62 protein-coding genes and 1 pseudogene (1 of these 63 only partly in view) are annotated in these 53,493 nt (G+C 64.6%); 36 read left to right on the top strand and 27 right to left on the bottom strand.

The window, feature by feature from the left end; genetic code table 11:
* Positions 1-1,563, top strand: partial view of an ABC-F family ATP-binding cassette domain-containing protein gene (locus E4K64_RS21470; RefSeq protein ID WP_135165312.1) — the 3' portion only. The gene continues 60 nt to the left of window position 1, outside the view; the window shows 1,563 of its 1,623 coding nt (coding positions 61-1,623); the start codon falls outside the window, past its left edge; it ends in the stop codon at positions 1,561-1,563.
* A gap of 97 nt (positions 1,564-1,660) precedes the next feature.
* Here the strand turns inward: E4K64_RS21470 and E4K64_RS21465 are convergent, their stop codons facing one another.
* On the bottom strand, positions 1,661-2,644 hold the full coding sequence (locus E4K64_RS21465) for a glycerophosphodiester phosphodiesterase family protein (RefSeq protein WP_135165311.1): 984 nt from the start codon (positions 2,642-2,644) through the stop codon (positions 1,661-1,663).
* A 147-nt stretch (positions 2,645-2,791) separates the two neighbouring features.
* Between E4K64_RS21465 and E4K64_RS21460 the strand changes: the two genes are divergently transcribed.
* Positions 2,792-3,667, top strand: a complete 876-nt coding sequence (locus E4K64_RS21460) for an MBL fold metallo-hydrolase (RefSeq protein ID WP_135165310.1) — start codon at positions 2,792-2,794, stop codon at positions 3,665-3,667.
* Between the two features lie 140 nt (positions 3,668-3,807).
* Here the strand turns inward: E4K64_RS21460 and E4K64_RS21455 are convergent, their stop codons facing one another.
* On the bottom strand, positions 3,808-4,056 hold the full coding sequence (locus tag E4K64_RS21455; RefSeq protein WP_135165309.1) for a hypothetical protein: 249 nt from the start codon (positions 4,054-4,056) through the stop codon (positions 3,808-3,810).
* Positions 4,057-4,258: 202 nt separating this feature from the next.
* Between E4K64_RS21455 and E4K64_RS21450 the strand changes: the two genes are divergently transcribed.
* Positions 4,259-4,723 carry a cupin domain-containing protein gene (locus tag E4K64_RS21450; RefSeq protein WP_135165308.1) on the top strand — a complete coding sequence of 155 codons (465 nt, stop codon included), beginning with the start codon at positions 4,259-4,261 and terminating at the stop codon, positions 4,721-4,723.
* A gap of 15 nt (positions 4,724-4,738) precedes the next feature.
* Here E4K64_RS21450 and E4K64_RS21445 read toward each other — a convergent pair whose 3' ends face one another.
* Positions 4,739-5,302, bottom strand: coding sequence for a TetR/AcrR family transcriptional regulator (locus E4K64_RS21445; RefSeq protein ID WP_135165307.1), 564 nt, complete (start codon positions 5,300-5,302; stop codon positions 4,739-4,741).
* A gap of 92 nt (positions 5,303-5,394) precedes the next feature.
* Here E4K64_RS21445 and E4K64_RS21440 point away from each other — a divergent pair, with 92 nt between their 5' ends.
* A complete protein-coding gene (locus tag E4K64_RS21440) occupies positions 5,395-5,766 on the top strand; it encodes a nuclear transport factor 2 family protein (protein WP_135165306.1) in 372 nt (123 codons plus the stop codon).
* Positions 5,767-5,783: 17 nt separating this feature from the next.
* Here the strand turns inward: E4K64_RS21440 and E4K64_RS21435 are convergent, their stop codons facing one another.
* On the bottom strand, positions 5,784-6,746 hold the full coding sequence (locus tag E4K64_RS21435) for an alpha/beta hydrolase (RefSeq protein WP_135165305.1): 963 nt from the start codon (positions 6,744-6,746) through the stop codon (positions 5,784-5,786).
* 120 nt (positions 6,747-6,866) lie between these two features.
* Here E4K64_RS21435 and E4K64_RS21430 point away from each other — a divergent pair, with 120 nt between their 5' ends.
* Together E4K64_RS21430 and E4K64_RS21425 are read left to right on the top strand one after the other, a co-directional pair.
* Positions 6,867-7,544, top strand: a complete 678-nt coding sequence (locus E4K64_RS21430; RefSeq protein ID WP_135165304.1) for a nitroreductase — start codon at positions 6,867-6,869, stop codon at positions 7,542-7,544.
* A gap of 130 nt (positions 7,545-7,674) precedes the next feature.
* On the top strand, positions 7,675-7,878 hold the full coding sequence (locus tag E4K64_RS21425; protein ID WP_126258372.1) for a hypothetical protein: 204 nt from the start codon (positions 7,675-7,677) through the stop codon (positions 7,876-7,878).
* Positions 7,879-7,905: 27 nt separating this feature from the next.
* Here E4K64_RS21425 and E4K64_RS21420 read toward each other — a convergent pair whose 3' ends face one another.
* From E4K64_RS21420 to E4K64_RS21410, 3 genes are read right to left on the bottom strand one after another with little or no spacing between them, the layout of a single operon-like run.
* Positions 7,906-9,027, bottom strand: coding sequence for an HD-GYP domain-containing protein (locus tag E4K64_RS21420; RefSeq protein ID WP_135165303.1), 1,122 nt, complete (start codon positions 9,025-9,027; stop codon positions 7,906-7,908).
* Between the two features lie 58 nt (positions 9,028-9,085).
* A complete protein-coding gene (locus E4K64_RS21415; protein ID WP_135165302.1) occupies positions 9,086-9,415 on the bottom strand; it encodes a PilZ domain-containing protein in 330 nt (109 codons plus the stop codon).
* A complete protein-coding gene (locus E4K64_RS21410; protein WP_135165301.1) occupies positions 9,412-10,521 on the bottom strand; it encodes a DUF2336 domain-containing protein in 1,110 nt (369 codons plus the stop codon). The genes E4K64_RS21415 and E4K64_RS21410 overlap by 4 nt, the downstream gene beginning before the upstream one ends.
* Before the next feature lie 299 nt (positions 10,522-10,820).
* On the opposite strand from E4K64_RS21410, the gene E4K64_RS21405 reads away from it, so the two are divergent.
* Both E4K64_RS21405 and E4K64_RS21400 read left to right on the top strand, forming a co-directional pair.
* Positions 10,821-11,768 carry an AraC family transcriptional regulator gene (locus E4K64_RS21405; protein WP_135165300.1) on the top strand — a complete coding sequence of 316 codons (948 nt, stop codon included), beginning with the start codon at positions 10,821-10,823 and terminating at the stop codon, positions 11,766-11,768.
* A 50-nt stretch (positions 11,769-11,818) separates the two neighbouring features.
* A complete protein-coding gene (locus tag E4K64_RS21400; protein WP_135165299.1) occupies positions 11,819-12,409 on the top strand; it encodes an NADPH-dependent FMN reductase in 591 nt (196 codons plus the stop codon).
* Between the two features lie 29 nt (positions 12,410-12,438).
* Here the strand turns inward: E4K64_RS21400 and E4K64_RS21395 are convergent, their stop codons facing one another.
* Positions 12,439-14,520 carry a methyl-accepting chemotaxis protein gene (locus tag E4K64_RS21395; RefSeq protein WP_135165298.1) on the bottom strand — a complete coding sequence of 694 codons (2,082 nt, stop codon included), beginning with the start codon at positions 14,518-14,520 and terminating at the stop codon, positions 12,439-12,441.
* A gap of 108 nt (positions 14,521-14,628) precedes the next feature.
* On the bottom strand, positions 14,629-15,066 hold the full coding sequence (locus E4K64_RS21390; protein ID WP_135165297.1) for a DUF1810 domain-containing protein: 438 nt from the start codon (positions 15,064-15,066) through the stop codon (positions 14,629-14,631).
* A 201-nt stretch (positions 15,067-15,267) separates the two neighbouring features.
* On the opposite strand from E4K64_RS21390, the gene E4K64_RS21385 reads away from it, so the two are divergent.
* The 7 genes from E4K64_RS21385 to E4K64_RS21355 all read left to right on the top strand — a co-directional run bounded on the left by E4K64_RS21385 (position 15,268) and on the right by E4K64_RS21355 (position 20,404).
* Positions 15,268-16,236, top strand: a complete 969-nt coding sequence (locus E4K64_RS21385) for a DUF2778 domain-containing protein (RefSeq protein WP_167772167.1) — start codon at positions 15,268-15,270, stop codon at positions 16,234-16,236.
* Between the two features lie 68 nt (positions 16,237-16,304).
* Positions 16,305-16,562, top strand: a complete 258-nt coding sequence (locus E4K64_RS21380; protein WP_024338019.1) for a hypothetical protein — start codon at positions 16,305-16,307, stop codon at positions 16,560-16,562.
* 116 nt (positions 16,563-16,678) lie between these two features.
* Entirely contained in the window at positions 16,679-17,770 is a 1,092-nt protein-coding gene (locus E4K64_RS21375) for a TRAP transporter substrate-binding protein (protein ID WP_135165295.1), read from the top strand.
* Between the two features lie 428 nt (positions 17,771-18,198).
* On the top strand, positions 18,199-18,897 hold the full coding sequence (minC, locus tag E4K64_RS21370; protein ID WP_135165294.1) for a septum site-determining protein MinC: 699 nt from the start codon (positions 18,199-18,201) through the stop codon (positions 18,895-18,897).
* Positions 18,898-18,916: 19 nt separating this feature from the next.
* The gene (gene minD, locus E4K64_RS21365; protein WP_126258354.1) at positions 18,917-19,732 is read left to right on the top strand and encodes a septum site-determining protein MinD; all 816 of its coding nucleotides are present in this window, start codon (positions 18,917-18,919) and stop codon (positions 19,730-19,732) included.
* Positions 19,729-20,010 carry a cell division topological specificity factor MinE gene (gene minE / locus E4K64_RS21360; protein ID WP_028136732.1) on the top strand — a complete coding sequence of 94 codons (282 nt, stop codon included), beginning with the start codon at positions 19,729-19,731 and terminating at the stop codon, positions 20,008-20,010. Before minD ends, minE begins: the two co-directional genes overlap by 4 nt.
* A gap of 208 nt (positions 20,011-20,218) precedes the next feature.
* Positions 20,219-20,404 (top strand): hypothetical protein, encoded by a 186-nt coding sequence (locus E4K64_RS21355; RefSeq protein ID WP_126258353.1) that lies wholly within the window; start codon positions 20,219-20,221, stop codon positions 20,402-20,404.
* A gap of 21 nt (positions 20,405-20,425) precedes the next feature.
* On the opposite strand, the gene E4K64_RS21350 is transcribed toward E4K64_RS21355, so the two are convergent.
* Positions 20,426-20,671: a hypothetical protein gene (locus tag E4K64_RS21350; protein WP_135165293.1), complete on the bottom strand. Its 246-nt coding sequence runs from the start codon at positions 20,669-20,671 to the stop codon at positions 20,426-20,428.
* Positions 20,672-20,797: 126 nt separating this feature from the next.
* On the bottom strand, positions 20,798-21,187 hold the full coding sequence (locus E4K64_RS21345; protein ID WP_135165292.1) for a hypothetical protein: 390 nt from the start codon (positions 21,185-21,187) through the stop codon (positions 20,798-20,800).
* 131 nt (positions 21,188-21,318) lie between these two features.
* Between E4K64_RS21345 and E4K64_RS21340 the strand changes: the two genes are divergently transcribed.
* Positions 21,319-22,104, top strand: a complete 786-nt coding sequence (locus E4K64_RS21340; RefSeq protein WP_135165291.1) for an SDR family NAD(P)-dependent oxidoreductase — start codon at positions 21,319-21,321, stop codon at positions 22,102-22,104.
* On the opposite strand, the gene E4K64_RS21335 is transcribed toward E4K64_RS21340, so the two are convergent.
* Both E4K64_RS21335 and E4K64_RS21330 read right to left on the bottom strand, forming a co-directional pair.
* On the bottom strand, positions 22,105-22,335 hold the full coding sequence (locus E4K64_RS21335; RefSeq protein ID WP_135165290.1) for a DUF6894 family protein: 231 nt from the start codon (positions 22,333-22,335) through the stop codon (positions 22,105-22,107).
* A gap of 375 nt (positions 22,336-22,710) precedes the next feature.
* A complete protein-coding gene (locus E4K64_RS21330) occupies positions 22,711-23,766 on the bottom strand; it encodes a hypothetical protein (protein ID WP_135165289.1) in 1,056 nt (351 codons plus the stop codon).
* Positions 23,767-24,131: 365 nt separating this feature from the next.
* Here E4K64_RS21330 and E4K64_RS21325 point away from each other — a divergent pair, with 365 nt between their 5' ends.
* Entirely contained in the window at positions 24,132-24,728 is a 597-nt protein-coding gene (locus E4K64_RS21325) for a L,D-transpeptidase (protein ID WP_167772166.1), read from the top strand.
* Between the two features lie 51 nt (positions 24,729-24,779).
* Here E4K64_RS21325 and E4K64_RS21320 read toward each other — a convergent pair whose 3' ends face one another.
* Together E4K64_RS21320 and E4K64_RS21315 are read right to left on the bottom strand one after the other, a co-directional pair.
* Positions 24,780-25,211 carry a COG4315 family predicted lipoprotein gene (locus tag E4K64_RS21320; protein ID WP_135165287.1) on the bottom strand — a complete coding sequence of 144 codons (432 nt, stop codon included), beginning with the start codon at positions 25,209-25,211 and terminating at the stop codon, positions 24,780-24,782.
* A gap of 119 nt (positions 25,212-25,330) precedes the next feature.
* On the bottom strand, positions 25,331-25,795 hold the full coding sequence (locus E4K64_RS21315; protein ID WP_135165286.1) for a MarR family winged helix-turn-helix transcriptional regulator: 465 nt from the start codon (positions 25,793-25,795) through the stop codon (positions 25,331-25,333).
* A gap of 104 nt (positions 25,796-25,899) precedes the next feature.
* Here E4K64_RS21315 and E4K64_RS21310 point away from each other — a divergent pair, with 104 nt between their 5' ends.
* The 5 genes from E4K64_RS21310 to E4K64_RS21290 all read left to right on the top strand — a co-directional run bounded on the left by E4K64_RS21310 (position 25,900) and on the right by E4K64_RS21290 (position 30,409).
* Complete coding sequence (locus tag E4K64_RS21310) at positions 25,900-27,819, top strand: FAD-binding monooxygenase (RefSeq protein WP_167772165.1); 1,920 nt, start codon at positions 25,900-25,902, stop codon at positions 27,817-27,819.
* Between the two features lie 155 nt (positions 27,820-27,974).
* Positions 27,975-29,027: an SH3 domain-containing protein gene (locus tag E4K64_RS21305; RefSeq protein ID WP_135165284.1), complete on the top strand. Its 1,053-nt coding sequence runs from the start codon at positions 27,975-27,977 to the stop codon at positions 29,025-29,027.
* A 170-nt stretch (positions 29,028-29,197) separates the two neighbouring features.
* Entirely contained in the window at positions 29,198-29,476 is a 279-nt protein-coding gene (locus E4K64_RS21300) for a hypothetical protein (protein WP_167772164.1), read from the top strand.
* A gap of 361 nt (positions 29,477-29,837) precedes the next feature.
* Positions 29,838-30,017 (top strand): hypothetical protein, encoded by a 180-nt coding sequence (locus E4K64_RS21295; RefSeq protein WP_135165282.1) that lies wholly within the window; start codon positions 29,838-29,840, stop codon positions 30,015-30,017.
* Between the two features lie 71 nt (positions 30,018-30,088).
* Positions 30,089-30,409, top strand: coding sequence for a hypothetical protein (locus E4K64_RS21290; RefSeq protein ID WP_135165447.1), 321 nt, complete (start codon positions 30,089-30,091; stop codon positions 30,407-30,409).
* Positions 30,410-30,434: 25 nt separating this feature from the next.
* Here E4K64_RS21290 and E4K64_RS21285 read toward each other — a convergent pair whose 3' ends face one another.
* Both E4K64_RS21285 and E4K64_RS21280 read right to left on the bottom strand, forming a co-directional pair.
* Positions 30,435-30,779: a DMT family transporter gene (locus tag E4K64_RS21285; RefSeq protein ID WP_126258341.1), complete on the bottom strand. Its 345-nt coding sequence runs from the start codon at positions 30,777-30,779 to the stop codon at positions 30,435-30,437.
* 206 nt (positions 30,780-30,985) lie between these two features.
* Positions 30,986-31,651 carry an O-methyltransferase gene (locus tag E4K64_RS21280; protein WP_135165281.1) on the bottom strand — a complete coding sequence of 222 codons (666 nt, stop codon included), beginning with the start codon at positions 31,649-31,651 and terminating at the stop codon, positions 30,986-30,988.
* 96 nt (positions 31,652-31,747) lie between these two features.
* Between E4K64_RS21280 and E4K64_RS21275 the strand changes: the two genes are divergently transcribed.
* On the top strand, positions 31,748-32,380 hold the full coding sequence (locus tag E4K64_RS21275; protein ID WP_135165280.1) for a TetR/AcrR family transcriptional regulator: 633 nt from the start codon (positions 31,748-31,750) through the stop codon (positions 32,378-32,380).
* A gap of 58 nt (positions 32,381-32,438) precedes the next feature.
* Positions 32,439-33,257, top strand: coding sequence for a pyridoxal kinase (gene pdxY, locus E4K64_RS21270; RefSeq protein ID WP_135165279.1), 819 nt, complete (start codon positions 32,439-32,441; stop codon positions 33,255-33,257).
* Between the two features lie 4 nt (positions 33,258-33,261).
* Here pdxY and E4K64_RS21265 read toward each other — a convergent pair whose 3' ends face one another.
* Complete coding sequence (locus tag E4K64_RS21265; RefSeq protein ID WP_135165278.1) at positions 33,262-34,566, bottom strand: hypothetical protein; 1,305 nt, start codon at positions 34,564-34,566, stop codon at positions 33,262-33,264.
* Positions 34,567-34,824: 258 nt separating this feature from the next.
* Between E4K64_RS21265 and E4K64_RS21260 the strand changes: the two genes are divergently transcribed.
* Together E4K64_RS21260 and E4K64_RS21255 are read left to right on the top strand one after the other, a co-directional pair.
* On the top strand, positions 34,825-35,028 hold the full coding sequence (locus E4K64_RS21260; protein ID WP_126258336.1) for a hypothetical protein: 204 nt from the start codon (positions 34,825-34,827) through the stop codon (positions 35,026-35,028).
* Positions 35,029-35,199: 171 nt separating this feature from the next.
* Entirely contained in the window at positions 35,200-35,454 is a 255-nt protein-coding gene (locus E4K64_RS21255) for a hypothetical protein (RefSeq protein WP_135165277.1), read from the top strand.
* Positions 35,455-35,522: 68 nt separating this feature from the next.
* Here E4K64_RS21255 and E4K64_RS21250 read toward each other — a convergent pair whose 3' ends face one another.
* Together E4K64_RS21250 and E4K64_RS40470 are read right to left on the bottom strand one after the other, a co-directional pair.
* Positions 35,523-35,873 (bottom strand): zinc ribbon domain-containing protein YjdM, encoded by a 351-nt coding sequence (locus E4K64_RS21250; protein WP_135165276.1) that lies wholly within the window; start codon positions 35,871-35,873, stop codon positions 35,523-35,525.
* A gap of 110 nt (positions 35,874-35,983) precedes the next feature.
* Positions 35,984-36,157: a hypothetical protein gene (locus E4K64_RS40470; RefSeq protein WP_164718698.1), complete on the bottom strand. Its 174-nt coding sequence runs from the start codon at positions 36,155-36,157 to the stop codon at positions 35,984-35,986.
* Between the two features lie 165 nt (positions 36,158-36,322).
* Between E4K64_RS40470 and E4K64_RS21245 the strand changes: the two genes are divergently transcribed.
* The 9 genes and pseudogenes from E4K64_RS21245 to E4K64_RS21205 all read left to right on the top strand — a co-directional run bounded on the left by E4K64_RS21245 (position 36,323) and on the right by E4K64_RS21205 (position 41,314).
* The gene (locus E4K64_RS21245; protein WP_135165275.1) at positions 36,323-36,775 is read left to right on the top strand and encodes a pyridoxamine 5'-phosphate oxidase family protein; all 453 of its coding nucleotides are present in this window, start codon (positions 36,323-36,325) and stop codon (positions 36,773-36,775) included.
* Between the two features lie 125 nt (positions 36,776-36,900).
* On the top strand, positions 36,901-37,260 hold the full coding sequence (locus tag E4K64_RS21240; protein ID WP_135165274.1) for a c-type cytochrome: 360 nt from the start codon (positions 36,901-36,903) through the stop codon (positions 37,258-37,260).
* Positions 37,261-37,676: 416 nt separating this feature from the next.
* Positions 37,677-38,081, top strand: coding sequence for a VOC family protein (locus E4K64_RS21235; protein ID WP_135165273.1), 405 nt, complete (start codon positions 37,677-37,679; stop codon positions 38,079-38,081).
* A gap of 105 nt (positions 38,082-38,186) precedes the next feature.
* On the top strand, positions 38,187-38,861 hold the full coding sequence (locus tag E4K64_RS21230) for a cell envelope biogenesis protein TolA (RefSeq protein WP_135165272.1): 675 nt from the start codon (positions 38,187-38,189) through the stop codon (positions 38,859-38,861).
* Positions 38,862-39,033: 172 nt separating this feature from the next.
* Positions 39,034-39,315 carry a hypothetical protein gene (locus E4K64_RS21225; protein ID WP_135165271.1) on the top strand — a complete coding sequence of 94 codons (282 nt, stop codon included), beginning with the start codon at positions 39,034-39,036 and terminating at the stop codon, positions 39,313-39,315.
* Between the two features lie 524 nt (positions 39,316-39,839).
* Positions 39,840-40,145: a GlsB/YeaQ/YmgE family stress response membrane protein gene (locus E4K64_RS21220; protein WP_135165270.1), complete on the top strand. Its 306-nt coding sequence runs from the start codon at positions 39,840-39,842 to the stop codon at positions 40,143-40,145.
* A 68-nt stretch (positions 40,146-40,213) separates the two neighbouring features.
* Positions 40,214-40,426, top strand: a pseudogene (locus E4K64_RS21215) (hypothetical protein); the annotation flags it as partial.
* Positions 40,427-40,548: 122 nt separating this feature from the next.
* On the top strand, positions 40,549-40,977 hold the full coding sequence (locus tag E4K64_RS21210; protein WP_135165269.1) for a MerR family transcriptional regulator: 429 nt from the start codon (positions 40,549-40,551) through the stop codon (positions 40,975-40,977).
* Entirely contained in the window at positions 40,913-41,314 is a 402-nt protein-coding gene (locus tag E4K64_RS21205) for a carboxymuconolactone decarboxylase family protein (RefSeq protein WP_135165268.1), read from the top strand. The genes E4K64_RS21210 and E4K64_RS21205 overlap by 65 nt, the downstream gene beginning before the upstream one ends.
* Positions 41,315-41,427: 113 nt before the next feature.
* On the opposite strand, the gene E4K64_RS21200 is transcribed toward E4K64_RS21205, so the two are convergent.
* The 4 genes from E4K64_RS21200 to E4K64_RS21185 form a co-directional block, all read right to left on the bottom strand.
* Positions 41,428-41,943 carry a ParB N-terminal domain-containing protein gene (locus E4K64_RS21200; protein WP_135165267.1) on the bottom strand — a complete coding sequence of 172 codons (516 nt, stop codon included), beginning with the start codon at positions 41,941-41,943 and terminating at the stop codon, positions 41,428-41,430.
* A gap of 187 nt (positions 41,944-42,130) precedes the next feature.
* A complete protein-coding gene (locus E4K64_RS21195) occupies positions 42,131-42,379 on the bottom strand; it encodes a DUF2442 domain-containing protein (protein WP_135165266.1) in 249 nt (82 codons plus the stop codon).
* Positions 42,380-42,537: 158 nt separating this feature from the next.
* Positions 42,538-44,298, bottom strand: coding sequence for an ATP-dependent nuclease (locus E4K64_RS21190; RefSeq protein ID WP_135165265.1), 1,761 nt, complete (start codon positions 44,296-44,298; stop codon positions 42,538-42,540).
* 279 nt (positions 44,299-44,577) lie between these two features.
* Positions 44,578-48,348: a vitamin B12-dependent ribonucleotide reductase gene (locus E4K64_RS21185; protein ID WP_135165264.1), complete on the bottom strand. Its 3,771-nt coding sequence runs from the start codon at positions 48,346-48,348 to the stop codon at positions 44,578-44,580.
* 763 nt (positions 48,349-49,111) lie between these two features.
* Here E4K64_RS21185 and E4K64_RS21180 point away from each other — a divergent pair.
* Positions 49,112-50,008, top strand: coding sequence for a DMT family transporter (locus tag E4K64_RS21180; protein ID WP_135165263.1), 897 nt, complete (start codon positions 49,112-49,114; stop codon positions 50,006-50,008).
* Here E4K64_RS21180 and E4K64_RS21175 read toward each other — a convergent pair.
* The 3 genes from E4K64_RS21175 to E4K64_RS21165 all read right to left on the bottom strand — a co-directional run.
* On the bottom strand, positions 49,974-52,244 hold the full coding sequence (locus tag E4K64_RS21175) for a CHASE3 domain-containing protein (RefSeq protein ID WP_135165262.1): 2,271 nt from the start codon (positions 52,242-52,244) through the stop codon (positions 49,974-49,976). The two genes, E4K64_RS21180 and E4K64_RS21175, sit on opposite strands and share 35 nt — an antisense overlap.
* Positions 52,241-52,657, bottom strand: a complete 417-nt coding sequence (locus tag E4K64_RS21170; RefSeq protein ID WP_135165261.1) for a response regulator — start codon at positions 52,655-52,657, stop codon at positions 52,241-52,243. Before E4K64_RS21170 ends, E4K64_RS21175 begins: the two co-directional genes overlap by 4 nt.
* Positions 52,658-52,902: 245 nt before the next feature.
* Positions 52,903-53,493, bottom strand: a 591-nt coding sequence (locus E4K64_RS21165; RefSeq protein WP_135165260.1) for a BA14K family protein, incomplete at its 5' end; no start/stop codon positions are given.

The raw sequence follows: 53,493 nt of genomic DNA, 5'->3' as shown, positions 1-53,493 counted from the left end.
TCCGCCGCCCTCAACAAGGGCGAGAAGATCGGGCTCGTCGGCCCAAACGGCGCCGGTAAGAGCACGCTGTTCCGGATGATCGCCGGCCAGGACCTGCCCGACGAGGGCCAGGTCTCGGTCGATCGCGGCATCACCATCGGCTATTTCAACCAGGACGTCGGCGAGATGTCTGGCCGCAGCGCCGTGGCCGAGGTGATGGACGGCGCGGGTCCGGTCAGCGAGGTCGCCGCCGAGCTGCGCGAGCTCGAGACCGCGATGGCCGATCCTGACAAGGCCGACCAGATGGACGAGATCATCGCCCGCTACGGCGAGGTGCAGCACCGCTTCGAGGAGCTCGACGGCTATGCGCTCGACGGCCGCGCGCGCGAGGCGCTGGCGGGCCTCGGCTTCAGCCAGGAGATGATGGACGGCGACGTCGGAAAACTCTCCGGCGGCTGGAAAATGCGCGTGGCGCTGGCGCGCATCCTCTTGATGCGCCCCGACGTCATGCTGCTCGACGAGCCGAGCAACCATCTCGACCTCGAAAGCCTGATCTGGCTGGAAAAATTCCTGCACGATTACGAAGGCGCGCTGCTGATGACCTCGCACGACCGCGAGTTCATCAACCGCGTGATCTCGAAGGTGATCGAGATCGATTCAGGCTCGCTCACCACCTACACCGGCAACTACGAGTTCTACGAGCAGCAGCGCGCGCTGAACGAGAAGCAGCAGCAGGCGCAGTTCGAGCGCCAGCAGGCGATGCTCGCCAAGGAGATCAAGTTCATCGAGCGCTTCAAGGCGCGCGCCTCGCATGCGGCGCAGGTGCAGAGCCGGGTGAAGAAGCTCGACAAGATCGAGCGGGTCGAGCCGCCGCGGCGCCGCCAGAGCGTGGCGTTCGACTTCCCGCCGGCGCCGCGCTCGGGCGAGGACGTCGTCGCGCTCAAGAGCGTGCACAAGGGATACGGCAGCAAGCGCATCTATGACGGGCTGGATTTCATGATCCGCCGCAGGGAGCGCTGGTGCGTGATGGGCGTCAACGGTGCCGGCAAGTCGACGCTGCTCAAGCTGGTCGCGGGCGCGAGCGAGCCTGACAAGGGCACGGTGGCGCTTGGGGGCAGCGTCAAGATGGGATATTTCGCCCAGCACGCGATGGACCTGCTCGACGGCGAGCAGACGGTGTTTGAGTCGCTCGAATATGCATTTCCGACCGCCGGGCAGGGCTCGTTGCGCGCGCTTGCCGGCTGCTTCGGCTTCTCCGGCGACGACGTCGAGAAGCGCTGCCGGGTGCTGTCCGGCGGCGAGAAGGCGCGGCTGGTGATGGCCAAGATGCTGTTCGATCCGCCGAACTTCCTGGTGCTGGACGAGCCGACCAACCATCTCGACCTCGCCACCAAGGAGATGCTGATCAACGCGCTGTCGGATTTCGAGGGCACCATGCTGTTCGTCTCGCACGACCGGCATTTCCTGGCGACGCTGTCGAACCGCGTGCTGGAGCTGACGCCGGAGGGCATCCACCAGTTCGGCGGCGGCTACACCGAATATGTCGCGCGCACCGGGCAGGAGGCGCCGGGGCTGCGGAGCTAAAGCATGATCCGGAAAAATGCGCAGCGGTTTTCCGGAAAGATCATGCCAAGAGGATAACGTAGAGCGCGATGACGATTCTTCCTCATCTTATCGCGCTTTAGTCTTTGCTCTTGCCCGCGAGCTTGGCGACGGTCTCGATCTCGTTGGTCCAGACGCCGCCGGAATAGCCTTGCGGGAGCCGGGCGAACAATTCGGGCGTATCGATGCCGGTGGAGAATTCGCCGCCGCTGTAGGGGCCGAGCACGAAGACCGCGCTGTTGACATCGGTCATCCGATTGAGAAAGCGGTTGGGCCAGCCCCATAGCCAGGGGCCGACGTTGACTGGGACCAGCACCATCGCGTTGCGGCACGCCGGCGGGACGAGGCCGGTCCAGCCATAGGCGATATAGCGGATCAGGCAGGCTCGGATCGCCGCCCGCGAAATGGTGCGGACATCAGGGGTGAGGCGACGGATCATCTCGATCGGCTCGTCACCCCCATAGACCATGATGGTCCGCCGTCGCTCGGCCGGCAACGCGTTCAGCACGACGGCGAGTTTCTCGCCTTCGCTCGCCTCACGGCTCTTCACATTGATAAGAAGTCCCTTCTCAGGAAAGCTGGCAAACACCTCCGACAGCGTGGGCATCATCCCGATCCCCTTGCCGCGAAACGGGAATGTCTTGCCGCCGTCGGCGGTGTAGCCGTAGCCGATGTCGAGCATTTTCAGCTTCGCCATGCTCTGCTCGCGCGTGACACCCTGACCGTCGGTGCGGCAGTCGAGCGTCCAGTCGTGGAATACGGCGAACCGGCCATCGGTCGTCGGGTGCACGTCGAGCTCGATCATGTCGGCGCCGGCCTCGAAGCTCGCGCGCATCGAGGGCAGGGTGTTCTCCAGATAATCGTGCCTCGGCGGCAACATCCGTGCGGCGGTGCAGGTGTCGCTCTTCACGTCGCGCTCATCGAAGCGTTGCGCCATGCCGCGATGGGCGAGTAGGACCGGCTTGCCACCGGGATGCGGCGTGAGAAGACTGGTGTTGTTGACGTAGACGCCAGCCGCGACGGCAATCAGTGCCAGCGCGGCGAATTTGAGTTTTCTTCCCACGCGATCCTTCCAATTTCGCGATCACCGTGAGCCGAGTTTGAGGTCGATTTGCGGCGGTCGTCGCGCATGAGCGCGGCACGCGGTGCATGACTTGAATGGTCCCATGCCGGCCGCTACGTTTCCCTCAAGAAGGGGAAGCGAACAGCAATGCGGCAGCTCAGGATCGGGGACATCACCATCGATGCGGTGATCGAGCGGGAGGGGCCGTGGCGCCGGCCGCAGGATTTCTTCCCGGCCTATGACGAGGGCGTGTTCAAACGCCATCTGCCGACCATGGAGCCGGAGACGTTCGACGCCGCGCGCGGCATGATGGTCATCACATATCAGACCTTTGTTGTGCGCACGCCGCGCTACACCATTCTGGTCGATACCTGCACCGGCGAGGACAAGGGTCATCCGCCGCCGTTCGATTTTCCCGGCAAGGAGCGCTGGCGCAACGAATTGCTCGCGCTCGGTATCTCTTTCGAGCAGATCGACTACGTGTTCTGCACGCATCTGCACATTGATCACACCGGCTGGAATACGATCTTGCGCGACGGCCGCTGGGTGCCGACGTTTCCGAACGCGAAGTACGTCTTCCACAAAGGGGAGTACGCGGCGTGGGAGGCCGAGCATGCCAAGGGCAACAACCCGCCAGGCACGGTCTTCCGCGACAATTGCCTGCCGATCGTCGAGGCTGGCCAGGCGCTGCTCGTCGACGATGACTACGCGCTCAACGACACCGTGACGCTGACGCCGACGCCGGGGCATTCGCCCTGCCATTGCTGCGTCAACATCTTTTCGAAGGGCCAGCGCGCCGTGGTCGCGGGCGACCTCATGCATCACCAGATCCAGTGCCGCGAGCCGGACTGGTCGGCGCGGCCGGATTGGGATCCGAAGCAGTCGGCGCTGTCGCGGCGCAAGTTCTTTGCGTCGGTGGCGGGTACCGACACGCTGATTCTGCCGGTGCATTTTCCGGCGCCGACGGCGGGGTGGATCAAGCCGCTGGGCGATGCGTTCGATTATCGGTTCAGGCGGGATTAACTCCCTCCGTCATGGCCGGGCTTGTCCCGGCCATCCACGATTTTTCGCGCGGCACGAAGAACGTGGATGCCCCGGACAAGCCCGGGCATGACGAGTTCGTGGAGCGATTGCTCGCCAAAGAAGCAGCCAAATCCCTGCGCTTACGCGCCGACCTCGCACTTCTTCATGAAGCTGTTCTTGGCGGCCCCGGCGAGCGGCTTGCCGTCGGCGCTGACGGCCTTGGGCGCGCAGGCATCCGCCTTGCATTTCTTCAGGAACGACGTTTTGGCGGCGCCGGCCAGCGGCTTGCCGTCCTTGCCGACCGCCTTGCTCTCGCAGGTTTCTTGCGCGAAGGCCGAGCCTGCTGCAAAGGTGGCAACGATCGCAGCCAGGAAAATCCGCTTCATCATGGGTGTCTCCGTCAGCCAGAAATGGCGTGGAGATTGGAGCCGGGAATCGTGGCGCAATCAAGCTGGATGATGGTCTGCCGTCCGGTCTATCAGGCGATTTCTGCCGCGCGCATTCGGACGGCGCGCGGTCTGTTGCACTGCTCGCTGACCCCGGCGGGCAATCCTGCTAGGCTTGGCCGGCCGAGCTGGATGGAGCATCGTGATGGACGCCGTGATCCCGAAACACCCGGAGGCCGCCGATCGGCATTCTCACCTGGTTCGGCCTCAAGACATGGAATGGCAAAAAACCCGCTTTCCGGGGTGCGAGGCCAAGACGCTGCTGTTCGACCGGCGCACGGGCCTGATGACGGCCTTGATGCGGTTTGCGCCGGGATCGGTGCTGCCCGATCACGAGCATGTCGGCATCGAGCAGAGCTGGGTCATTGAAGGCGCGCTCGTCGACAAGGAGGGGCCCGCTCAGGGCTTCGCCTGCAAGGCCGGCGAGTTCATCTGGCGCGAGGCGGGCAGCCGGCATGCCGCGTGGTGTCCGGACGGCGCCTTGATCCTCGCGATCTTCCAGGTGCCGAACAAGTTCTTCGAAGCCGACGGCCGCGTCGTCGACGCCGCCGGTCAGGATTGGGACGAAATGTGGGGACACACCGCGCAGCAGGCGCGGAGCGCGCGATAGGTCGTCCTGCGCAGCTCACACCTTGCCCCCGATGCTTCTGACGAGCATGGCGACCTGAACGGCGATCAGCCGCCGCATCTCCTTGCCGCTTCTGGCGGTCTCGCGCAGTCCGCGCATGCCAAAGACGAGGCATCGCGCCAAAACTTCCGGCCGGTCCGCCATCCTCGCGGATTGCACCTGATCGCGGATGAGCTCGGCGACCAGAGACTGGAAATTATCGTAGACCTGCCGGACCGCGGCGAAACGGAGGTCGAATAGATCGGCTGAATCCGGATGCGCCTCGACGAGGTCGAAGCCATGGGATCCCCACGATTTGCAGGCGTGGAGCAGCTTGGCGTGAAGACTGTCGAAGCCCGCGATCGCGGCCCTGATCTCGCGGTGCTTCTGCTCGTCCATTGCCTGGATGACCGCCCCGAAGACGGCCTCCTTGTCGGGGAAGAGCAGGTAAAGCGCCGGCCGCGATATCCCGGCCTCGGCGGCGATGTCGCCCATCGTCGTGCGGGCATAGCCGTAGCGCGAAAAGACCTCCATCGCGGCCGCGACGGCCAGCTGTTCCTTCGAAGCGCGCGATTGAGCCATGAGCCTCACCATTACGTAGCATCCACAACTTGACAAAATATCGAAAATTGTCAATTTGTCTTCAGGCGATGATACCGCAGGGGACGAGCAGGATGAACGATGAGGCGCGACTGAAAACCTGGAACGCCTATCAGGCGGCGTGGGGACCCGTCGATGAGAACGAGCGGCGTCGGCTGCTCGAACAGAGCGTGGCCGCGGATTGCATCTACACCGATCCGGCCTCGCAGGTTGCGGGGCGCGAGGCCTTGATGGAGCGCATCGGGCAAACGCAGCTGAAATTTCCTGGCGCCTATTTCAGGAACGACAGCTTCCTCGAGCACCACGAGCAGGGGCTCTTCCGCTGGACGATGTTCGACGGCGCCGGCCGTGCCTTCGTCAAGGGCGAGAGCTTCGGCCGTTTCGGCGCAGATGGTCGCCTGGTTCAGGCGACCGGTTTCTTCGAGGTGCCGGCTGCCACGTCCTGATGGCGCGCCGATGCGGGTCAAGCGCCGCGCATCAGCAGCGCCTTGAAGTCGGCTCGGGCGGCTTGTGCCTCGGCGCGCGCGACGTCCGAGGCATCGCCCATGCCGAAATAGCCGTGGATCAGGCCGGGGCCCTCATGATGCTTGACCCGGACGCCGGCCGCTTCCAGCGCGCGCGCATAGGCCGCGCCCTCGTCGCGCAGGGGATCGAACCAGGCGGTGGTCACCACCGCAGGTGCGACACCGGCGAGGGATGTTGCGCGCAGCGGCGAGACACGCCAGTCGGAAGCATGGCCGGGATCGGCAAGATAATGGCCGCAAAACCATTCCATCGTGGCACGCGTCAGGAAGTAACCCTCGGCATTCTCGGCGCGCGAGGGATAGCGCGCGTTCTCGCGCGCATCGGCGTAGCCGCCGAGGACGTCGGTGATGGGATAGACCAGTAATTGCGCGGCGAGCTTGATGCCGGCGTCGCGGCAGGCGATTGCGGTGGTCGCGGCGAGATTGCCGCCGGCGCTGTCGCCGGCAACGCCGAGGCGTTTTGCATCGCCGCCAAATTCCGCGACGCGGTTGAAGACGTCACTCACTGCGGCAAAAGCATCCTCGAACGCGCCGGGAAAGCGCGTTTCCGGCGGGCGCCGATAATCGACGGAGACAACGACGGCGCCGGTCTCGATCGCAAGGTTGCGCGCCTGCCGGTCGTGGGTGTCGAGGTCGCCCGCGACCCAGCCGCCGCCGTGGAAGAACACCACGGTCGGCGCGGATGTGGTGCCGACGCGGTAGACCCGCGCCGGAAGCGGGCCGGCGCCGCCTTTGACCTTGATATCCACGACGCTATCGACGACCGGAGGCGGGATGGCGGCGCGCGAGGCAGCCAGTGCGCGCAAGGAATCGCGGGCGCTCTGTGGCGTCATGACCGTGGGATCGCGCATCGGCATGAGCGGAATGATCTCGGCGATGACGGGATCGAGTGGCGCGGCCATGGCGGCTCCTTCAGGGGTTCTTGGTCTTGCTTGCGGGGTAGCATAGGTTTTGCGCGCCGCATCGGCAACCGGCCTCGTGTCGTCACGCCGAAGGATGAACGGGCAGGGAGGTTCTGCGAGGTGGAATTCGAAACGCTGGTCCAGTCGCGCCGCAGCGTGCGTGGCTTCAGGAGGGAGCCGGTGCCGCGCGCGGTGATCGAGGCTATCATCGAGAGCGCCAAGCGCGCGCCGTCGTCGATGAACACCCAACCATGGCATGTCCACGTGCTCACCGGCAGCCCGCTCGAAGAGGTGCGCCGCCGCAACATGGAGGAGATGATCGGCGGCGCCAAGGTCAAGCGCGACATCGTCAGCCATGGCGAGTACCAGGGCGTGCACCGCACGCGGCAGGTCGACATCGCCAAGAAGCTGTTCGGTGCGATGGGGATCGCTCGCGACGACAAGCCGATGCGGCAGGACTGGGTGCTGCGCGGCTTCCGTCAGTTCGACGCGCCGGTCTCGCTGGTCCTGACCTACGACCGCGTGCTCGATCCCGGCGCGGTCTGCCATTTCGATCTCGGCGCGCTCTGCTACGGCATCGTGCTCGCGGCGTGGGACCGCGGCCTCGGCTCGGTGATCAACGGGCAGGGCATCATGCGCTCCGACATCGTGCGCGAGGTGGCGAAGATTCCGGAGGACGAGGTCATCATGACGTGCGTCGCGATGGGCTATCCGGACGACGGCTTTGCCGCAAACGCGGTGCGCTCGGACCGCGAACACAATCAGGAGTTTGTACGCTACGTGGGTTTTGCCGATTAGCAGCGAAGAGGAGATTATTCTCTCGCAGAAATTTTTGGTGCGGAGTCCCAAGCGGCCTCTTGCAATCTCGAAGGTGCAGGAGGAACAATACGCGGACTGAGAGGTTTGTTGCTGGCGCGAGGGAATTGACATGCGGCGGCTGGCTAGCCTGGTTCGGCGTTTCTTCGGCCCGCGAGTGCGGCGCCCGATCGATGAAGATCCAAGTCTTCCTTTCACACCCGAAGAGTTCGGTCGGCTGATTCGCAGCGGCCGGCACGAGGACATGAAGCTGCTGGCCGATGGGCTGGCCTGCCGATCCATCCCGCGCCGCGCCAGCTATCGCGCGACGCACTAGGCGGCGTTCGAGAACGGTCTGCCGTGCTCACCGCGTGAGCGCGACCTGCTTGAATGAGCGGACCAGCGCCTTCTCCAGCTTCCCGTTCATCCCGCACAGAATGTCGTAGGCCTCCGCGCGCGGCATGGTCGGCTTGTAATGCCGGTGCTCGATCAGCGCCGCGAAAATGTCCGCGATCGTCAGAATTCGCACGATGTCGCCAATGCTCTCGGCGCAGAGCGTGTCGGGATAACCGCTCCCGTCGAGGTACTCGTGATGATGGCGAACGGCATCGAGTATCTCCGGCGAGATCCCGTCATGCCCCTTCAGAAACTCGTAACCGGCGGCCGGATGCGTTTCGATCAGCGCGCGTTCGGCGGCATCAAGGCGGCCAGGCTTGTCGAGGATGGCGAGCGGAATCTGCGCCTTGCCGATGTCGTGGAACATGGCAGCCGAGTAGAGACGTTCCAGGTCGGTCCTGCCGACGCCGAGGCTCAGTCCGAAGTCGATGGCCACGCCGGTCACGAGCAGGCAATGCTGATAGGTTCCTTCGTGATGGCGCCGCACCGTCATGAGCCACTCCGTCAGGCCATGCTGGGTGATACGATCGGCAATCTGGCGACCGGCTTCCTTGGTGCCCTCGACGTCGAGCGGTTGGCCGAGGGTCATGGCCGTGAACATCGATGCGATCGCGGTCGCGGCGGTCTCGACGGCGTTGTCCGGTTGCGACGTGTCGCCTGACGATGCGGATACCCCGCCGGCCGGATCGGCCAGCGCCGCCAGCAGCCTGGTCCGGGTGACCGTGCCGGAAAGGACCAGCGTCGCCCCGAGCGCGTAGGCTTGCGAGATGCAGACGTGGGAGGCGTGATCGAGCAGGAAGATGCGCTTCCTGGCCTTCGCCAGCTTGCTGGCCCGCTTCTTGATCGCGGCGATGTTGTCGACATCGCGCAGCTCCGCGCGGATGACGATTGCGGCTGGCGTCTGCGACAGCCTGGAATCGGCATCGAGCCGCTCGCCGGCAATGGTGAATTTCTCGTTGAGGATCGAGCAGATGCCCGAGAGTTTGTCGGACGTGTCGGCCAGCACATGCAGGAAGGGGCGATCGGTTCCCGTCTGACGGATGCCGCCGTCACTATCGACCGGGCCGGATCTTGTTGGCGCGTGCTGCACGATCTGACCTACACTTTGCGACTGTCTGAATGTCAGACGCCAGGTGGAATGTTCGAATCTATTTGCCTCGAACCGCGGTCTGCGCAGGCGCTGGTGCGCCTGCAGGCTTCTTCTTGCCGTCGGTCGCGATGAAGTGGATTCCAGCCGTGGTGCCGTCGATCCAGACCAGTTCGCAGCGCCGGTAGGCGAGGCCGGTCGACGACAGCAGCATGAAGAACTCCTTGGCCTGGAGCACGTCGAGCGTGCCCTCGACCTCGACCTTGGCGCCGCTTTGCGACACGTCCAGCAATACGCAACGGCGTCGCCAGGTGCCGTCCGAACCCATGAGATTGACCGGCTGCCTGTGGTCCATTTTCACGCGAGAGGCTTTGCGACCGTCGAATTTCATCGGCTGATCCCCATCTCTGCGCCGCGATGTTCCCGACTGCTCTCCTTGGCGCTTGCCGCAATTTCCCCCCAACGCACCGCCCACTGACTGGTCGACAGAAGCAGTGTCTCGAACATTTGCTGCGCGCGTTCGCGCTCGGCGACGGAAAGCCTTCTGCCGTAGCGATTGCCCAAGATGGCCAGCGTGGTCTGCCAGTTCAGCCGCGAGGCGCGGCAGGCCATCACGAGACCCTCGCAATCGTCGTCGGTCATGAGATGCTCGACGATTTCGATGGGAGCCCCCGAAAGCACCGATAGGGCCGTGACGAGGTTGGCGGTCTCGCCGCGGATGGCGAAGCGGTTCACTGTGGAATCGTTGAGCTTGCCGATGCGGTTGAGCGCGACGATCTCCGGCCGCGCGCCGGCATAGGCGGCCGCGCAGGGCAGCTTGGGGACGATTGGCGCGGCCGCTACGGCTTGAAGCGAGACGGTCGCCTTCGGCCCTGTGCCGGATTTTGGAGCCGGTGAGGCCGACAGCAACTTCCGCATGACCGTATCGGGCGTGTCCGGCCTGACGGCCAGCGCCTTCGTGAGCTCATCATCCGTCAGGCACTTCCCGACCAGCGCGGCGTAGGCGGCGTCAGGGAATCGTGCCTCTGTATTGGCGATCAGCGCAGCACAAACGCTGCGCGAGCCGGCCTCGATCAGCGTCTCGATCACCGGCGGATCGATCGGCGCGCGGGCGGCGATCGCGCGTTGCTGCCGTTCGCCGCTCGAGGCCGCGATCGATTTGAGATCGGCTGTGGACAGTGACTGCGATCTCAGCAAGAGGGGGCACGCCACCTCCGGATCGTGGTGTGAGGCGAGACGCCGCACGGTCTTCGGCGGAGCCACCGCGAGTTCCGCGAGTGCTGTGCTGAGCTCGATCAACGCATTGGCCTCGACCCGCTCTGTCAGCCGCAGCAGAACGCCGTCGACCACATTGGCGAGCAATTCCTGAGGCCGGTCGCGGCTGCTGGTGAGCAGCTGCATGATGCCGGAAAGAATGCGCGCGCAGCGGTCCCGTGGACACGTTGCGACCGCGTCCTCCAACTCGACCAAAACATCAGCAGGCGAATTTGCCGTCATGGCAGGGGCCCGAAATTTGAAATAACTTTGACGTTTAAACGACCGTATTTCGCCTCAAAGTTGTTAATATTGAATTTTAGATATCGAAACGTGGGTATTTAAGTACCAATTAAGGTGCGGGAAACGCTATCGAAATTCGGCGAGACAGGACGTGCCCGGCTTGTTCTTTCAACGAGCTCCGCACCAATTGCTCAGGACACGTTAAGATTGATCCTTTTCGGGGGATCGAAAACCGAAGGGGGAACGAACCGGAGCCGCGGCCTGACGCACGTCCACGCGACGTTACGTTTCCCGTTGTCATGAACAGCATTGACGATGTACCGAGATTGGCAATCCAAACATTTCGCTTCTCAGACGTCGACGAATTTCGAAGTGCCATACGCGGGCTGAATTTCGAATTCACGCCTTTCGTACGGAGGATTTCGGCTGAGCAGACAATCCTGTCGTTGCCCGGCTGCGACGTGAATTTGACGCAGACGTTTCCGCGAATGGTCGATGCGCAGCTGGTCGAGAATTGCACGGCGATCGGCTTCACGATGGACGACCTCGACGTACCCGTTCGCTTCAATGGCTCGCAGCGCGCCCGACCGGTCGTGGTCATCGGCAGCGGCGGCGCTGCCTACACCACCATTGAGGAGGTGCAGCGACAAATCGCCTCGGTGGTTTTCAGGCCGGAGGTGCGGGACCGCGGCTGGCCGGCCACGCTCTCGAGCTTCAAGATTTTTGAAGTCTCAGCGGCCGGCTTGCACCGGCTGCGCATCGTGGTTCGTGAGGTGCTGGCCGAGGCGTCCGACCCGGCCGAGGCGCCGGAACTCTCATTGAAGGGCGCGGCGATGAAGGAGTCCCTGCTCGGAGCCGTCGACGAGGCCTTCGAAAGCGTCGTCTCGGCCCGCTGGACCCTCGGCCCCAACGACGAGCGGAAATTCAGGATGTTCCAGGGTATCCGCGCACTGCTGACCGAGGATTTATCGCAGCCGATCTACAGCGATGAGATCGCGCGCAAGCTCGGGCTGTCGGTTCGCACCATGCACGACGTCGTCCGCCGCTATCGGGGCATGAGCCTGCACCGCTATTTGCGCCTGCGTCGGCTGTGGCTGGTGCGGCGGCAGCTTCTCGCCGGCGCCGATAGCGTCAAGGCGATCGCGCTGGCGTTTGGCTTCTGGCATCTCAGCGATTTCTCCAGAAGCTACCGCGTCCAGTTCGGCGAGTCGCCGTCGCAAACGCTGGGCCGCGGTCGCGGACAATAGTCCGACAAAGCGAGTAGGGACGCACGCCGGTTTCGTGCTACCGTCCGGCCATGGGCAATCGCATTCTCGTCCTCTACGGTTCCTACCGTTCCGACCGCATGGGCATCCGCCTTGCGAATTTCGTCATCAATGGTCTGCGTAGCCGCGGCGACGACGTCGAGTTCATCGACGCCAAGGCGGTCGGCCTGCCGATGCTCGACCGCATGTACAAGGAATATCCCAAGGGTTCGGCCCCCGAGGCGCTGGAAAAGCTGGCCGGACAGATCCGCGGCGCCGACGGTTTCGTGTTCGTCACCGGCGAATACAATTGGGGCATCCAGCCCGGCCTGAAGAATCTCACCGACCATTTCCTCGAAGAGTGGTTCTGGCGCCCGGCCGCGATCGTGAGCTATTCGGCCGGCCGGCTGTCCGGCGCGCGCGCCGCAACCGCCTGGCACGGCACGCTGTCGGAGATGGGCATGGTGGTGGTGTCGAGCACCATCGGCGTCGGCCCGATCGCGCAGACATTGTCGGCCGAGGGTGAGCCGATCGGCGAGGGCGGCAAGGCGCTGGAGCGTTCGTTCCCGCGCTTCGCCGATGATTTGAGGTGGTGGATCGAGGCGGCGAAAGCACAGCGCGCGCGCAAGCCGCCGCCTTATTGATCTCGTTCGCCGCGAAGACGAATCTGCTCCTACGCCGCCCTGACCTCGCCGAGGAAGCGGTCGAACTGTCCGGCGAGATCGCGCGACTGGGTCGAGAGCTGCTCGGCGGCGACCAGCACTTCCCGCGCGGCGGCGCCGGTGTCGTCGGCGGCACGCTGCACGCCGGAGATGTTGGTGTTGACCTCCTGGGTGCCGCGGGCGGCTTCCTGGACGCTGCGGGCGATCTCCTTGGTGGCCGAGCCCTGTTCCTCGATCGCCGCGGCAATCGCGGTGCCGATCTGGTCGATCTCGCCGATGACGTCGGCGACGTTGCGGATCGCGGCCACGGTCTCGTCGCTCGCGGTCTGGATCGCCGCGATCTGCTCGGAGATTTCGGTCGTCGCCTTGGCGGTCTGGCCCGCCAGCGATTTCACTTCGGAGGCAACCACGGCAAAGCCGCGGCCGGCATCGCCGGCGCGGGCGGCCTCGATCGTGGCGTTGAGAGCGAGAAGATTGGTCTGTTCGGCGATGCTCTGGATCAGCGTGACGACGTCGCCGATCTTCTGCGCGCCCTCGGCCAGCGTGCGTGCGGTGTCGCCGGTGCGGCGGGCGTTGTCGACGGCGCGGGCCGCGATCTCGGTGCTTTGTGCGACCTGGCGGCCGATCTCGGAGATCGAGGAGGTCAGCTCTTCGGTGGCGCTGGCGACCGTCTGCACGTTGCTCGAGGTCTGCTCGGAGGCAGCGGCGACGACCGCGGCCTGGCTGTTGGTCTGGGCCGCCGTCGAGGTCATCGACTGCGCGGTGCTTTCCATGGTCGCGGAGGCCCGGGACAGGCCGCCGACGAGCTCGGTGACCTTGGCCTCGAAGGCGCGGGTGAGCTCGTCGAGTGCCTGGGCACGGCGCATCTTGCCGTCGTTCTCGGCCTGCTTCTCGGCCGCGAGCCGGTCGGCCCGGATCATGTTGTCCTTGAAGACCTGAACGGCCGCAGCCATCGCCCCGATCTCGTCGGAGCGCTCGGCGCCGGGAATGCTGTCCGCGACCTCGCCCTCGGCAAGGCGCGACATCCGCGTCGTCAGGTTGACGATCGGAGCGCAGACGCGGCGGCGGACCATCACGACGAGGCCGACGCTCGCGACCAACACGGCGACAAGGCCTGCAAGCGCGACGGTGAAGCTGGTGCGCGCGGCGGAGGAGGCTCCGGTGAGGATCTGCTCGGCATTGTCATAGAACGCGTCGCGAACCTCGATGATGGTGCCGAGGCCGCGCTGCGTAGCGGCGTAATAGGTCTCCATGTCGTGTTCGTACTTGCCGCTGACCGCACCGTCCTTGACCAGCTTGAGCTCGCGGCCGAACTCCTCGACATAGGTCGCGTTGAATTTCTCGAGCGCGGCGGCGACGTTCGCCGGCGTTGCCGGATTGCCGCGCAGTTCCTGTAGCGCCATCACGAGCTGGTCGTTGCGGCCCTGCGAGCGGGCGATGTCGGCCTTCTCGGCGTCGGTCGCCGGCTTCTTGCCGCCGACGAGATTCTTGTGCAGGCTGGAATTGAAGCCGCCGACGTCGCGCAGCGTCATCGCGATGTTGGCGTAGCTGGCCTGGCGGTAGGCGTCGCCGTTGAGGATCGCCATGCGGCGGACCTGCTCGTTGAGCAGCGCGGTCACGCCGCTGTTGAGCACGGCGTTGTCGGCGACGATCCTCTTGGCCGCGTCCTTGCGCGCCTCGGCCGGCCCGGTGAGCGCCTTGTCGATGGCCTCGCGCAGCGCGGTGAATTTCGCATTGATGCCGTCGATATTGCTGCCGATGGCAGCGCCGTCGTTGAACGAGCCGGGCAGCTCCTTGCGCAGCCCGTTCATCTTGTCGCGGGCGCCGTCGGTCTGCTTGCGCAGCTTGTCCTGCTCGGCGAGCAACGCCGGGTCGATGCTGGCGGGCCCATATAGGATGTTGGTGGAAAAGCCGCGTTCGGGATTGAGGTAGCGCGGGATGTCGCTGACGGCGCGGACGATCGCCAGCCGGCCTTGAGCCTCGGTGATGCGCTCCATCGTCTGGTACTTGGTCAGGGCGACGTAGACGGCGAGGCCGCCGCCCACGGTCGAGAGCGAAATGATGGCGGTCGTCAGGAGCGTACCGATTTTCATAATCTGTCCGGCAAATAACGGCGAATTATTTTGCCCGGACGATAGTTTGCCGGTGTTAATCTCGGGTTTACGCTCTGGCCGATGCCCCCCAGGGGCGTTGATCGGAGGCTAGGCCCGCCGATCCAGCTTCGACAGGATCTCCAGTGTCGCGACGTCGCGCTCGCCTGCGAAATAGCGGGCGAGGGCCGCGCCGAAAATGGGCTCATCGGACACTGCGCCGAACAGCGTCATCGACGAGCGGAATTTGGCGTCGTCCGGCGCGCCGAGGATCGCATTGATGCTCCGTCCCTGGACGGCGAGCACGAGCCCGGTGCATTCGATCAGGCGCGCCCCGAGCACGGGATGGGCGAGATAGGCCTTCGCCTCGGCGCGGGAGCCGATGGCGTAGCGCTGCGACATGGAGCTGAAGCCGAGACCGGTGATTTGCGGGAAGACGAACCACATCCAGTGAGTCTGCTTCCGGCCCCGGGCCAGCTCCCCCTCGACGGCGCGAAAAACCGGGTCCTGGGCCCTGACGAAGCGCTCGAGATCGAAAGGATCGGTCATTGGATACCCCGGGGATGCCCTGTCAGGCCCTTGCCGGCCGCGATTATGCCTAACTTTTGGCTCCCAATGTGGTAGCTGGTATAGAGTCTCCGGGCGGGGGTTGGGCCCCCCGGGGGTCGATTTGGGGATCTGATGGTTTCCGACCGCGCACGCGCCGAGAGGCTGTTGCCGCGCCGCCGTATTGGGCGGGCGGAGCGCGTTTTGCTGTCTCTGGCTGCCGTCGCGCTGGCGATGGGTGCCGCCGCCTGGGTCGCGGACATCGGAGCTTCGAGCTTGAGCGAGTCCAGCGCGCTAGTCTCCGCCGCCTTGCCGCCGGCCAATACCCCTTCTTTTGAGGATCGCTTCGCTTCGGCGGCCGCCAATCCGCCGGCCCGGGACCTCGGCCTGCGGACGCTGGAGCGTTCCGCCGTGAGTACGGTCCAGCTCAAGCTCCGCGACGCCAAGGCGATGCTGGCGCAGAAGCTCCAGGGCAGCGATTGGCGTTCGACCCTGACCGACGATGACCGGTTCATGACCGAGGAGACCAGGTCCTCGCAGCGCGCCGACGCCATCCCGATGCCGCGCTCGCGCCCGGTTCAGGCTGACCTCTCCGCCCAGATCGCCTCCAGTCAGGCCTATGCCGACACCACCAATCCCAGGGTCGACAACCGCAACTTCTTCGAGAAATTCACCGACAAGATCAGGCTGGCGTCGCTGACGCCCGGCGACGGCCTGTTCAGCAAGGCACCGGATCTCGCCGCCCTCGGCTACGATTCGCGGACCGCCGTCTATGACATCAAGGCCAAGGCGCTTTACCTGCCGAGCGGCGTCGTGCTCGAAGCCCATTCCGGCATGGGCGCGCTGATGGACGACCCCGATCATGTCGATCAGCGCATGGTCGGCGCGACCCCGCCCGCGATCTACGATCTGAAGCCGCGCGAGAAGCTGTTCCACGGCATCCGCGCGCTGCGCTTGACGCCGACCGAGGGCACCAGCGCGCTCGGCCGCGTCGGCCTTCTCACCCATAGCTACCTGCTCGGGCCGCGTGGCGATTCCAACGGCTGCGTCTCGATCAAGGACTATGATCGTTTCCTCAAAGCTTACGACAATGGCGAGTTCAACCGCCTGGTCGTGGTGCCGAGCCTGAGCGGGGCGACGACCGTCGCGCAACGCGCGAGCACCGACTCCTGATATTCTTGCCTGCTACGGCAGGGCTGCCGTTTCCCCTTCGTTAAGCCGTCATCGTCCAGAAGCAGCCCATGAGTGATCCATCAAGTTCCGAGACCCCGCTGCGTACGACGTTCAAGATCAAGCTGAACGGCGATACGCTGGCGATCGCGACTGTCGGCCAGGCCTATCAATTCCTCACCAACTTCAAGTCGGTCGAGTGGATGGAATTCCGCTCCCTGCACGAGGACGCCGTCGCGGCCCTGGAAGGCGCTGCCGGTAATGCGATGCTGGCGGTGCAGGCGACCAACGCCGTGCGAGCGCTGTTCGTCAGCGCGAAGTTGCTCTGAGCGCCTACGGGCCTCGTCCGCACAGCTTGAACTGCGCTGCAGGAACGGGCAAACGATCCGCGACGACCGTTGCCGCAAGCCCGCATGTTCGAAACTTACTTTCAGGAGAGCCCATCATGAAACGCCGTACATTCCTTAAGGGCGGCGCGGTTGCCGGCGCGACGACGCTGGTTGCTGCACCTGCGATCGCGCAGAGCGCGCCCGAGATCAAATGGCGCCTGACCTCGAGCTTCCCGAAGTCGCTGGATACCATCTACGGCACGGCGCAAACCTTCGCGAAATACGTTGCGGAGGCCACCGACAACAAATTCCAGATCCAGACCTTCGGCGCTGGCGAGATCGTTCCGGGCTTGCAGGCGCTCGATGCCGTCAGCACCGCCTCGGTGGAGATGGCGCAGACCCCGCTCTATTTCTACATCGGCAAGGAGCCCGCTCTGGCCTATGCCACCGGCGCGCCCTTCGGCATGAACCATCGCCATCAGGAATCGTGGTGGCACTTCGGCGGCGGCGCCGACCTTGCCAACGAGGCGCTCAAGCCGTTCAAGGCCCATGCGATCCTCTGCGGCAATTCCGGCACCCAGATGGGCGGCTGGTTCCGCAAGGAGATCAAGACCGTCGACGACCTCAAGGGGCTCAAATTCCGCATCGCCGGCATGGGCGGCCATGTGCTGGCAAGGCTCGGCGTCGTTCCGCAGCAGATCGCGGGCGGCGATGTGTATCCGGCCCTCGAGAAGGGCACGATCGACGCCGCCGAATTCGTCGGTCCCTATGACGATGAGAAGCTCGGCTTCCAGAAGGTCGCCAAATATTATTATTTCCCGGGCTGGTGGGAAGGCGGCGCCATGCTGCACATGATCGTCAACGACGAGAAATGGGCGTCGCTGCCCAAGCAGTATCAGGCGATCGTCAACCAGGCCGGCTCGGCGGCCGGCGCCTGGATGCTCGAGAAATACGACAGTGTGAATCCGGCGGCGCTGAAGCGGCTGCTCGCCAATGGCGCGGAGCTGAAGGCATTCCCGCAACCGGTGCTGGAGGCCTGCTACAACGCGACCCAGGACCATCTGAACGAGCTCGCCGCCAAGAGCGATCTGTTCAAGCGCACCAAGGAAAGCCACGACGCGTATATGAAGCAGCTGCTGTTCTATACGCAGATCGCGGAAAACTTCTACGACAATTACCTGCTCAGCAAGATGCGCAACAAGAGCTGAAGTGAGAGGCGCGGTGCCGCGATTGCGCCGCGCTTGAAGAGTGGGCAAAGGCGCACTTGCGCCGTGCCCACCACGACTTGCGCCACTTAGCATGGTGGGCACGCTTGCGCTTTGCAATCAAAATGGATGCGAGCAGGGTGAAGAAGTAGAGGACGAGGCGTCGCTTCGTTCTCGGCTCGTGCCCCGGACGCTGCGCACCGTCCCTTGGACGTTGCGCTGCAGAGCCGGGGCCCATTTCGCCGAGGGCATGACCCTGGCGGCTTGGGTCCCGGCTCTGCGCAGCAGCGTTGCACGCTGCGGCGCGTCCGGGACACGCGAGCGGCGCCAACCGGCCCCATCCCCCACGTAATCCCGCGGAGAATTAACCGGCCGTTAACCATATCCGCCGCATCGTTAACCATTCAATAACAGGGAACGAGTCGGCCGCCATGGAGGCTGCAGTCAAACCTCAACGCCAAATGGTACGCCTGCGCGGGCGCTCCTATGTGGCCTTCGTGTTTACGCCGACGGTTCCGGTCCAGGACTGGCTGCACGAGATCGACGCCACCATTGCGCGCTCGCCGGGCTTCTTTGCCGGCCGGCCCGTGGTGATCGATTTGTCCTCGGTCGATCTCAGCCAGTCCGGCATCGGTCACCTGCTCACCAGCCTGCAGGACCGCAACATCCGGGTGCTCGGCATCGAGGGCGTGGAGGAGGCGAAGCTCACGCCGATGATGCCGCCGCTGCTGTCGGGCGGGCGCAGCTGCGTGGTCGAGCCGACCGCGCCGAAGAAGCCCGAGACGAAGTCCGAGACCAAGCCAACCTCGCTGCTGCTCGAAAACCCGGTGCGCTCGGGCCAGACCGTGATCTTCCCGGACGGCGACGTCACCATCCTGGGTTCGGTCGGATCGGGCGCGGAAGTCGTCGCCGGCGGCTCGATCCACGTCTACGGCGCCCTGCGCGGCCGCGCCATGGCGGGCGTCAACGGTCACACGAGCGCGCGCATCTATTGCCAGAAGATCGAAGCCGAACTGCTTGCGATCGATGGGTTTTATCAGACCGCCGACGATATCGACGCCGCGCTTCGCGGTCGGCCAGCCCAGGCCTTCCTGCAGGGCAACACCATGCGAATTACCGCGCTGAACTGATCAGAAGGAGATTTCAGAAATGGCCAAGGTACTGGTCGTGACATCAGGCAAGGGCGGGGTCGGCAAGACCACGACCACCGCCGCGCTGGGGGCCGCGCTGGCGCAGCGCGGCGACAAGGTCGTCGTCGTCGACTTCGACGTCGGCCTGCGCAACCTCGACCTCGTGATGGGCGCCGAGCGCCGCGTCGTGTTCGACCTCATCAACGTGGTGCAGGGCGTGGCCAAGCTGCCGCAGGCTCTGATCCGCGACAAGCGGCTGGAGAACCTCTGGCTGCTGCCGGCCTCGCAGACCCGCGACAAGGACGCGCTAACGGAAGAGGGTGTCGGCAAGGTCATCGCCGACCTGCGCAGCCGCTTCGACTGGGTGATCTGCGACAGCCCGGCCGGCATCGAGCGCGGCGCGTCCATGGCGATGCGCTTTGCCGACGAGGCCGTGATCGTCACCAATCCCGAAGTGTCCTCGGTGCGCGATTCCGACCGCATCATCGGCATGCTCGATTCCAAGACCGTGCGGGCCGAGAAGGGCGAGCGGGTCGAGAAGCACATTCTCATCACCCGCTACGATCCCTCCCGCGCCGCGCGCGGCGAGATGCTGACGATCGACGACATCCTCGAGATCCTCGCAACACCCTTGCTCGGCATCATCCCCGAGAGCCAGGACGTGCTGCGTGCCTCCAACGTCGGCACGCCGGTGACGCTGTCGAATGCCGACGGCGCACCAGCGCGGGCCTATATCGACGCGGCACGCCGGCTATGCGGCGACACCGTGCCGATGCAGGTGCCGACCGAGCGCAAGGGCTTCATGGATCGCCTGCTGCGACGGAGGGCGGCATGAGCATGGGTCTGCTTCGGCTTCTCCGCGGCAACAAGGCCTCTGCACCCGTCGCGCGCGAACGGCTGCAGATCCTGCTTGCCCATGAGCGCGGAATGCGTGGCCAGCCCGATCTGCTCGGCGTGCTGCGTGAGGAAATCCTTGCCGTCGTCTCCAAGCACGTCACGCTGGACCCGACCAAGGTCATCGTCCGGCTCGAACGCGGCGACGAGGTGTCGACCCTGGAGGTCGATATCGAGGTGCCCAACGATTTCGAGCGCAAGAAAGCGGCGGTCGCGTAGGGATCGCGGCCGACGACGAGCCATTTGGGGTGGGTGAGAAGGCGGTCCGCTGGGCATAGCGGGCCGCCTTTGTCGTTCGCGTCACTCAGGCGCCCAAGCCTGCCGATGTGATCGGCGGCGGGCGGAACGGGGCCTGCGGCCAAATCGTTACCGAAAACCGCGGAGAGCCAAGCCAGGTCCCCGCGGTTTCGTCAGACGGAGAGCGCCCATGATGTCCGAGGTCCAGGTCCATACCGTTGCACGGCAGATGCTCGAACAGCACGGTTTTGCTGCGATCGCGAAGGCCGCCGAGCAGGCCCAGGCCTGCGAGAGCCGCGGCGAGGGCGATGAGGCCAGGGAGTGGCGTCACATCGCCGACGCCATGAAGATCATGCGTGGGCCTCACCAGAGCTGACCGCCGCAGCAGCAAGCCGCGTCAACGGCCGTCGCGCTCGGTTCCCTGCGATTGGGATCGGCGGGTCTGCGACTGGCTGCGGTCCCCTGCTTCCTTGCAAGGGAGCGGCTCCCAGGTCCCGTCAGGCGCCTGCTGATACGCGCTGCAACCGGAAGAGGGCGAATTGCCCTCGGCTTTCTGGCTGTTTGAATTCTTCGCCAGCACAGGGCCGGTGAGCACCGTGGCGGCCGCGAGCGTGCCGGCGAAAACGAAATGGATCATCCGCATGAGAGGTTCCTGTTCGAATTCGAAGAGGCCCCGCATGCTTTCCAGAATTGTGACAATTGTTGGCCGACGGAAAATCTCGCGGCCGCGTGCTTAACGCCGCGAAAACCGGCCTGCTAGCCGCCCTTGCTAGCCGCCCTTGGCGCGGATCAGGCCGGCGAGGTTGGTCTTCTGGGCCTCGCACCAACTGGGCATGCCGAGGCGGCGCTGGTTGAGATCGGTCGCCTGGGTCGCCACCGCGACCTCGGCCATCAAATCGTCATCCTGCTTCTCGCCCATCTTGCCGCCGGTGTGCATCCAGGCGATCGCCTTGCGCACCTTCTCGGTGGTGCCCTCGGGCAGGTGCATTTGCTGTGCCTTCTCGACGAGGTCCTGGTAGACGACGTCGGTGCCCGGGCATTCGACCTTGGCGGCGAAGGCCTGCAGGACCATCGTCACATAGGTTGAGCGCGGATGGTCCTCGGCTTGGGCCGGAGCGGCGATCAACAACAGGCCAGCCATCACGAAACCGTAGCGCATCCTTGGTATCTCCTCCGATTTTTTGCAGAGGCTAGCGTCCGGCGAGCGGCTCGGCAATGGTGGGGCTGCGAATTTGTCGCTTCGCCCCGCGGTGCGCTATCGTGGCCCGCATCCCGGCCTCGGAGAGCGACATGAGCCTGTTCAGCACGCCGTTCGATCCCACCCGTGACGCGGCGCTCGTGACTGGCGCCGGCAACGGCATCGGCCGCGCCATCGCGCAGGCTCTGGTCGGCGAGGGCGTCCGGACCGTGTTTGCCGACGTCGATGCCGAGCGGGTGAGTGCTGCGATCGGCGCCAGCCCGCGGCCCGAACTCGCCGTGCCCTGGGTCGGCGATCTCGCCGAGCTGGACGCATGCGAGGCGCTGCTCGAAGCGGCGAAGGCGGCATTGGGCGAGATCACGCATTTCGTCCACAGCGCATCGCCGCCGCGGCGCGAGGCCGATCATGCGCTCGCGGTCGATCGCAGAACCTGGCAGCAGATGCACGCTGTCAATCTCGACGCCGGCTTTCATCTGGCGCGCGAACTCGCAAAGCGCCTGATCGCGGCGAAGCGGCCGGGCTCGTTCCTGTTGCTTACCTCGCTGCATGCGGGCACGCCGCGCAACCTGCCGCATTATTCCACGGCGAAGGCAGGGATGGCGATGCTGGTGAAGGAATTGGCCAAGACGTTCGGCCGCTACGGCATCCGCGTCAATGCGCTGGTGCCTGGTGCGATCGCGGCCGGCGGGTTCGTTGCGGATCCCGCGCTGGCGCGGCACATTCCGCTCGGACGTCTCGGCGAGGCCAACGACCTCGCACCGATGGCGCTCACGGTGCTGTCGAACAAGCTGTCCGGCTATGTCACCGGCGCGGCCTTCGTCGTCGACGGCGGACTGGCGCTGACGAACTGGTTCGAGCCGCCGGCGCTCGACGAATGATCAGCGGCGCCAGGCCGGCACCGGATCGAGCGGCGTGCGATAGAGCTCGTTGTGATCGCGATCGGTGACGCGCACCGCGCAACCCCTCTGCTGCAGCTCCGGCTTCACCTGCGACAGCTCGCATGCGAGTTGATCGGCGCGATCGGAGGCGACCTCGATGTCCTCGAGAATGATTCCGCCCTGGTTCCTGAACTCTTCACCAACCACAAGATCGAAGGAGTAGTAAGGCATCCGAATTCCCCGATGTGACGACCCGACTTTGAAAACAAGTCTTCAATGGAAGTCTCGACACGTCCAGGATGGTACCACTGAGTCGATATCTATCGAATGAGAAGGTCGCGCAATCTCTGTGCTTATGGCGCAGAAATGATGTGCAGCCCGCAGGGCCATTAAGAATTTATTAAATACGCGAAGCAATCATAAGGCATGGAATTGCAGCAGAACCGGGCTCCGGGAACCGGCAGCTGCAAGAGAAGGCCGCCGGCATAGATCCCGACGGCCTTTTCTCTCTTGAGCGGGAAACATCCTTTCCCGTAGTTGCCCGGACTCAACGCATCATATCGACTCGGACAGCGTGCGCCTTGTCGCCATGTGGATTGCGCGCGTCTAACGCAACGGCATCGGCGGACGCACGACGGGTCCGTCGTCATCGGCAACCGCCTGGGTCGTGGCGGCCGGCGGCGGCGGGACGGCTGAGGCCTGCGACGACGGCGGGGCAGGCGCGAGCGGCGGGGGCGAATAAGCCGGCATGTAGGTGTGCGACACGACCGGCTGCGGCTTGCGAACCGTGGGCGGCGCCGGAGGTTTCGGCGGCAGCGCGGCTGCGCGTGTGCGCGGATCGACCGGCTTGGCGTTGGCCACCGGTTTCGGCGCGGGCGGCTTCGCCATCTCGCGCGCCATCTGCTCCTGTCCAGCCTTCAGTTCGGCGATGTTGGCCTTGAGCTGCTCGATCTGCTGCGCCATCGCAGCGAGGTCGCGCGTCATCGATTGCACCGACTGCGCTGCATCGGAAGCTGTTGCCGCAGGCGCGGCCGCTGCAACTTGCGCCACAGGCGGCGTAGCCGATTGATCGGTGGCTCGATCGGTTGCCATTTGCGCTGCGGGCGGGGCAGCTTGCTCCGCAGGCGCCGCGGCCTGCGCGGGGGCGACCGGCGCGGTCGGCGATGTCGAGGGCAGCAGCGACGTCAGCGACGCCAGCGACGTTAAAGCAGGCGTCCATTCGGCGAGCTGCTGTTTGGCTGTATCGCCGTGCTTCTCCCAGGCGATGGTGGCAGCCGCGCTTCCTCCCGCAAACAGAAACGTGACGAACGCACCGCGCAGCCACTTGCGCACCGCGGATCGCTTCGGCCGGACATGATCGTCGCTCGCCGCGACGCGTACGGCCGTGTCGATCGCGGGCGGCGGCGCCGCCGGCGGCTCCGAGACAGGAGCGAATCTAGGCTCCAGGGAGCGTTTGGGCTCCAGCGAGATTTTGGGCGGCGGGGCGAATTTCGGTTCCGGACGGGGCGTGATGTCAGGCGCCAACGCGGGTGCAACGCTTGCGGGGCGCGAGGCCAGCACGATGTCGGGCGCAATCTGAATCGCGTCGTGCGGATCGTTGTCCTTGACCGTGTCCTTCACGATCTCATCGACGATTTGCTTGGGGTTCAGCGTCGCGAGCATCGCAGCTCCTTTGAAGCCCAGGCGTTGTAGCCCGGGTGTTAAGTCGTGGTCGCTCGCATTGGCGCGAGCCGATCTGTTGAGGGGAGCCCATCCAAATCCGATGAGCCCGGCCGATGACGCACGAGTCCAGCCGGGTTTGACCAAAGCAAGGCGAGGGGATGGAGATGATGCGACGTCTCCCGCCGTTTGTGGTCATGGAACCCAATTTGTCGAACACGGGCACGTGTTCCCCTCTGCCTTTTTTTCAGCACGATTTTGGCAACATCTGGCGGGGCTGGGGGTGCTGCTATCCGCTACAGGGGCCGGCGGTGCCAAGATCTTTAATCGCTTTATTCGCTATCGCCTTGCTGCCGCTGGGCGGCTGCATGCAGACGACGTTGTCACCGTCGACCGATGCAAGCATGACGCCGCGCGACCGGCAGCTGCTCGCGCATACGCCTTATGCGCAGGCGAATGTGCCCGAGCAATATCTCCGTCACATCGTCGACTATCACCGCAAGGAGCAGCCCGGCACCATCCTCGTCGATACCGACGCGCGCTATCTCTATTACGTGCTGCCCGACGGCAAGGCGATCCGTTACGGCGTTGCGGTCGGCGAGGAAGCCATGGCCTTCTCAGGCGTCGCGCGGGTCGGCCGCCTGGCGGAATGGCCGGACTGGGTTCCGACGGCAGATATCCAGGCGCGGCTCGGACCGTATCCGGCGCGCGTTCCCGGTGGCCCCGCCAATCCGCTGGGCGCGCGGGGCATCTATCTCTATGTCGGCAACAAGGACACGCTCTATCGCATCCACGGCACCAACCAGCCCGAATATATCGGGCAGGCGATCTCGTCCGGCTGCATCCGGATGCGCAATGAGGACGTGATCGACCTGTACGACCGGGTGAAGCTCAATTCGATGGTCGTGGTGCTCCCGCCCGGACAGAGTGCGCGGGCAGAGACGGGCGGTGGCTGGCGGGGCTAACAGAGCTTACGCGCTCTGACCTTCACATGCCTGGGCTGACCGCATCGCGCTTTAGTTTTCAGGCCGCGCGATCCGCCATTGCAGCGTCGTGGCATTGCCGTTGGCGTCGCCGGGCGCCTTGTCGGCGGGCGAGGTGTAGAGCGGACGATAGCGGTACGCCCACATCCTGCTGCCGTCGTTGCGGCTGATCACGGTGAAGTCGCCGATCGCCTTGGCGTCGGCCGTTGCGGGCAGCGGCACCCAGCTCTCGGTGCACTTGCCGTTGCAGTTCGATGTCTTTCCGGTGGTGTCGCGCTCGTAGTAATAGAGCGTCATACCCTTGAGATCGACGAGCTTGGGGCCCTGCTTGGTGATGACCACCTTCGCCGGCGCCGTCGTCGCCTCGGGCTTCGGCGGAGGAGGGTCGCCGCCGCCATGGCCGTTCGCGAACGCATGGCCGGTCGAGAGCGCGATGGCCGCGGCCGCGATGAGACACCTGAACATGCAAAACCCCCGACCTGCAAAGTTAATCGCGCGTTAAGCGCTGAACGGGGCCGACCGTAGCAGCCGAAGGTTAGTTCCTGGTTTCGTTGCACCGTGCCAATTGTCGATACGCTACCCGATCAGGCCTGCACGTCCCGGAGCGGCGCGCGGCTCAGATCGTTGCCGGCGGCAATCGCCTTGCGCAGCAGCCGCATCAGCTCCTCGCCCTCTTTCGCGCTGAGGCCGCGCAGCATGATGCGCTGGGCTGATTCCACCGCCGGTGTGATCTTGCGCAGCGTGCGCCGGCCCTCGTCGGTGATCACGAGCTCGCGGGCCCGGCGGTCGCGGCTGGAGGCACGGCGCTCGGCAAGGCCCTTCTGCACGAGGCGGTCGATCACGCCGGTGATGGTGGTGCGGTCATAGGCGATCAGTCCTGCGAGCGTCACCTGGTCGAGCCCCGGATTGGCCTTGATGGTCGCGAGCGCGGCGTATTGCACCGGCGTCAGGTCGAAGCCGGCATCCTCGACCTCGGCCAGGAACACCGCGACCGCGATCTGCTGGAACCGGCGCGCCAGATGCCCGGGCATGTCGTTGTTGTCTTTCACCGAATTCTTCTCCTGGGACAGCGACGGTACGGCTCGTTGACAAGCATACTGATAGTCAGCATACTGAGCAATATTCAAACAGAACGTTGCCGGGAGAGGTGCTCATGCAATTCCATCTCAATGGATTTCAGCCGGGCGATCCCGAGATTGCCGATCCCGCCGACCGCGTTCAGGCTTCCGGCGCAGTGGGCGCGGTGCCTGATGAGGTCGATGTCCTCATCGTCGGCTGCGGGCCGGCCGGCCTCACGCTCGCCGCGCAGCTCGCGCAATTCCCCGACATCAAGACCTGCATCGTCGAGCAGAAGCCCGACCGCCTGCTGGTCGGGCAGGCCGACGGCATCGCCTGCCGCACCATGGAGATGTTTCATGCCTACGGCTTCAGCGAGCGCGTGCTGAAGGAGGCCTATTGGGTCAACGAGACCACGTTCTGGAAGCCGGACGAACGGCGACCCGACACCATCGTCCGCAGCGGCCGGGTGCAGGACGTCGAGGACGGGTTGTCCGAATTCCCGCACGTCATCCTCAACCAGGCGCGCATCCATGACGGCTTTCTCGACATCATGCGCAAATCGCCGGCCAAGCTCGAACCCTTTTACAGCCGCCGTCTTCTCGACCTCCAGGTCGATCCGGCCGCGCGTCCCGGCGATCATGCCGTGACCGTGCGCCTCGAACGCGTCGATGCCGCGAACGAGGGCAAGGTCGAGACCATCAAGGCGCGCTATGTCGTCGGCTGCGACGGCGCGCGCAGCACGGTGCGCAAGTCGATCGGGCGCGAGCTGCACGGCGATTCCGCCAACCACGCCTGGGGTGTGATGGACGTGCTGGCGGTGACGGATTTTCCGGACATCCGCTTCAAGTCGCTGATCCAGTCGGCGAAGGACGGCAGCCTGCTGATAATTCCGCGCGAAGGCGGCTACATGGTCCGCATCTATGTCGAACTCGCCAAGCTCGAGGTCGGCGAGCGCGTCGCGAGCCGCAACATCACCGCCGACGACGTGATCGCCAAGGCGCAGCGGATCCTGAAGCCGCATACGCTGGAGGTGAAGGAGATCGCCTGGTGGTCGGTCTACGAGATCGGTCAGCGCCTCACCGATAAGTTCGACGACGTGCCGGACGCGGAGATCGCAACGCGCCTGCCGCGCATCTTCATTGCCGGCGATGCCTGCCACACCCACAGCCCGAAGGCGGGGCAGGGCATGAACGTCTCGATGCAGGACGCCTTCAATCTCGGCTGGAAGCTCGCGGCCGTCATGCGGAAGCAGTGCGCCCCACAGCTGCTGCATTCCTATTCGGCCGAGCGCCAGGCCGTCGCCAAGGAGCTGATCGATTTCGACCGCGAATGGGCGGGCATTCTTGCCTCCGCCAAGGCCGGCGGCGCCGATGCAGCCAGGACCCAGGACTATTTCGTCCGGCACGGCCGCTACACCGCGGGCACGGCGACGCATTATAGGCCCTCGCTCCTCACCGGCGCGGCGTCGCATCAGCACCTCGCGCAAGGCCTCGTCATCGGTAAGCGCTTCCATTCCGCGCCGGTGATTCGGCTGGCTGACGCAAAGCCGGTCCATCTCGGTCACGCCGGGCAGGCCGACGGCCGTTTCCGGATCTATGCGTTTTCTCCCGCGGAAGATCCTGCCGCCACAGGCTCGGCCATTCGCGCGCTCTGCAATTTCCTCGCCGAGGCCAGGGAGTCGCCGGTCAGGCGCTATACGCGGGGCGGCGCCGACGTCGACAGCGTGATCGATCTGCGCGCGGTGTTTCAGCAAAACCATCGTGAGCTCGCCGTCGAGGCAATGCCGCCGCTGCTGCTCCCGCGAAAAGGCCGTTACGGCTTGCTCGACTACGAGAAGATGTTCTGCCCGGACCTCAAGAGCGGCCACGACGTTTTCGCCATGCGCGGCATCGATCGGAAAGCCGGTTGCATGGTCGTGGTGAGGCCGGACCAATATGTCGCGAACGTGCTGCCGCTCGACGACTTTGCCGGGCTTGCATCGTACTTCGACGCCTTCATGCTGCAGGTCAACTGACGGTCCGGCAGGTCGCTTGCGCATTGCGCCGATGAACGGCGAATGAATATTGAACCGCGCGCCGTCTGCGTTTCAATCTTTTGACGGATGCGCCCCTCGCGCACGGAACGCCCGTTCCGCCAGCGCGTTCCGACTCGAAAGAGGAGGAACACGCCATGAAGTTCAAGACCGTTTTGATTGCCGCATTGCTGCTCGCGCCAACGGCCGCACTGGCCGCGCCGGGCATCGTCACCGTCTCGACCGGCCTGCGCGCCGGGCCGGGCGCGGGCTTTCCCCTCGTCGATCGCATCCCCGGCGGCGCCCGCGTCAACATCCATGGCTGCCTGCGCGGCAATGCCTGGTGCGACGTCAGCTTCTCCGACGATCGCGGCTGGGTCTCGTCGCAATATCTCGAATATCTCTATCGCAACCACTACGTCTATCTGCCCGACTACGCCGATGTGATCGATGTGCCCGTCGTCCCCTTCGTGCTGACCTCGTACTGGTCGAGCTATTATTCGGGACGTCCCTGGTATCGTCGTCACGCCTATTGGAATAGCTACTGGAGTTCGCACCAGAGCATCGCGACCCGGATGACGCTTGATCCGCGCGCGGCTCGCATCGGTCGCGCGGCGACGCGCGATGCGGCGGTTGCTCTGGAACGGGAAGGCGTGCGGGGCAAGGGCGCCGCGATCTCCGGACGTAACGCCGCGAACGCGCGGCCCGACGCCGCGATCGCCACGCGCGACGCCGCCATCGCGAAGCGCGACACCGCGATTACGAAACGCGACGCTGCGACCACGAGACGTGACGCTCCGATCACGAAACGTGACGCGGCTGTTGCCGCCGACCGGACGCGTGCCGGACGGAGCGAGCGCATCGCGCATGAGCGGACCAATGTGCAGGCTCGCAATCCGCGCGATGCCCAGGCCCGCATGATGCACGAACGGGCCGCCAGCCCCGCTGCGGTGCGTACCCAGCCGATGGGCCGCGCGCATGAAGCGCCGCGTGTCTCCGCCGCACCTGCTGCGAGACCCGCGACGCCGCATGTCGCGCAGCCGAACGTGAGCCACGGCGCGCCAATGAATGCCCGGGCGCAGATGCCGGCGCCCCGTGCCGCTGCTCCTGCAATGCCGCACGGCGGTGGCGGCGCTCCGCACGTCAATGCCGCGCCTCGCGGCGGCGGTGCCCAGGCCGGCGGCCCTGGCGGCGGCCACCAGAAGCACTAGGAAGCCCTAAGGAAAGCCCGGCCCTCGCGCCGGGCTTTCTGCTGGATTCATCCGGGTTCCCTGCGCGTACAATTTAAGAAAGTTCTTCGCGGGCAGATTTCATCGATCGTAAGATGTGTACCCAAAGATGCAAGCATCCACTCGGGGCAGCGGGGCACGGGAGGATGACGATGAGACAGAGCCAGGCGGAGACGCGCCGCCACAATGTCGCGAAGCGGTCGATGACCAAAGAGGCCAAGCAGCTGGCCAATCTGATTGCCGGACTGCGCGAATCCCTCGAAGGGATTCACAAGGAACGAATGAGCGCGAAACTCACCGGCGCCGAGATGGGCATGCTCGACGAGCGCCGTAACAATCTGCTGCTCACCATCGCAGCCCTCGACGACCGCCTCTCGGCGGTGCAGGGACTGATCGATCTCGGCCGTCCCCATATCATCCGCGTGCACTAAAGCGCGATGCGATTAGGATGAATCGTCATCGCGCTTTAGGTTGTTGTTCAAGCATGATCTTTTCGGAAAACCGCTGCGCACTTTTCCGGATCATCCTTTAGCGGAGCTCGAAGTTGGGACGCTCGGTTCCGTTGCAGCTGATGTGACGGACCGGCTCGCGGCGGCCGATTCAGCACGACATGAAGGTGGCCCCCCGGTGCCGTCGCAGGCGGGGCAAGCCTGCGACGCCAGCAGCCAATCGCGATGCCGGCCGCCGGCGCCGTGCCTGCGGATGGCACCAAATTGCCACGCTCCCGGCGAATTGCCGCCAAAGCCCGCTGCCACGAGGAGGCCGGGTGCAGGGCGAGCAAGGGGACGCGAATTGGCCTACAAGATGGTCGCAGAACGCGACAACGAAAAGTACAGTTTCGCCCGCGAGAGCCGGCTGCTCATCGTGGCGAAGGCAAGGGTGTGGGCGAGCGAAGGGTGGCGGGTCGTGATCACCGACCAGGACGGCAAGGCCTACGCGCCGCCCGAATTCGATCAGCTGTCGGCAGCCTGACCGACAGCTGCGCGAGGGGACGACATTTGACATCGCTGTTTGGACCGGGGCGCACGCGGATCGTGCCCCTGATAAGTCTTGCAGCCGTGGCCGTTTTGACGGCGACGGTCGCAGCCGCGCAAAACCTCGACGCCGGCAAGTCGCCCGCCAAGCTCTTCGCCGACGGCTGTACAACCTGCCATCGCAGTCCGCGCGGCCTTGCCAAGGGTCGCTTCACCCTGACGCTGTCCTGGTTCCTGAAGGACCATTACGCGACCAGCTCGGACTCGGCCAAGGTGCTCGCCGCCTATCTGGTATCGGTCGACGCGCCGCCGCCGGGCGCTGCGGCCAAGCCCGCGAAGAAGCCGGCGCGATCCATCCCGCATCAGCCCAAGCCGGTGCAGAGCCAGTAGCTCTGCGCGCCGCAGCTTTCCGAGATCAACGCACCGCACTCTCCGAGAACAGGTTGATGACCACGACCCCTGATACGATCAGGGCGATGCCGACGAAGGCTGCGGAGTCCAGTATCTGACGGAACAGCACGAAGGAGACGGTGGCGGTCAGGATGATGCCGACGCCGCCCCAGATCGCATAGGCGATGCTCAACGGAATGACCCGGATCGCGACCGACAGCGCATAGAACGAGGCGACGTAGAACATCACCATCGCCAGCGTCGGCCAGGGACGGGTGAACTGCGCGGACTGCTGCAGAAGCGCCGATGCGGTGACCTCGAACACGATGGCGAGGGCAAGGGCCGCGTAAGCATTGAGAGCGGAGGTCATGAGCCTCTCGGCGTGAGAGAGATACCGTAGGGCAGCCAAGCCAACCCCATGGACGGCTTTTTGCCGCGAGCAGATATCATGTGTGAGTGACGAACCTGCGACACCGATTGGAGCAAACGGGGCCCGAGGACCTGTGCTGAGGCATACGATGCCGCCGCGCGATCATGGTGCGGCGGCTCGGGATCCTGCGGTGCGTCGATCCAGCGCTAGCTGATCCGCACGGAGAGTTCGACGTCTTCGGCGAAGGGCGTCGACATGTAGCCGCTTCCGGGCCTGCGTACGCGCGCCAGATAGTCCGGGCTGTCGTCGGCATTGTCGGCGACGATGATCGCACCCGGTCCGAGGCGGTTTTCCAGCAGATCGAGGATATCCGGGTAGAGCGCCTTGGCGCCATCGAGCAGCACGAGATCAATCGTATCGGGCAGATCGGCTTGAAGCGTTGTCAGCGCGTCGCCCTCGCGGATTTCGACGAGATCGATCAAGCCGCCAGCCGAGAGGTTTTCTCGCGCCCGCGCCGCTTTGGACGACTCGAACTCGCTGGTGATGAGGCGGCCGCCACCATTGTCGCGCAAGCCTGCGGCAAGGTGCAGCGTCGAGATGCCGAACGATGTGCCGAACTCGACGATCGTCCGCGCGCCGGAGCTGCGCGTCAGCATGTAGAGCAGTGTTCCGGTCTCGCGCGAGACCGCGAGCGGGACGTCCTTCAGGCGTCCGTAGAGGGCGCGGTAATCGGTCTTGCTCCGCATCATCCGCGCCCGGTCTGCCTCGGACAAATCGGCGACGGCGGCTCGCGTTGCGCCGCTTGCTGCCTCGGCCTCGTCGAACAGGCGATCCAGCAGCGGCGCAAGCGATGTGATGATTGGGGTGGTCATTCGAGGTCTCCAGGGGTGAGGAAGAGCGCGTGCTTGCGCGCCGGGTGAAATACGACTAATTCGTCGCATTTCCTATTCGCATTCACCGGGCACACCATGGCCGATCGTCGAAGCCGTTCAGTTTCCTCACGAAAACAGCCGCAACAGGCCCGCTCGACCGGCTTGGTCACGGCCATTCTCGATGCCGCTGTTCAGGTCCTGGCAAAGGAGGGCGCGCAGCGTTTCACCACGGCGCGGGTGGCGGAGCGCGCCGGGGTGAGCGTCGGCTCGCTCTATCAATATTTTCCCAACAAGGCCGCGATCCTGTTCCGTCTCCAGAGCGACGAGTGGCGGCGCACCAGCGAGCTGCTGCGCGGCATCCTGGCGGACCGGACGAAGCCGCCGCCGGCGCGGCTACGCGCGCTGGTCCATGCCTTCATCCGCTCCGAGTGCGAGGAGGCCGCAATCCGCATCGCGCTCAACGATGCCGCGCCGCTCTATCGCGACGCGCCGGAGGCGCACGACGCTCGGGCCGCGGGGGAGGGGATCATCGCGGCGTTCATGCGGGAAGCGCTGCCGAAAGCCTCCGCGGCCGCACGCGAGCTTGCTGGCGAGCTGATCAAGACGACGCTGAGTGAGGTCGGCAAGCGGTTTTCGGAGACGCCGCGCAGCGCCGCCGAGATCGCGCGTTATGCCGACGGGCTGGCTGACATGTTCTGTGCTTATCTCGGGGAATTGACACGGCGCTGAAGTTTGAGATCCGGGGCGCCTGTTGCATCGCCTGACGTTTGTCCGTACGGACCTTTTCATGCTCGTCATCTCCATTCAAAGCCAGGTTGTCCACGGCCATGTCGGCAACAGCGCGGCCGCCTACGCCATGCAGGCGGAGGGCGTGAACGTTGCGGCGGTGCCGACGACGCTGCTGTCCAACCATCCGCGCTATCCGAGCCTGCGCGGCCGCGTGCTGGAGACCGAGCTCGTCGCCGATCTCCTGAAGGGTGTCGAGGAGCGCGGGCTGGTCGACGAGGCGGCCGTGCTCGTGACCGGCTATCTCGGCTCGCCGGGCAATGCCGCCGTGATCGCCGATTTCGTCGAGCGGGCGCTGACGCGGAATGCGAAGCTTGTCTATCTCTGCGATCCCGTGATCGGCGATGACGGCCGCGTCTATGTCGCCGACGGCATTTTGGACGTGGTCCGGCACCGGCTGCTGCCGGCGGCAAACCTGACGACGCCAAACCAGTTCGAGCTCGAGCTGCTCTCAGGTCTCACGATCGCGGATGCGCAGGGCCTGCGCACGGCGTGTGCGGCGCTGGCGGGGACCGGCCGCATCGACGTCGTCGCGACCGGCTGCACGCTCGCCGACACGGCGGCAGGGCAGGTGGAGACGATCCTGTGTGCCGGCGGGCAATTGTCGCGCTTTGCAACGCAGCGCCTGCCAATCCGCCCTTACGGCACCGGCGATCTCCTCACCGGCCTGATCGCAGCACATCTGGCCAGGGGCCAGGCGACGGAGGCCGCGGTGCGGCTTGCGGTCGAAACCGTCTTTGCGGTGCTGGTGCGCACGCAGGACGCCGGCACGGCCGAGATGCGGCTGGTGCCGCTGCCGACGTCGGGACGCGCGCCGTAAGGCTTCAGGTCGCGCGCTTGCCGGTCGATTGCGCCGATTTCTGCGGCTGGGCCGGACTCTTCTGCTCGCGTGCGGCCTGAGCCTTTGGCGGCTTGGCCTGGGATGCGGCACGCACGGCCTTCCTGGACTTCACGCTGGCGACTTGCTTGCCGTCGCCGGTGCCGCGGCGCGAGATGTACTCCTGGCCGTCGATGGGGCCGACATGCGGCGGATCGCGGCCGAGGTAGGGCCGGCCGATGCCATACGCCTTGCCGTTGGCATCGACCCACTTCCACAGGATTTCGGTCGAGACCCAGCGCTGTGCCCGGTTAGTCCCTTGCGTGCTGACGATGTCGGCCGCCATGCCGTGGCCGTAGCCGCCGCGCGAGCTGCCGCCGTGATAGGACCGGTCGGAGGCCGCCTTCAGGCCGCTCGCGATCGACTGGCGATAATCGTCGCGGAACGCGCTGGTGATGCCGGGCGAGAGGCCGGCGGCCTCCGCGGCGAGCAGCGTGCGGAACAGCTTCCGCTTGAAGCTCTTGTCCATGCCGCCGATGACGTAATCCATCATCGACATGCCGGCGTGCTCGGCGGCCTTCGGATCCTTCCAGGTGAAGTCCTGATCGACCAGCTTGGTGAAGCTGCGCATCACCGTGACCGTCTTGCCCTTGCGCTTGATCGTGACCGCGCGCCGCTCCTGAACCTTGATCGTGTCTTCCTTGGCGGTGCGCTGATAGAGCGCCCAGAGATAGCGGTCGATACACGCATCCATGACGAAACATTCGTCGAGCACGGCGACGGTGTCGGCCGGCGGCGATGCCTTGCTCACGGGCGTGGCCGGGCCGCTGGCGATCGCCGCGGGGGACAGCGCGTCCGTCGTCACGATCTCGGTGGGATCGGCTGAGGCGAGCTTGACGGGCTCCGGCGCCGCGACCGGGGCAGCCTCGCCGACGACGGGCTCCGGTTCGGGCGAAATCTGCAACGCAGGCGGCGCCTCCACCGGCAGGATCAGTGCCGGATCGGCCGAGGCGAGCTTGATTGCGGGAGCGGGCGTCTCGGGCGCCGCTTCAGCGCTCGTGGGAGCCGGTGCCGCGGCCACGGCAGCCGCGATGTCGGCGGTCAAGGCGATGCCGTCCTCGATCGTCGCAGCGCGCGGCACGTCGGCGAGGTCGAGCCGGCCGAGATCCTTGGCGCGCGAGACGGCAGCCGCATTGGCACTGCTGTTCTCGATGAGGGCTGGGGCATAGGCGGAGAAGGAGAGCGCCAGCCAGCCGGCGAGCACGGCCGAGGGGCAGGTGACCGCCACCAGAAGAGACCGCCGATCGTTCATGATCCCTGCCTCCAAACGGTTCTGCCCGAACCCGTCTTGTCCGGACAGTCATGATGCAAACAGTCTGACGCAAACAGTCTTGCACGGAAAGGCACGCAGCGCGTCGATTGTTCGGGGGACGGTGTGGCAGCGCAATGGCGCAGATCGGCGAAAATCGGCTTTTCGCGGCAGTGTTGCTGGGGGGCAACGCGGGTTCCACAAAGCAGCTTGATCGCCGCGTCGCGGCAACTTTGTTGCGGCTCGCACGTTTGGTCGCCCATGACGCATGCCTCGCTTCGTCCCATGGACGCCTTCGATCCCACCGAACCCGCCATCCTGCACGACCGCCTCACCGACACGATCGTCACCTGGACTGCCGACCAAGCCGACGACTACAAGCGGGCCAGTCGACCGGGCGCCGATGGAACCGTGGCCTGGAAGAGCTATCTGTTTGATGGCTGGGGCAACGTGCTCGGTGGCTGAGCACTGTCTGCAAATGCGCTTTGTCGCGGCCGGCGTGATTCGGCCAAAGCGTTGGACACATTAAACATATTGCCATGCACCGCACGCGCTGTTGCAATGCAGCAGAGTATGTCGCAATGCAGCAAAGCCGGCCTAAATATGCTCCGACCTTCCTCTTCCGGAGCAGCACCAATGAACAAGAAGACTTTGTCGATCGCCGCCGCCATCCTGACGATCGCGGGCAGCACCGCGGCCTTTGCGGCCGAACTGCCGACTTACGAGACCAACGGATTTCCGGTCTCGCCCTTGCAGGTTCGCGTCCTCGGCGCCGCCCATGTCGAGCAACAGCTTGCTGCGCCGACCACGGTCGCCTCGGTCCACCAGACGAACGTCCTCAGCCCGCGCAAGCTGACGACCGCGAACGTCACCACGGGCGCTGCCCGCTGAGCGACATCGCGTGAAGCAGGTGGGTTCCGCGCAGAGGCGGGATCCACCGTCTCAGCTAACAGCCGCCGCTACGCCTTCCTCACGAACTCCGATTTCAAGTTCATCGCGCCGATGCCGTCGATCTTGCAGGCGATGTTGTGACCGTCGCTGGCGTCCTGGAGGCGGATGTTGCGCACCTTGGTGCCGCCCTTGACCACCGAGGATGAGCCCTTGATCTTGAGATCCTTGATCACGATGACGCTGTCGCCGTCAGCGAGCGCATTGCCGTTGGCATCGCGCACGCCGGCATCCGGCGCGGTCTCCGCGGCCGCCTCCACCGCCCCGCTCCATTCATGGCCGCATTCCGGGCAGACCCAGAGATCGCGGTCCTGATAGGCGTGCTCGGAGCTGCAGGCGGGGCATTTCATCGTGTCGGTCATGGCAAGTCTCGTCTAACCCTTTGCTCGTCTCACGTTCGCGGCGCGACCGTAGGGGCCGGGAACAGGAAAGCAAGGGAAAGCTGCCGGGGCCATCGGCCGCCGGTGCGATATCACCGAAACAGCGCAACGAAGATCACGTAGAGCCAACCGAGGATGCCGTGGATGATCGCCCACAGGATCGAATGGTTGTCGGCATAGGAGATCGCGATGGCGAGCGCCGAGCCGAAGCCGACGCCGTATTTCGCGCCCTCGACGCGAACGCCGTAATAGCGGTTGCCATTCATGGTGATGCCTCCTGACGTCGACTGAGCGCGAGCTTATGCATTCGCCTTGATCCTGGCGAGCGGCATGATCGATGAGGCATACTTGCGCGCGCGGGTTGAGCTGCGTCAACGGCATCGCGCGCAAGGGTCGTATCGTCTTCGGGCAATGACCACCGGAGACGTACGATGGACGACACTCTCAGACAAAAGATTCAGACCCTGCTGGACCAGCACCGCACGATGCGGATCGCAACCGTGCGCCCGGACGGCTGGCCGCAAGTGACGACGGTCGGCTACGCCAACGAAGGTTTCACCATCTACTTCCTCTGCGGCATCGACAGCCAGAAGGCGCAGAACCTGTCCCGCGACGACCGCGTGTCGCTGGCGATCGACGACGACCCGGCGCAGGTGATGGAGATCACCGGCGTGTCCATGGCGGCGCGGGCGGCGGCCGTGACCGACCCGACCGAAGCCGAGAAGGCGATCGCGCTGTTGATGGCGCGTTATCCCGAGCAGAAGGCCTCCGGCCTCCCGGTGCCGAAGCCTTCCGAGGTGCGGCTGATCCGTCTCACACCGACGGTGATCTCGCTGCTCGATTATTCCAAGGGATTCGGCCACACCGATCTCGTGGCGTGCTGAGGACGCGGGCGGCGGTTCCTGCGAAGACGAGCGCCCTGATCGGCTCCGTCCTTGACGCAGATCAACTTGGCCTTGCCTTGCAAATCTAGGCTGGGTCGATGATTCAATCGCGGTGAGGTTGGGCGATGTCGCATAGTGCTCGAATCCATCTCGGCCTCGCTCTTTTGATCGCGTTGTCGGTGCTGTTCCTGTTCAGCGTGATCCACACCGCCGCGGGCGCCCCGCGGTCCGGTCCCCGTGCGGTCGCCGAAGGGCATCGCCTGGCGCAGGAATGGTGCCAGACCTGTCACGCGGTAGAGCCGGGCATGGCCGGATGGTTCGACGATGCCCCGAGCTTCCAGGCCATCGCCGACCGCAGCGGCACCACCGCGCTGTCGCTCAAGGTGTTCTGGCGGACCAGTCACCAGAACATGCCCAACCTCGTGATCTCGCCGGAGCAGGCGGATGTGCTGTCGGCCTATATCCTCAGCCTCAGGGGCAGGTGAGCACCTCGCCAGCACGATTTCGCGAAAACAACCCCATGCACAGTAGAGGGGGGCTTGATAAGGCTCGCGTTTTCGGTTGGGGCGAAATTCTTTTTGAGGCGTCGGGCAAAACAGGCGCATCATGCAATGGTGCCGCCCGTCCGGTGACGAGGCGATCGCATCTGAGCGCGACGTGTGTGGCCATCCTTCGAGACGCCCGCTTGATGCGGGCTCCTCAGGATGAGGACGTTGCGTGGCGGCGGTCGCAACGGATGCCATGCCGCTTAGCCTCGTCCTGAGGAGGCGCGTAAGCGCCGTCTCGAAGGACGAGGCGCGCGGGCCGGCAGACGCTGCAGCGCGAACGTGCGGCATCATCCTGGATGACGCTGACGCGCCATCCAGCTAGGCTCGCGGCGCAAATGCGCAGCGAGTCCGACATGAGCTTCCTCCTCAACATCGACGTCCCCGATATCGAGCAAGCCACCAGCTTCTACACCGAGGCCTTTGGCCTCACGGTCGGCCGCCGCTTCGGCGCCGGCTTCGTCGAGCTGCTCGGCTGGCCGGCGCCGGTCTATCTCCTGACCAAGCAGGCCGGCACGGTGGGCGCCGGCGGCGACCGCCGCCGCTACGAACGGCACTGGACGCCGGTGCATGTCGACGTCGTGGTCGAGAATGTCGATGCGGCCGTCGAACGCGCGCTGCGCGCCGGCGCGATCCTGGAGGTGCCGGCGCGCGATGCGCCCTATGGCCGGATCGCGATGCTGGCCGATCCGTTCGGACACGGGTTCTGTCTGCTGGCGTTCAGCGAGAAGGGATACGATGCGTTGCTGGAGAGTTCGTAGTTCGTAGCCCGGATGAGCGAAGCGACATCCGGGAATTGCCTTCGGTGGGATGAGTCCCGGATATCGCTTCGCTCATCCGGGCTACGGGACGACAATCGGGGCGACATGCCAAAGCGAGCGAAAAGCAAACCGACACGGAAGCTGAAGACCTACCAGACCTCGCTCGGCTTCTACGACCAGGCCATCGCCGCGCCCTCGATGAAGGCGGCGCTTGAGGCCTGGGGCGCCAGCTCCAATCTGTTCCATCAGGGCGCCGCGAAGGAGACTGACGACCCCGACATCGTCGCGGCGACGCTGGCGAAGCCGGGGATCGTGCTGAGGCGCCCGGTCGGATCCGACGGGCCGTTCACCGAAAGCGCCGAGCTGCCCACCGATCTTGCCGAGGACGTTTCCAGGTCCAAGCGCAAACCCGGTAAGCGTCCGGCCAAGACAGCAAACAGGACCGCAAACAAGGCCGCCAAGTCCGCAAAGAAGCCGTCGCGCAAGCTCGACGAGCAGGCGGCCCGCAAGGCCGCCGCGGCGTTCGAGAAGGAGGAGCGGCGGCGCGAGGCCGCGCGCCACAAGGAGGAGGCCGCCCGCGCCAAAGAGCGCGCGCGCCGCGACAAGGCCGTCGGCGCAGCGGAAGCGGCGCTGGACAAAGCGAGGCGGGAGCACGAGGCGAAGGCGGAGGAGATCGAAGCCGCGCGAGCCGCGCTTGAGGAGCGCGCCGAGGCCGAAGAGACCCGCTGGGACAAGCAGCGGAAGACGCTGGAGCAAGCCCTGCGCCGCGCGCGTGAGTGATGCTGAGCAACAATCGCGCCTGCTGAAGCTGTTGCCGCGCATTCCGCCCTCATCCTGAGGAGCCCGCCCAAAGCGGGCGTCTCGAAGGATGGCCGCAGAAAACATCTCGCGCGAAATTTGCTTGCCTTGCCGAACATCCTTTTGCACTCTTCGCCGCGAAGGAGACCAACGCATGACAAAATTGACCGCCGCCTGCGCGCTCGGAACCGCCCTGGTGCTGTGCAGCCTTGCAACCTCCGGCGCCGAGGCGAAGACGCGCAAAGCCGTCGTCGTTCGCGCACCGCAAGAGCGGCTCATCGTCACGGCGCCCGTGCTGAGGCCGACGCCGTGGGATTACAACATCGTTCCGCGCTATCGCTATCGCCCCGAGGACGACAAGGTCGATCCCTACGGCCCGCCGCTGGTGCCGTCCTACGTGCGCTACGAGGGCTGGCGCTGGCCGTATTGGTGGTAGGTCACGACAATTGTAGGGTGGGCAAAGGCGCGCTTGCGCCGTGCCCACGGACTTTCTCCGACATGATCAAAGTCGTGGGCACGCTTCCGCCTTCGCTCTTCGAGCTACGGCGGACAAGTCGCTTTGCCCACCCTACGATCGATGCGTCGTTGTCGGAAACGCCGGCAAAAACCGGAAAAACGTGACGTTTGCGGTCTCATGTCCGGTGCGGGCCTGAAAAGAATCGACATATTCAAATATAAGTTGTGTGCGGAGGAACCGTTGGCTCTTGCACCTGTTGAGCCGATGATCCGGTGCGCAGCAGGATCGAACTTCCGATCCTGAATCCCTGCAGCGACAAAAAGACCGCATTCGCCTTGCTGGAGCGGCTCAGGCACGAGGCCTTTATCCTCCGTGCGTACCAACCGGAAACTGTCCGGACGGCGCGATTCCGGACGGCGCGATGCGGCAATGCGATTCAGATCGACCGCAGACTGGCTTGCTCAGACCCACCGTCATTCAGACCTAACGATTGAGGTAGAAAAATGCATATGTCGAGCGAAAGTCTCTTGGTCATCCTGTTTGTAGGTCTCGTCGCCGGCTGGCTGGCGGGCCAGATCGTCCGCGGCACCGGCTTTGGGATCGTCGGTGATATCATCGTCGGAATCCTCGGCGCGTTTGTCGGCACCTGGTTGTTGCCTCAGCTCGGCGTGCATCTTGGCAGCGGCATCATCAGCGCGATCGTCAACGCCACTATCGGCGCGGTGCTGCTGCTCCTGGTCGTCCGCCTGGTTCGCGGTGGCGGTGGCTGGGGAAGCAGCTGGCGCGGGAGCTGGGGCCGGCGCTGGTGACCCATGCTGAAGCAGCGACATCGCGCGCCGGCAAGACGCGGGCGCGCGGTGACCTCCGGATTGGTGCCATGCTAGACTTTTCAAATGCATCCTTTTCGCCTGAAACGATCGACGTCATGAAAGCTGCGCTGGACAGCGCGGTTGCGTCGCTGCCTGCGCCGGTCGGCTCCGCGCATGTTCAGGCGATCGCGGAATCGATCCTCCGCACCGCGAAGGAGGGCGAGCGGGACCCCGTTGTCCTGCAGCGCATGGCGTTGATGGAGCTTCAGATCTCGACGCGGTGTGATGCGGCCCCCGAACTTGAGTGCTGGCACACCAAGGCCAAGCCAAGCATTTTCCCTATTGACTTAGAGTGCGCTCTAACCGGTAGCTTCCCGTGCGTCGTGACGAAAGACGGGCGTTCATGAAGATTGGCGAACTGGCAAAGCGTTCGGGGCTGTCGACCTACACCATCCGATATTATGAGCGGATCGGGTTGCTCCCCCACGCTGACCGGGACCAATCGGGCCAACGCAATTACGACGCATCAATCCTGACCTGGATCGAATTTCTCGGGCGTCTCAAGACAACCGGAATGCCCATTCGGGACATGCTGCAATATGCAGCCTTGCGGGAGCGTGGCGTCGGCACGGAAGCGAAACGCCAGGCCTTGCTCGAACAGCACCGCGAACGTGTTCGCGCCCAATTGGCCGATCTGCAAGCCTGCCTTCTCGTCCTCGACAGCAAAATTGCCGGATACGCCGGCACCGACATGAGGATGAAGGACCATGACGCAGCAATCCCCGAGCGTCGGCGAAAGCCGGCTGGAACGCGGCAAGCGGGCGCTCGCTGAAATCGACGGAGAAGCCGGCCATAACGTCATTGCCGCGCTGGCGGATATCGCCCCCGATTTCGCCAACTACATTTTCGAGTTCTCATTCGGCGACATCTACAGCCGCCCCGGCCTCGACCTGCGCGCCCGTGAAATCGCGACTATCGCAGCGCTGACGGCGATGGGAACGGCGACGCCTCAACTGAAGGTCCATATCGAGGCCGGGCTGAATGTCGGGCTGACCAAGGAGGAGATCACCGAGGTCATCATGCAGATGGCCGTCTATGCGGGCTTCCCCGCGGCGCTCAACGGCCTGTTCGCCGCCAAGGAGGTCTTTGCTGCCCGGCGTTCGGGGTAAGCTCGTAGGATGGGTAGAGCGAAGCGAAACCCATCAATGGCGGTCGCGGAATGACGGGTTTCGCAAGGGCTCTACCCATCCTACAAGCTGCTTCTTCGGCAACGAGCCGGCCATCAATAGCGGCCGCCGCTGCCCTTTTGCTGCGTGATCCAGTCCGACAATGTTTTCGGTGGCGATTTCGCAGACCGGCCCGGTGACGCCTTCGGATTGTCGCGGACGCCCCTTGTTGGATGGGTGCGCGGAGCTTCCGTTGCGTTGACACGCTTCAAGGCAGAGGTCGCTGCCTCTGCGGCTTCCTTCTCGAGGCGCAACTGTTTCAATCGCGCCATCTTGATGCGCTCTGCCTCGACTTCGGGTCGCTCGGACAACAGCGGCTTATGTTGAGCAAGCTCGGCCGGGACCAGGACGCCGAGAATGGTCGTCTCGCCGAGCGCCTTGCAGGCCTCTAACCGATGCAGTCCCTCGACCAGAACGAGGCGGTCTCCGTCGAGCCGAACGGAAATGGGGGCCTGTTGTCCGATGTCCAGAATACTTTCCGCGATCTCCTCGACGATCTCGGGCTTGATGGCTTTCTTCTGCTTCGTGGGAACGAAGATCTTCTCGATCGGGAAGCTTTCCGGTTTGGGCATAACTTCACTCCGCTTCTACCGCGCCCGTCGGAACCGATGCCGGTGGAGTCTGGAGTTTAGGGGGGAAGGGCTCGACCGCAAAGACAATTCAGCTCGTAGGATGGGTTGAGCACTTGCGAAACCCATCGTTGACAGGGTTGATGGGCGTCGCTTCGCTCGGCCTATTCTGCAAACTAATACGTGCTGGCTATGCCGCATGGTCCGTGGATCGCGTTACGTCGCCTCGGCCGGCGAGGAGGCTCGCTATGGAAATGTCCTCGTCGAGCGCTTCCCAGTGCAGCCCGACACGACTCAGTTCGACTCGGTTGCGCTCGGCAGACGTTGCGTGCAGCAGCCGCGGAAACCAGGCAAGCGGGACGCCGAGCGTACGGCCGTCCGACAATTCGACCCACATTGTGTGTTCGTCGAAGCGAACGCTCGTTGCCGAAATGGTCATGCCGAGCCTTTAGAAGCTGACCGCGGTTGTCTTCCACGCCCCCAGAATATTCGAAAGTTCATAGAATGGGTAGAGCGGAAGCGAAACACATCGATGCCGATCGTCGAACGATGGGTTTCGCAAGGGCTCAACCCATCCTACGGGCTACATTCCGCACGTCACGATTGATGAGTGGCAGCAAATTCGTCCAGCGCAGCAAGTATGCGCCGCAGATCGCAGTCGTTTGGCAGAGACAAGGATCGAATGATCTGAGTTGGAGTAATCGACACTCCCATGGCTTCTTGCAGGTGCGTGTTTAGCGAAGATAGAAGTTGCTTGCCAGGGACGACAGTTAGCTTGCTCGAAGTTGATGTCCATTTGGCGTCCAGATACTCAATTGCTTCATTAAATACAGTCGATGGATCGCGACGGGTCCGTCCTTCGAAGAAGCGGGTACGGTTTCCTGCGAGCTGGCTCAAAACCATTGATTTCATGCCGTTCGCGATTTGATCTAAGATCTGCGTCGTCTCTTCAGCGGTTAGATCGGGGCGCGTGCGGTTTGACTGACCTGCCAAGCGCTCGTTTATCGCGCTTGCAATGGCGTGAGGCTCGATCAGATAATTTTCGATCTCCTTTCTCTCCAGAATGAAAAAGGCGGGTATCGATGCCGGAACTGAACGGGCGATCTCCTCGACTTCTTCGGCACAGCGGTAATCGCGATCGAGCAGCGCGGCAATAGATATTTCGGCGCGGAGAACCTTTTCGAAAGTCCAGGCTGCGTCGGCGATCTTTTGCTTGTGAGAGAAGCCACCTAAAGGCACGACTGTTATGCTCGTCTCATTTTCGAAGTTGCGATACCCAAACCGGGCTGCAAACTTCTTCATGAGCTTTATGTCCTCACCCTCAAAAAAGAGTATCTTGCGACCGCGTGAAAGACGGGCCAGATGTATGTTTTGGCCAGAGCCGATTGTGAAGAGCGCCTCTTGAAGGCCATCTATATCGCCAACTCGTTTGGCAGTCCGTCGAGTGCGGTTGATGAGGAGAATCTCGTCGTGCTCGGCCTCATTCACGATTTCCGAGGAATGCGTGGCCATAACCAGTTGCTTGTTCATGGATTTGAGCAGCAAAAAAAGACGGCGCTGCAAGTCCGGGTGTAGGTATATCTCCGGCTCATCCACGATCATTGTGGTTGCGTCCCTTGCGGCCTGGAGATGGGTAAGCAGTTGAAGCCACACCTGAAAGCCGAAGCCAGCCCAGCATACCTCTCGAGTGACTCTGTTTTCGACGCAAAACATTGTGAGACGAGCGGGGTTAAATCCGTGTCGCTCAGGCGGCGATATTGTCATGCCGGGCCAAGTTTCCTCGACCAAAGACTTGAACTGATCAAAGTTCGATCTGTTCTGGTACCAGATGTTGCGAAAAAGTCGGTTTGATCGCCGCGTGGACTGCCAACGGCGAAGGTAGTCAGGATCGACGGGGCTTTCCTCTTCTTCGAGCGGACCGAGAGTCGGGAATATGGAGATTGTGAGCGGATAGTTCCGCTTGTACGAGGAAGTATTCTGAATTTGACGTCCCAAATTATCGGCCACAAGAACGCAGCGCGAGTTTTCAAAGAACAAGAGTTGTAGCTTGTTGCCGTTCTCGATTTGGAACGTGACGGAAGTCTCGTGCTCAGAGTGGTAGTCTGTATGAATATTCTCAAGAGAGATAGGAAGTTGGGACTGAGGAATTTCATATCCCGAGATCGTGTCGCGCCCGATCGTTAATGGTGTAGGATTTCTGCGCATTGCGAACGTTTGCGCCGCACCGAGTACACGAAACGCGTCTAAGATACTTGATTTACCCGCATTGTTGGGGCCGACCAATATATTGGTTCGCTTCAAGTGGACAGTGTAATCCCGGAGCGACTTGAAGTTGCGAAACTTGACACTGGTAAACATTGCGCGCTTCTTGAACTCGCTATCTTTCGATATTCCTAGTTGTTAGAAGAACAGTGTTTCAGTGCAGCTTCTGTTTTATTCGGTGGGCTTGAGTTGAGCCACGGCTTGCCGGATTGAATCCAGTGGCTTCTGCTGCAGTAGCGGAGAGGTCTTATTGAAACTTATCTGAGCTGCCTGCACGCTGACTTTGCAGCACTCGGCCAATTCAACAACACGTAACCTACGCCTTACGCATGCCCGGGATCGGCCGGGCATGCGCTCACTTTTTTTAGTGCTCGATCACGAACACCCCGTCGTGCTTCCGCACGTATCGCACTTCATGCACGTGCCATTCCGCACCAGCGTGAAGTTGCCGCACTCGCTGCACATCTCGCCCTCATAACCCTTCGCCTTGGCTTCCGCGCGGCGCTCGGCCTTGCTGGGTACCGCAACCGCGGCGGTGCCGGCCTTGCTCCACTGCAGCGCTTCCAGCTTCTCCGTCGGCGAGAGGTCGTGCTGGACTTCCTGCTTCAGGGCGACGGCGCCTTCGAGGACGTCGCCGACGCGGGCGCTGGCGCTGTGCGAGGCCATCGCGGTGACCTTGCTGCCGCCGGAGGGCGCGCTGTCGTTGCCTTGCGTGACCGCGGCGCTGCCGCCGCGCATCACGACGAGGTTGTCGGTCCGGGAGCGGGTGAGGCCGCGCGAGACCAGCCGGGTGGCGTGGTGGCCGCCGTCCTCGTTCGGCTCCTTGCCTTCCTCGACGCCCTTGCCGAGCGCGTCGAAGCCCGTCTCGTTGGGATCGACATGGGCAAGGTCGAACCGCGACATGTAGCTCACCGCGAGCTCGCGGAAGACGTAGTCGAGGATCGAGGTCGCGTACTTGATGCTGTCGTTGCCCTGCACGGGGCCCGCCGGCTCGAAGCGGGTGAAGGTGAAGGCGTCGACATATTCGTCCAGCGGCACGCCGTATTGCAGGCCGAGCGACACCGCGATGGCGAAGTTGTTGATGAAGGAGCGCAGCGCCGCGCCTTCCTTGTGCATGTCGATGAAGATCTCGCCGAGACGGCCGTCGTCATACTCGCCGGTGCGGAGATAGACTTTATGTCCGCCGACGACCGCCTTCTGGGTGTAGCCCTTGCGGCGATCCGGCATCTTCTCGCGCTCGCGCATCACGATGATGCGCTCGACCAGCTTCTCGACGATCTTCTCCGAGACCTGGGCGGTGCGGGCCGCCATCGGCTTCTCGTAGAGGGTCTCGACCGCATCGTCCTCGTCCTCGTCGTCGCTGATGAGCTGCGAGTTGAGCGGCTGGGAGAGCTTGGAGCCGTCGCGATAGAGCGCGTTGGCCTTCAGAGCGAGCTTCCACGACAGCATGTAGGCGGACTTGCAGTCCTCCACCGTGGCGTCGTTCGGCATGTTGATGGTCTTGGAGATCGCGCCCGAGATGAAGGGCTGCGCTGCCGCCATCATGCGGATGTGGCTCTCGACCGACAGATAGCGCTTGCCGATCTTGCCGCAGGGATTGGCGCAGTCGAACACCGGATAGTGCTCGGCCTTGAGGTGCGGGGCACCTTCCACCGTCATGGCGCCGCAGATGTGGACGTTGGCCGCCTCGATCTCGCGCTTGGTGAAGCCGACCGCCTGGAGCAGGTCGAAGCCCGGCGCGGCAATGGCTTCAGCGCCGATGCCGAGCTGGTCGCGGATGAAATCTTCGCCAAAGGTCCACTTGTTGAAGGCGAACTTGATGTCGAAGGCGGTCGGCAGCGCCTTCTCGACCTTGGCGATGGCTTCATCGGTGAAGCCTTTTGCCTTGAGGGTCGAGGCGTTGATGCCGGGCGCGTTGGAGAGCGAGCCATGGCCGACGGCGTAGGCCTCGATCTCCGCGATCTCGCTCTCGCGATAGCCGAGCGCGCGCAGCGCCGCGGGGACCGCGCGGTTGATGATCTTGAAGTAGCCGCCGCCGGCGAGCTTCTTGAACTTCACCAGGGCGAAGTCGGGCTCGATGCCGGTGGTGTCGCAATCCATCACGAGGCCGATCGTGCCGGTCGGCGCGATCACCGTGGTCTGGGCGTTGCGATAGCCGTGCTGCTCGCCGAGCTCGAGCGCCGCATCCCAGGCCGCCTGGGCGCGGCTGACGAGATCGGCTTGCGGGCAGGAGACGAGGTCGAGCGGCACCGGGTTGACGCTGAGCGCCTCGTAGCCGTTGGACTGGCCGTGGGCGGCGCGGCGGTGGTTGCGGATCACGCGCAGCATGTGCTGGGCGTTCTTCTTGTAGCCGGGGAAGGTGCCGAGCTCGGCGGCGATCTCCGCCGAGGTCTTGTAGGTGATGCCGGTCATCACCGCGGTCAGCGCGCCGCAGAGCGCGCGGCCTTCCTTGCTGTCGTAGGGCAGGCCCATGGTCATCAGGAGGCCGCCGATATTGGCGTAGCCGAGGCCGAGCGTGCGGAACTCGTAGGAGAGCTCGGCGATCGCCTTCGACGGGAATTGCGCCATCATCACCGAGATTTCCAGCACGATGGTCCAGAGCCGGCAGAGATGCTCATAGCCCTCGACGTCGAAGCGCTTGGTCTCGATGTTGTAGAACGTCAGCAGGTTCGCCGAGGCGAGGTTGCACGCCGTGTCGTCCAGGAACATGTATTCCGAGCACGGATTGGAGGCGCGGATGTCGCCGGACGCCTTGCAGGTGTGCCAGTCGTTCATGGTGGTGTTGAAGTGCAGGCCCGGATCGGCCGAGGCCCAGGCGGCGTAACCGATCTTTTCCCAGAGGTCGCGCGCCTTCAGCGTCTTCGTCACCTTCCTGGAGGTGCGGGCGGTGAGATTCCAGTCGCCGTCGGTCTCGACCGCGCGCAGGAAGTCGTCCCGCAGCGAGACCGAATTGTTGGAGTTCTGGCCCGATACCGTGAGGTAGGCTTCGCTGTCCCAGTCGGTGTCGTAGGTGTCGAACTGGATGTCCTTGTAGCCTTGCTTGGCGAACTGGATGACGCGCTTGATGTAATTGTCAGGCACGAGGCTGCGGCGGGCGAGCTTGATCTCGCGGCGCAGCGCCGGGTTCTTCTCGGGGTCGAAGCAATCGTCGCCCGAGCCCTCGCAATTGACGCAGGCCTTCAGCACCGCCTTGAGGTGCTTCTGGTTGATCTTGGATCCGGTTACGAGGGCGGCGACCTTCTGCTCCTCCTTCACCTTCCAGTCGATATAGGTCTCGATGTCGGGATGATCGACGTCGACCACGACCATCTTGGCGGCGCGGCGCGTGGTGCCGCCGCTCTTGATCGCGCCGGCGGCGCGGTCGCCGATCTTGAGGAAGCTCATCAGGCCGCTGGAGCGGCCGCCGCCCGACAGCTTTTCGCCTTCGCCGCGCAGGCGCGAGAAGTTGGAGCCGGTGCCGGAGCCGTATTTGAACAGGCGGGCCTCGCGGACCCAGAGGTCCATGATGCCGCCTTCGTTGACGAGGTCGTCACCGACGCCCTGGATGAAGCAGGCGTGCGGCTGCGGGTGCTCGTAGGCGGACTTGGACTTGGTCAGCTTGCCGGTGAAGGGGTCGACGTAATAATGGCCCTGGCCGGGACCGTCGATGCCATAGGCCCAGTGCAGGCCGGTGTTGAACCATTGCGGCGAGTTCGGCGCGACCATCTGCATCGCGAGCATGTAGCGGAGCTCGTCGTAGAAGGCCTGGGCGTCCTCGTCGCTCGAGAAATACTTGCCCTTCCAACCCCAATAGGTCCAGCAGCCGGCGAGGCGGTCGAACACCTGCTTGGCGCTGAGCTCGCTGACATAGCGCTCTTTCTCAGGGAGAGCAGCGAGCGCCTCGGTGTCGGGCACGGAGCGCCACAGGAAGGAGGGGACGGAATCCTCCTCGACCTTCTTCAGGCGCGCGGCGACGCCGGCCTTGCGGAAATATTTCTGGGCGAGCACGTCGGAGGCGACCTGCGACCATTCCGTGGGCACCTCGACATTGTCGAGCTTGAACACGACCGAGCCGTCGGGATTTCTGATCTCCGACGTGGTCAGCCGGAAATCTATCCCTGCGTAAGGTGACTGTCCCGAAGTGGTGTGGCGCCGCTCAATCCGCATTGTCTTGCCCCGTCCTTAAGTTTTGACCGGTCCCGCCTCCGTTCAGGCATGCCGGTCGACATTTCATTTCGCGGCGCCCTCGGCCGTTCGGCCTTGGGGCACCACAGTTCAGCCGGTGGACCCGGCCCTTGTTCTCCCGACGCGATGGCTCGATGCGCGCACCGATCATCCGCCGGCATGCCTTGCTACATCCGCCCCCAAGGGGATGAGCCCGACATGCGTTCAACGCCCCACCGTCACAACGTCTTTCCTTGCCATCCGAGCCTGTTGCCGGCCCGTTCTGGCGCCCGAAGAGTCCCGCCTTTCGCGGGCAGACAAGCCCTCATCCGCTGCCTTTGGCTGGCTTGGCGGAGTGCCGATTTGCGGGACCCTTTGGGGGAGTGCCGGCGGGACGCAAACTCACTCGCGCCGAACGGACCGAAAGCTAGGACTCTCCGTTGCGCCCGTCAAGAACTAGTGCGAGTTCCTGAATCAAATACTAAATATGGTGGATTGTGGGGGATAACAGGGGTCTTCGCCGCGCCTGTTGTGGAGGCAAGTATCAGTGAGTCCTCAGGGATTCCCAACTGAAAAAATTTGCATCCGGTGATGCTGCGCAGGCTTCATCCCGCTGTTCACAGGGCAGGTATATTTTTAGGCGAAGGGATTGCGCCAGCAGGACTCACGTAGCCCTACGGAAGGTGGGGGCAGGCATGCCCGCCGGGGTGGTGGTTTGGGCGGCGAATCCGCGCCAAGCTGACGCTCGATTTTGCCGGATACCCCCATGCTTGATTCGACTCGCCGGGATGCGCGACCGCGCATCGCCCCGGCCGGCCTGATGTTTCTTGCCATCACCTCGATCGGCTGGGGCTTCAACTGGCCGGTGACGAAATTCCTGCTCTCCGAGCTGCCGCCGCTGACCTTGCGCGGGGTGACCGGCGTGCTCGGCGCCGTGCTGCTGGCGGCGCTGGCGGTGCTGCGCCGGCAGAGTCTGCGTGTGGATGCGGCGACGTGGCCGCGCCTGCTCACCGCTGCCGTGCTCAACGTCACCGGCTGGATGGTGCTGATGGGCCTGGCGCTGCTGTGGCTGCCGGCGAGCGAGGCGGCGCTGATTGCCTATACGATGCCGGTCTGGGCGTCGATCATCGCCTGGCCGGTGCTGGGCGAGCGGCCGACGCTGCTGCGCACGCTGGGGCTGGTGATGGCCTTCGTTGGCCTTGCCTCGATCATGGGCGGCAACGGCATCGCCGCCAGCGTGGAGAAGCTGCCTGGCATCATCATGGCGCTGGGCGGCGCGTTCGGCTTCGCCGTCGGCACGGTGTTCTCCAAGAAGTATCCGATCCACCTGCCGCCGATCACGGCCGCGGCCTGGCAGATCGGGATCGGCTGCCTGCCGATCTCCATCATCGGCCTCCTGGTCGAGACCACGCATCTGGACAAGGTGACGCCGCTCGGCTGGTGGCTGTTGATCTACTCGACCGTGGTGCAGTTCTGCATCGCCTATGTCAGCTGGTTCGCCGCATTGGCGCGGCTGCCGGCCTCGGTCGCCGCGATCGGCACCATGGCGGTGCCGGTGCTCGGCGTCGTCGCATCGGCGATCGCGCTTCACGAGCCGCTCGGGGCAGGACAGATCGCGGCGCTGATCTTTACGCTGGCGGCGGTGGTGCTGGCGACGCGGTAGCCCCCAGCGCCTTCCGGATCATCTCGGCGAGCTGGTTGCGCCGGTAGGGCTTGGTCAGCAGCATCACGCCGTCGTCGAGCTTGCCGTGATGGATGATCGCGTTGTCGGTGTAGCCGGAGGTGTAGAGCACTCTCACACCCGGCCGGCGCCTGGCTACTTCTTCGGCGAGCTCGCGGCCGCTCATGCCGCCGGGGATGACGACGTCGGTGAACAAGAGATCGAACTTCTGGCCGGCCCCGATCAATTCCAGCGCGGCTCTGCCGTCGGGCGCGGCCACCGTCTTGTAGCCGAGGCTCTGGAGCTGGGTGGTGACGAAGTTGCGCACCAAGGGGTCGTCCTCGACCACGAAGATGGTCTCGGCGCCGCCTTCGGCCTGCGGCGCCATGCCGGCTGCGACCTCCGCCGTGCCTTCGCCCGGCGGCAGATAGAGCTTGATCGTGGTGCCGTGGCCTTCCTCGCTGTAGATCTTGATGTGGCCGCCGGACTGCTTGACGAAGCCGTAGACCATGGAGAGGCCGAGGCCGGATCCCTTGCCGACCTCCTTGGTGGTGAAGAAGGGCTCGAACGCCTTGTGCTGGGTCTCCAGGGACATGCCGGTGCCGGTGTCGCTGACGGCGAGCATGATGTAGGGGCCGGCCGTCACGTCCGGATGGGCCTGCGCATAGGCCTCGTCCAGCACGACGCGGTGGGTCTCCAGCAGCAGCGTGCCGCCGTTCGGCATGGCATCGCGCGCGTTGATCGCCATGTTGAGCACGGCATTGGTGAGCCGTGACGGATCGATATGCGCGGTCATCGGCCCCTGTTCCAGCACGGTCTCGATCTGGATCTGCTCGCCGAGGGTGGGGCGCAGCAGCTTTGCGATGTCCGCGATCGCGGCGTTGATCTCGACGTTGCGCGGCTGCAGCGGCTGCCGGCGCGCAAAGGCGAGCAGATGCTGGATCAGCTCGGCGCAGCGCTCGGCGGCATCGTCGATCAGCCGCGCCACGCGCTGCAGCTCGGGCTGCTGTTTCAGGCCTTCCACCAGCATCTCGGTGTTGCCGGAGATCACGGTCAGCATGTTGTTGAAGTCGTGCGCGACGCCGCCGGTCAGCTTGCCGATCGCGTCCAGCTTCTGCGACTGATACAGCTGCCGCTCGGTCTCGCGCGACATGGTGGCGTCGTGATAGACCAGCACCGCGCCGGAGATCTCGCCTTGCCCGTCCAGCATCGGCCGGCCGCTGACCATGAGATGGCGGGGAGGAATGCCGTTGTGCGGGCGGACGATCATCTCCAGATCTTCGAACTTCTCGCCCCGCAGCACGCGCACCGAAGGCAGCTCGTCGGCCTGCATCGGCGTCACGCCGTCGCCGTGGAAGACGTCCGACAGCGTGCGCAGATTGCGCAGGTTCATGCCGGTGCGATGCAGCAGCATGCGCTCCGCGGCCGGATTGGACAGCAGCACGTTGCCCTCGGCGTCGATCACCAGCACCGCCTCCGCCATGCTGTGGAACGTGCTTTGCAGCACGTTGACCGAGAGGCGCAGCTCGTCATGCGCCGTCACCAGATGCTGCGTGCGATCGGCCACCGCCGCCGCGAGCGCGTCCTTGGCGGCCGTGGTCTCGCTCAGCGTGCTTTGGAGCTGCACCGTGGCGCGCCGGCTCTCGCGCATCACCAGCGCGACCAGCAGCAGGATCAGTACGGCACCAGCGACGTCGATGCCGAGCAGCACGACGCCCGTGCGGCGCGAATCCTGGGAGCGCGCGGCGAGCAGGCGTTCCTCCTCCGCGCTCAGGCGGTCGAGGTTGCCCATCACGGTGTCCATGAGGCCGCGGCCCTCGGCCCTGCCGTTGAGCGCGGCAATGCCGGCCTGGTCGTTCGCCGCGCGCAGCCGCATCGCTTCAGCCGCGATCTCGACCCGGCGCAGCGCCAGCGGTTCGGTGCCCTCCAGCAGCGCGACCTGATCGGGATTGTCGCGCACGCCGCGCTTGAGGTCGGCCAGCGCCGGCGCGATCTGGGCCTGCACCGCCTGGAAATCGGCGCTGAAGCCCGGGGTGCGGTAGAGCTCGTAGCCGCGCGCGGCGCTCTCGGCGCGGCGCAGCAGCACGCGCAGATCGGAGATCTTCTTCTGGACCTGAACCGTCTGATTGACCCACGCCGCCTCGGACCGCGATTTGACGTCGAGGGCGATAGAGGCCGCGGTGATGATCAGGAGGATGGCAAGTCCGGTACCCAGAATGACGCGCTGCGTTGGAATCAAGGGGATTCTTTCTGGTCCTTCGGCTGCGCGCTCTCGCTTGCGAGGCATTCCCGGATCGCGGTCAGCAACGCTTCCGGCGTGAACGGTTTGCGCAGGCAGCGCGTTGCGCCAAGCTCCAGCGCCATGCGGAGGAAATCGGGAGAGGGCGAGGCGGATGAGGCGAAGGCGTAGCCGGACATCGCGATCAGCGGAGTGGCCGGTGCGCGCTCGTGAAAGATGCGGATGGACTCGAAGCCGCGCATGTGCGGCATGAAGATGTCAACCAGCATCACCTCGAATGTCTGCGTTTCCAGCGCAGCCAGTCCAGTTTCACCACCGTCGGTCAGCGTGACATCGAAGCCCTGACGTTGGAGGAGGACCTCGATGGTCGCGCCGACCATCGGATCGTCATCAACCACGAGAATACGCGGCATGAAACTTCCCAGTAGATCGAAGTCCCCACTGGGATTGGTGATATCCGCGAATCGTGTGTCGGGTCAATTTTGGATTGGGTCTCGGTAGATATGCACGGTGCGATGCATAGAGGTCCATTTACATCCAATTGTATGCATCATCGCCGGCGATGGGCTCGCTGTGCGCGGCATCGCGGATATGTAGCCGATGCGCGAAAAAGGCGTCGCAGCGCTGCGACGCCTTCCTTTACGTGTGGCTGGCGTGGTTACGGGCAGGGATGCCGTTGCCCGTCATAGCCGAGATAGGTGCCCGAAGCCGGGTCATAGGATCTGTAGCGCTGCGCGCAATAGGCTGCGGAATCGCCGCCGCTGTCGGGAACCACCGCTACTGTCGGCTCGTCATAATAGCTGTCGTAGTAGTAGGGGTCGTCGTAATAGCCATAGCCGCCGCCGTAATAGGCGTATGAGCCGAGGCCGCCGATCGCCGCGCCGGCCGCGAAGCCCGGCCAGAAGCCGCCGCGACGGTGGTGATAGTGCCGGCCTCCGCCGCTCCAATTATTTCCGCCGCTCCAGCTGCCGCTGCGGTTCTGCCAGGTGCCGCCGCTGCCGGCTGCGAAGTTGCGGGCTGCGCCACCGGTGAAGGACGTGCCGCCGCTCGGACGAACCGCTGCACCGGCTGCGAAAGTGTCGCCGCCTGGACGCGCCGCTGCACCGGCTGCGAAAGTGCCTCCGCTCGGACGAGCCGCTGCACCGGCTGCGAAACTGCCCCCTCCTGGACGCGCCGCGGCGCCAGCAGCGAAACTGCCGCCACCGCCGTGGAACGCGGCACCGCCGCCACCACCGCCGATGTGCACGCC

This window comes from Bradyrhizobium frederickii (assembly GCF_004570865.1).
In the GTDB taxonomy this organism is placed as follows: Bacteria; Pseudomonadota; Alphaproteobacteria; order Rhizobiales; family Xanthobacteraceae; genus Bradyrhizobium; species Bradyrhizobium frederickii.
This window is presented reverse-complemented; position numbering and strand designations above follow the sequence as displayed.

Coding starts and splice junctions, on each gene's coding strand:
- E4K64_RS21405 (WP_135165300.1), top strand. CDS start 10,821: ATGAACAGCATTGACGATGTACCGAGATTGGCAATCCAAACATTTCGC.
- E4K64_RS21460 (WP_135165310.1), top strand. CDS start 2,792: ATGCGGCAGCTCAGGATCGGGGACATCACCATCGATGCGGTGATCGAG.
- E4K64_RS21340 (WP_135165291.1), top strand. CDS start 21,319: ATGAGCCTGTTCAGCACGCCGTTCGATCCCACCCGTGACGCGGCGCTC.
- E4K64_RS21225 (WP_135165271.1), top strand. CDS start 39,034: ATGACAAAATTGACCGCCGCCTGCGCGCTCGGAACCGCCCTGGTGCTG.
- E4K64_RS21280 (WP_135165281.1), bottom strand. CDS start 31,651: ATGACCACCCCAATCATCACATCGCTTGCGCCGCTGCTGGATCGCCTG.
- E4K64_RS21255 (WP_135165277.1), top strand. CDS start 35,200: ATGAACAAGAAGACTTTGTCGATCGCCGCCGCCATCCTGACGATCGCG.
- E4K64_RS21230 (WP_135165272.1), top strand. CDS start 38,187: ATGCCAAAGCGAGCGAAAAGCAAACCGACACGGAAGCTGAAGACCTAC.
- E4K64_RS21200 (WP_135165267.1), bottom strand. CDS start 41,943: ATGCCCAAACCGGAAAGCTTCCCGATCGAGAAGATCTTCGTTCCCACG.
- E4K64_RS21455 (WP_135165309.1), bottom strand. CDS start 4,056: ATGATGAAGCGGATTTTCCTGGCTGCGATCGTTGCCACCTTTGCAGCA.
- E4K64_RS21375 (WP_135165295.1), top strand. CDS start 16,679: ATGAAACGCCGTACATTCCTTAAGGGCGGCGCGGTTGCCGGCGCGACG.
- E4K64_RS21330 (WP_135165289.1), bottom strand. CDS start 23,766: ATGCTCGCGACGCTGAACCCCAAGCAAATCGTCGATGAGATCGTGAAG.
- E4K64_RS21415 (WP_135165302.1), bottom strand. CDS start 9,415: ATGAAATTCGACGGTCGCAAAGCCTCTCGCGTGAAAATGGACCACAGG.
- E4K64_RS21450 (WP_135165308.1), top strand. CDS start 4,259: ATGGACGCCGTGATCCCGAAACACCCGGAGGCCGCCGATCGGCATTCT.
- E4K64_RS21400 (WP_135165299.1), top strand. CDS start 11,819: ATGGGCAATCGCATTCTCGTCCTCTACGGTTCCTACCGTTCCGACCGC.
- E4K64_RS21185 (WP_135165264.1), bottom strand. CDS start 48,348: ATGCGGATTGAGCGGCGCCACACCACTTCGGGACAGTCACCTTACGCA.
- E4K64_RS21310 (WP_167772165.1), top strand. CDS start 25,900: ATGCAATTCCATCTCAATGGATTTCAGCCGGGCGATCCCGAGATTGCC.
- E4K64_RS21325 (WP_167772166.1), top strand. CDS start 24,132: ATGCAGACGACGTTGTCACCGTCGACCGATGCAAGCATGACGCCGCGC.
- E4K64_RS21440 (WP_135165306.1), top strand. CDS start 5,395: ATGAACGATGAGGCGCGACTGAAAACCTGGAACGCCTATCAGGCGGCG.
- E4K64_RS21205 (WP_135165268.1), top strand. CDS start 40,913: ATGACGCAGCAATCCCCGAGCGTCGGCGAAAGCCGGCTGGAACGCGGC.
- E4K64_RS21380 (WP_024338019.1), top strand. CDS start 16,305: ATGAGTGATCCATCAAGTTCCGAGACCCCGCTGCGTACGACGTTCAAG.
- E4K64_RS21345 (WP_135165292.1), bottom strand. CDS start 21,187: ATGCGCTACGGTTTCGTGATGGCTGGCCTGTTGTTGATCGCCGCTCCG.
- E4K64_RS21300 (WP_167772164.1), top strand. CDS start 29,198: ATGAGACAGAGCCAGGCGGAGACGCGCCGCCACAATGTCGCGAAGCGG.
- E4K64_RS21240 (WP_135165274.1), top strand. CDS start 36,901: ATGTCGCATAGTGCTCGAATCCATCTCGGCCTCGCTCTTTTGATCGCG.
- E4K64_RS21180 (WP_135165263.1), top strand. CDS start 49,112: ATGCTTGATTCGACTCGCCGGGATGCGCGACCGCGCATCGCCCCGGCC.
- minE (WP_028136732.1), top strand. CDS start 19,729: ATGAGCATGGGTCTGCTTCGGCTTCTCCGCGGCAACAAGGCCTCTGCA.
- E4K64_RS21320 (WP_135165287.1), bottom strand. CDS start 25,211: ATGTTCAGGTGTCTCATCGCGGCCGCGGCCATCGCGCTCTCGACCGGC.
- E4K64_RS21425 (WP_126258372.1), top strand. CDS start 7,675: ATGCGGCGGCTGGCTAGCCTGGTTCGGCGTTTCTTCGGCCCGCGAGTG.
- E4K64_RS21305 (WP_135165284.1), top strand. CDS start 27,975: ATGAAGTTCAAGACCGTTTTGATTGCCGCATTGCTGCTCGCGCCAACG.
- E4K64_RS21390 (WP_135165297.1), bottom strand. CDS start 15,066: ATGACCGATCCTTTCGATCTCGAGCGCTTCGTCAGGGCCCAGGACCCG.
- E4K64_RS40470 (WP_164718698.1), bottom strand. CDS start 36,157: ATGAATGGCAACCGCTATTACGGCGTTCGCGTCGAGGGCGCGAAATAC.
- pdxY (WP_135165279.1), top strand. CDS start 32,439: ATGCTCGTCATCTCCATTCAAAGCCAGGTTGTCCACGGCCATGTCGGC.
- E4K64_RS21285 (WP_126258341.1), bottom strand. CDS start 30,779: ATGACCTCCGCTCTCAATGCTTACGCGGCCCTTGCCCTCGCCATCGTG.
- E4K64_RS21220 (WP_135165270.1), top strand. CDS start 39,840: ATGCATATGTCGAGCGAAAGTCTCTTGGTCATCCTGTTTGTAGGTCTC.
- E4K64_RS21235 (WP_135165273.1), top strand. CDS start 37,677: ATGAGCTTCCTCCTCAACATCGACGTCCCCGATATCGAGCAAGCCACC.
- E4K64_RS21190 (WP_135165265.1), bottom strand. CDS start 44,298: ATGTTTACCAGTGTCAAGTTTCGCAACTTCAAGTCGCTCCGGGATTAC.
- E4K64_RS21210 (WP_135165269.1), top strand. CDS start 40,549: ATGAAGATTGGCGAACTGGCAAAGCGTTCGGGGCTGTCGACCTACACC.
- E4K64_RS21250 (WP_135165276.1), bottom strand. CDS start 35,873: ATGACCGACACGATGAAATGCCCCGCCTGCAGCTCCGAGCACGCCTAT.
- minD (WP_126258354.1), top strand. CDS start 18,917: ATGGCCAAGGTACTGGTCGTGACATCAGGCAAGGGCGGGGTCGGCAAG.
- E4K64_RS21265 (WP_135165278.1), bottom strand. CDS start 34,566: ATGAACGATCGGCGGTCTCTTCTGGTGGCGGTCACCTGCCCCTCGGCC.
- E4K64_RS21395 (WP_135165298.1), bottom strand. CDS start 14,520: ATGAAAATCGGTACGCTCCTGACGACCGCCATCATTTCGCTCTCGACC.
- E4K64_RS21355 (WP_126258353.1), top strand. CDS start 20,219: ATGATGTCCGAGGTCCAGGTCCATACCGTTGCACGGCAGATGCTCGAA.
- E4K64_RS21170 (WP_135165261.1), bottom strand. CDS start 52,657: ATGCCGCGTATTCTCGTGGTTGATGACGATCCGATGGTCGGCGCGACC.
- E4K64_RS21245 (WP_135165275.1), top strand. CDS start 36,323: ATGGACGACACTCTCAGACAAAAGATTCAGACCCTGCTGGACCAGCAC.
- E4K64_RS21410 (WP_135165301.1), bottom strand. CDS start 10,521: ATGACGGCAAATTCGCCTGCTGATGTTTTGGTCGAGTTGGAGGACGCG.
- E4K64_RS21445 (WP_135165307.1), bottom strand. CDS start 5,302: ATGGCTCAATCGCGCGCTTCGAAGGAACAGCTGGCCGTCGCGGCCGCG.
- E4K64_RS21335 (WP_135165290.1), bottom strand. CDS start 22,335: ATGCCTTACTACTCCTTCGATCTTGTGGTTGGTGAAGAGTTCAGGAAC.
- E4K64_RS21350 (WP_135165293.1), bottom strand. CDS start 20,671: ATGCGGATGATCCATTTCGTTTTCGCCGGCACGCTCGCGGCCGCCACG.
- E4K64_RS21260 (WP_126258336.1), top strand. CDS start 34,825: ATGACGCATGCCTCGCTTCGTCCCATGGACGCCTTCGATCCCACCGAA.
- minC (WP_135165294.1), top strand. CDS start 18,199: ATGGAGGCTGCAGTCAAACCTCAACGCCAAATGGTACGCCTGCGCGGG.
- E4K64_RS21195 (WP_135165266.1), bottom strand. CDS start 42,379: ATGACCATTTCGGCAACGAGCGTTCGCTTCGACGAACACACAATGTGG.
- E4K64_RS21275 (WP_135165280.1), top strand. CDS start 31,748: ATGGCCGATCGTCGAAGCCGTTCAGTTTCCTCACGAAAACAGCCGCAA.
- E4K64_RS21435 (WP_135165305.1), bottom strand. CDS start 6,746: ATGGCCGCGCCACTCGATCCCGTCATCGCCGAGATCATTCCGCTCATG.